The 57,671-nt window shown below is 40.3% G+C and carries 55 protein-coding genes, 2 pseudogenes, 1 riboswitch and 1 other annotated feature (1 of these 59 running past the window's edge); of the genes and pseudogenes, 19 read left to right on the top strand and 38 right to left on the bottom strand.

The annotated features are described in order from the left end of the window. The 17 genes from arnT to ABLA85_RS08505 form a co-directional block, all read right to left on the bottom strand. On the bottom strand, positions 1-1,118 hold the 5' portion of the coding sequence (gene arnT / locus ABLA85_RS08585; protein ID WP_367963123.1) for a lipid IV(A) 4-amino-4-deoxy-L-arabinosyltransferase. Its footprint begins 544 nt before the window's first position; 1,118 of the gene's 1,662 nt are visible here — the first part of the coding sequence; the start codon lies at positions 1,116-1,118; the stop codon falls past the left edge of the window. 7 nt (positions 1,119-1,125) lie between these two features. Further along, a complete protein-coding gene (arnD, locus tag ABLA85_RS08580) occupies positions 1,126-2,019 on the bottom strand; it encodes a 4-deoxy-4-formamido-L-arabinose-phosphoundecaprenol deformylase (RefSeq protein WP_367963159.1) in 894 nt (297 codons plus the stop codon). Next, entirely contained in the window at positions 2,019-4,022 is a 2,004-nt protein-coding gene (arnA, locus tag ABLA85_RS08575) for a bifunctional UDP-4-amino-4-deoxy-L-arabinose formyltransferase/UDP-glucuronic acid oxidase ArnA (RefSeq protein ID WP_367963121.1), read from the bottom strand. The genes arnD and arnA overlap by 1 nt, the downstream gene beginning before the upstream one ends. Next, the gene (gene arnC, locus ABLA85_RS08570; protein ID WP_367963158.1) at positions 4,019-5,002 is read right to left on the bottom strand and encodes an undecaprenyl-phosphate 4-deoxy-4-formamido-L-arabinose transferase; all 984 of its coding nucleotides are present in this window, start codon (positions 5,000-5,002) and stop codon (positions 4,019-4,021) included. The genes arnA and arnC overlap by 4 nt, the downstream gene beginning before the upstream one ends. Next, positions 4,999-6,144, bottom strand: coding sequence for a UDP-4-amino-4-deoxy-L-arabinose aminotransferase (gene arnB, locus ABLA85_RS08565; protein ID WP_367963119.1), 1,146 nt, complete (start codon positions 6,142-6,144; stop codon positions 4,999-5,001). The genes arnC and arnB overlap by 4 nt, the downstream gene beginning before the upstream one ends. A gap of 132 nt (positions 6,145-6,276) precedes the next feature. After that, the gene (gene btuD, locus ABLA85_RS08560) at positions 6,277-7,044 is read right to left on the bottom strand and encodes a vitamin B12 ABC transporter ATP-binding protein BtuD (protein ID WP_367963117.1); all 768 of its coding nucleotides are present in this window, start codon (positions 7,042-7,044) and stop codon (positions 6,277-6,279) included. A gap of 117 nt (positions 7,045-7,161) precedes the next feature. Continuing rightward, positions 7,162-8,181: a vitamin B12 ABC transporter permease BtuC gene (gene btuC / locus ABLA85_RS08555; RefSeq protein ID WP_367963115.1), complete on the bottom strand. Its 1,020-nt coding sequence runs from the start codon at positions 8,179-8,181 to the stop codon at positions 7,162-7,164. A gap of 66 nt (positions 8,182-8,247) precedes the next feature. Beyond that, entirely contained in the window at positions 8,248-8,544 is a 297-nt protein-coding gene (ihfA, locus tag ABLA85_RS08550; protein ID WP_086953402.1) for an integration host factor subunit alpha, read from the bottom strand. Between the two features lie 4 nt (positions 8,545-8,548). Beyond that, the gene (gene pheT, locus ABLA85_RS08545) at positions 8,549-10,936 is read right to left on the bottom strand and encodes a phenylalanine--tRNA ligase subunit beta (RefSeq protein ID WP_367963112.1); all 2,388 of its coding nucleotides are present in this window, start codon (positions 10,934-10,936) and stop codon (positions 8,549-8,551) included. A gap of 14 nt (positions 10,937-10,950) precedes the next feature. Further along, positions 10,951-11,934, bottom strand: coding sequence for a phenylalanine--tRNA ligase subunit alpha (gene pheS, locus ABLA85_RS08540; protein ID WP_340620327.1), 984 nt, complete (start codon positions 11,932-11,934; stop codon positions 10,951-10,953). Positions 11,935-12,024: 90 nt separating this feature from the next. Further along, positions 12,025-12,148: a sequence feature (Phe leader region), on the bottom strand. Further along, on the bottom strand, positions 12,100-12,144 hold the full coding sequence (gene pheM / locus ABLA85_RS08535; protein ID WP_367963155.1) for a pheST operon leader peptide PheM: 45 nt from the start codon (positions 12,142-12,144) through the stop codon (positions 12,100-12,102). (Overlaps the previous feature by 45 nt.) A gap of 122 nt (positions 12,149-12,270) precedes the next feature. Then, positions 12,271-12,627 carry a 50S ribosomal protein L20 gene (gene rplT / locus ABLA85_RS08530; RefSeq protein ID WP_010847342.1) on the bottom strand — a complete coding sequence of 119 codons (357 nt, stop codon included), beginning with the start codon at positions 12,625-12,627 and terminating at the stop codon, positions 12,271-12,273. Between the two features lie 41 nt (positions 12,628-12,668). Continuing rightward, a complete protein-coding gene (gene rpmI, locus ABLA85_RS08525; RefSeq protein WP_006118955.1) occupies positions 12,669-12,866 on the bottom strand; it encodes a 50S ribosomal protein L35 in 198 nt (65 codons plus the stop codon). Between the two features lie 92 nt (positions 12,867-12,958). Further along, complete coding sequence (gene infC / locus ABLA85_RS08520; RefSeq protein ID WP_072021977.1) at positions 12,959-13,498, bottom strand: translation initiation factor IF-3; 540 nt, start codon at positions 13,496-13,498, stop codon at positions 12,959-12,961. A 3-nt stretch (positions 13,499-13,501) separates the two neighbouring features. Next, a complete protein-coding gene (gene thrS, locus ABLA85_RS08515) occupies positions 13,502-15,430 on the bottom strand; it encodes a threonine--tRNA ligase (protein ID WP_367963110.1) in 1,929 nt (642 codons plus the stop codon). Positions 15,431-15,734: 304 nt separating this feature from the next. Then, positions 15,735-16,373, bottom strand: coding sequence for a hypothetical protein (locus tag ABLA85_RS08510; protein ID WP_367963108.1), 639 nt, complete (start codon positions 16,371-16,373; stop codon positions 15,735-15,737). A gap of 152 nt (positions 16,374-16,525) precedes the next feature. Continuing rightward, positions 16,526-17,206, bottom strand: coding sequence for a transglycosylase SLT domain-containing protein (locus tag ABLA85_RS08505; protein ID WP_367963153.1), 681 nt, complete (start codon positions 17,204-17,206; stop codon positions 16,526-16,528). Between the two features lie 287 nt (positions 17,207-17,493). On the opposite strand from ABLA85_RS08505, the gene ABLA85_RS08500 reads away from it, so the two are divergent. From ABLA85_RS08500 to ABLA85_RS08480, 5 genes are all read left to right on the top strand, one after another. Next, positions 17,494-18,408, top strand: coding sequence for a metal ABC transporter substrate-binding protein (locus ABLA85_RS08500; protein ID WP_367963106.1), 915 nt, complete (start codon positions 17,494-17,496; stop codon positions 18,406-18,408). Beyond that, positions 18,405-19,304: a manganese/iron ABC transporter ATP-binding protein gene (locus ABLA85_RS08495; protein ID WP_367963104.1), complete on the top strand. Its 900-nt coding sequence runs from the start codon at positions 18,405-18,407 to the stop codon at positions 19,302-19,304. The genes ABLA85_RS08500 and ABLA85_RS08495 overlap by 4 nt, the downstream gene beginning before the upstream one ends. Further along, the gene (locus tag ABLA85_RS08490; RefSeq protein ID WP_323864908.1) at positions 19,301-20,176 is read left to right on the top strand and encodes a metal ABC transporter permease; all 876 of its coding nucleotides are present in this window, start codon (positions 19,301-19,303) and stop codon (positions 20,174-20,176) included. The genes ABLA85_RS08495 and ABLA85_RS08490 overlap by 4 nt, the downstream gene beginning before the upstream one ends. Then, entirely contained in the window at positions 20,173-21,048 is an 876-nt protein-coding gene (locus tag ABLA85_RS08485) for a metal ABC transporter permease (RefSeq protein WP_099134672.1), read from the top strand. The genes ABLA85_RS08490 and ABLA85_RS08485 overlap by 4 nt, the downstream gene beginning before the upstream one ends. 143 nt (positions 21,049-21,191) lie before the next feature. Then, positions 21,192-22,055: a fructosamine kinase family protein gene (locus tag ABLA85_RS08480; RefSeq protein ID WP_367963102.1), complete on the top strand. Its 864-nt coding sequence runs from the start codon at positions 21,192-21,194 to the stop codon at positions 22,053-22,055. Between the two features lie 294 nt (positions 22,056-22,349). Here ABLA85_RS08480 and ABLA85_RS08475 read toward each other — a convergent pair whose 3' ends face one another. Continuing rightward, positions 22,350-22,889, bottom strand: coding sequence for a YniB family protein (locus ABLA85_RS08475; protein WP_367963101.1), 540 nt, complete (start codon positions 22,887-22,889; stop codon positions 22,350-22,352). A 250-nt stretch (positions 22,890-23,139) separates the two neighbouring features. Here ABLA85_RS08475 and ABLA85_RS08470 point away from each other — a divergent pair, with 250 nt between their 5' ends. Then, on the top strand, positions 23,140-23,733 hold the full coding sequence (locus ABLA85_RS08470) for a metal-dependent hydrolase (RefSeq protein ID WP_367963100.1): 594 nt from the start codon (positions 23,140-23,142) through the stop codon (positions 23,731-23,733). A 439-nt stretch (positions 23,734-24,172) separates the two neighbouring features. Further along, entirely contained in the window at positions 24,173-25,561 is a 1,389-nt protein-coding gene (locus tag ABLA85_RS08465) for an L-cystine transporter (protein WP_367963098.1), read from the top strand. Between the two features lie 214 nt (positions 25,562-25,775). Here ABLA85_RS08465 and htpX read toward each other — a convergent pair whose 3' ends face one another. From htpX to ftnA, 8 genes are all read right to left on the bottom strand, one after another. Continuing rightward, positions 25,776-26,660: a protease HtpX gene (gene htpX, locus ABLA85_RS08460; protein ID WP_047680228.1), complete on the bottom strand. Its 885-nt coding sequence runs from the start codon at positions 26,658-26,660 to the stop codon at positions 25,776-25,778. A gap of 205 nt (positions 26,661-26,865) precedes the next feature. Next, the gene (gene prc / locus ABLA85_RS08455) at positions 26,866-28,977 is read right to left on the bottom strand and encodes a carboxy terminal-processing peptidase (protein WP_367963096.1); all 2,112 of its coding nucleotides are present in this window, start codon (positions 28,975-28,977) and stop codon (positions 26,866-26,868) included. Between the two features lie 19 nt (positions 28,978-28,996). Then, complete coding sequence (gene proQ / locus ABLA85_RS08450; RefSeq protein WP_340620340.1) at positions 28,997-29,710, bottom strand: RNA chaperone ProQ; 714 nt, start codon at positions 29,708-29,710, stop codon at positions 28,997-28,999. Between the two features lie 95 nt (positions 29,711-29,805). Beyond that, complete coding sequence (locus ABLA85_RS08445; protein ID WP_367963094.1) at positions 29,806-30,303, bottom strand: GAF domain-containing protein; 498 nt, start codon at positions 30,301-30,303, stop codon at positions 29,806-29,808. A gap of 626 nt (positions 30,304-30,929) precedes the next feature. After that, the gene (locus ABLA85_RS08440) at positions 30,930-31,301 is read right to left on the bottom strand and encodes a YebY family protein (RefSeq protein WP_367963093.1); all 372 of its coding nucleotides are present in this window, start codon (positions 31,299-31,301) and stop codon (positions 30,930-30,932) included. Between the two features lie 158 nt (positions 31,302-31,459). Then, entirely contained in the window at positions 31,460-32,422 is a 963-nt protein-coding gene (gene copD, locus ABLA85_RS08435) for a copper homeostasis membrane protein CopD (protein WP_367963091.1), read from the bottom strand. Then, positions 32,422-32,808: a copper homeostasis periplasmic binding protein CopC gene (gene copC, locus ABLA85_RS08430; RefSeq protein WP_367963089.1), complete on the bottom strand. Its 387-nt coding sequence runs from the start codon at positions 32,806-32,808 to the stop codon at positions 32,422-32,424. Before copC ends, copD begins: the two co-directional genes overlap by 1 nt. Positions 32,809-33,027: 219 nt before the next feature. After that, the gene (gene ftnA, locus ABLA85_RS08425; protein WP_367963086.1) at positions 33,028-33,531 is read right to left on the bottom strand and encodes a non-heme ferritin; all 504 of its coding nucleotides are present in this window, start codon (positions 33,529-33,531) and stop codon (positions 33,028-33,030) included. 327 nt (positions 33,532-33,858) lie between these two features. Here ftnA and ABLA85_RS08420 point away from each other — a divergent pair, with 327 nt between their 5' ends. Then, a complete protein-coding gene (locus tag ABLA85_RS08420; RefSeq protein ID WP_367963151.1) occupies positions 33,859-34,089 on the top strand; it encodes a DNA polymerase III subunit theta in 231 nt (76 codons plus the stop codon). A 46-nt stretch (positions 34,090-34,135) separates the two neighbouring features. Here the strand turns inward: ABLA85_RS08420 and pip are convergent, their stop codons facing one another. The 3 genes from pip to ABLA85_RS08405 all read right to left on the bottom strand — a co-directional run bounded on the left by pip (position 34,136) and on the right by ABLA85_RS08405 (position 35,824). Then, complete coding sequence (pip, locus tag ABLA85_RS08415) at positions 34,136-35,089, bottom strand: prolyl aminopeptidase (protein ID WP_367963084.1); 954 nt, start codon at positions 35,087-35,089, stop codon at positions 34,136-34,138. A gap of 79 nt (positions 35,090-35,168) precedes the next feature. Then, positions 35,169-35,540 (bottom strand): protein YebF, encoded by a 372-nt coding sequence (gene yebF, locus ABLA85_RS08410; RefSeq protein WP_367963082.1) that lies wholly within the window; start codon positions 35,538-35,540, stop codon positions 35,169-35,171. A 101-nt stretch (positions 35,541-35,641) separates the two neighbouring features. After that, positions 35,642-35,824 carry a YoaH family protein gene (locus tag ABLA85_RS08405; RefSeq protein WP_367963079.1) on the bottom strand — a complete coding sequence of 61 codons (183 nt, stop codon included), beginning with the start codon at positions 35,822-35,824 and terminating at the stop codon, positions 35,642-35,644. 168 nt (positions 35,825-35,992) lie between these two features. Between ABLA85_RS08405 and pabB the strand changes: the two genes are divergently transcribed. The 8 genes from pabB (at position 35,993) to mntP (ending at position 44,273) form a co-directional block, all read left to right on the top strand. After that, entirely contained in the window at positions 35,993-37,363 is a 1,371-nt protein-coding gene (pabB, locus tag ABLA85_RS08400) for an aminodeoxychorismate synthase component 1 (protein WP_367963077.1), read from the top strand. Beyond that, positions 37,360-37,929, top strand: a complete 570-nt coding sequence (locus tag ABLA85_RS08395; RefSeq protein ID WP_367963075.1) for a CoA pyrophosphatase — start codon at positions 37,360-37,362, stop codon at positions 37,927-37,929. The genes pabB and ABLA85_RS08395 overlap by 4 nt, the downstream gene beginning before the upstream one ends. A 172-nt stretch (positions 37,930-38,101) precedes the next feature. Continuing rightward, positions 38,102-39,466, top strand: a complete 1,365-nt coding sequence (locus ABLA85_RS08390) for an L-serine ammonia-lyase (RefSeq protein ID WP_367963073.1) — start codon at positions 38,102-38,104, stop codon at positions 39,464-39,466. A gap of 604 nt (positions 39,467-40,070) precedes the next feature. Next, on the top strand, positions 40,071-41,036 hold the full coding sequence (gene manX / locus ABLA85_RS08385; RefSeq protein ID WP_367963071.1) for a PTS mannose transporter subunit IIAB: 966 nt from the start codon (positions 40,071-40,073) through the stop codon (positions 41,034-41,036). Between the two features lie 83 nt (positions 41,037-41,119). Further along, positions 41,120-41,917 carry a PTS mannose/fructose/sorbose transporter subunit IIC gene (locus ABLA85_RS08380; RefSeq protein ID WP_367963069.1) on the top strand — a complete coding sequence of 266 codons (798 nt, stop codon included), beginning with the start codon at positions 41,120-41,122 and terminating at the stop codon, positions 41,915-41,917. 13 nt (positions 41,918-41,930) lie between these two features. Further along, complete coding sequence (locus ABLA85_RS08375) at positions 41,931-42,788, top strand: PTS mannose transporter subunit IID (RefSeq protein ID WP_367963067.1); 858 nt, start codon at positions 41,931-41,933, stop codon at positions 42,786-42,788. Positions 42,789-42,884: 96 nt separating this feature from the next. Beyond that, the gene (locus ABLA85_RS08370) at positions 42,885-43,343 is read left to right on the top strand and encodes a DUF986 family protein (RefSeq protein ID WP_367963065.1); all 459 of its coding nucleotides are present in this window, start codon (positions 42,885-42,887) and stop codon (positions 43,341-43,343) included. 164 nt (positions 43,344-43,507) lie between these two features. Further along, positions 43,508-43,640, top strand: a riboswitch (yybP-ykoY riboswitch). Positions 43,641-43,688: 48 nt separating this feature from the next. Next, positions 43,689-44,273, top strand: a complete 585-nt coding sequence (gene mntP, locus ABLA85_RS08365; protein ID WP_367963063.1) for a manganese efflux pump MntP — start codon at positions 43,689-43,691, stop codon at positions 44,271-44,273. Between the two features lie 69 nt (positions 44,274-44,342). Here the strand turns inward: mntP and rlmA are convergent, their stop codons facing one another. Continuing rightward, on the bottom strand, positions 44,343-45,158 hold the full coding sequence (gene rlmA, locus ABLA85_RS08360) for a 23S rRNA (guanine(745)-N(1))-methyltransferase (protein WP_367963061.1): 816 nt from the start codon (positions 45,156-45,158) through the stop codon (positions 44,343-44,345). Positions 45,159-45,316: 158 nt separating this feature from the next. Here rlmA and ABLA85_RS08355 point away from each other — a divergent pair, with 158 nt between their 5' ends. Continuing rightward, a complete protein-coding gene (locus ABLA85_RS08355; RefSeq protein ID WP_367963059.1) occupies positions 45,317-45,886 on the top strand; it encodes a GNAT family N-acetyltransferase in 570 nt (189 codons plus the stop codon). Here ABLA85_RS08355 and ABLA85_RS08350 read toward each other — a convergent pair. The 7 genes and pseudogenes from ABLA85_RS08350 to guaB form a co-directional block, all read right to left on the bottom strand. Continuing rightward, positions 45,883-46,161, bottom strand: a pseudogene (locus tag ABLA85_RS08350) (MFS transporter family glucose-6-phosphate receptor UhpC); the annotation flags it as partial. The gene ABLA85_RS08355 and the pseudogene ABLA85_RS08350 overlap by 4 nt on opposite strands. An 8-nt stretch (positions 46,162-46,169) precedes the next feature. After that, positions 46,170-46,325, bottom strand: a pseudogene (locus tag ABLA85_RS08345) (DNA-binding response regulator); the annotation flags it as partial. A 139-nt stretch (positions 46,326-46,464) separates the two neighbouring features. Further along, positions 46,465-47,841: a hexose-6-phosphate:phosphate antiporter gene (gene uhpT / locus ABLA85_RS08340; RefSeq protein ID WP_367963057.1), complete on the bottom strand. Its 1,377-nt coding sequence runs from the start codon at positions 47,839-47,841 to the stop codon at positions 46,465-46,467. A gap of 267 nt (positions 47,842-48,108) precedes the next feature. Further along, complete coding sequence (locus ABLA85_RS08335) at positions 48,109-49,272, bottom strand: AAA family ATPase (RefSeq protein WP_367963055.1); 1,164 nt, start codon at positions 49,270-49,272, stop codon at positions 48,109-48,111. 144 nt (positions 49,273-49,416) lie between these two features. Then, positions 49,417-50,172 carry a hypothetical protein gene (locus ABLA85_RS08330; RefSeq protein ID WP_367963053.1) on the bottom strand — a complete coding sequence of 252 codons (756 nt, stop codon included), beginning with the start codon at positions 50,170-50,172 and terminating at the stop codon, positions 49,417-49,419. Positions 50,173-50,540: 368 nt separating this feature from the next. Next, the gene (guaA, locus tag ABLA85_RS08325) at positions 50,541-52,118 is read right to left on the bottom strand and encodes a glutamine-hydrolyzing GMP synthase (protein ID WP_367963051.1); all 1,578 of its coding nucleotides are present in this window, start codon (positions 52,116-52,118) and stop codon (positions 50,541-50,543) included. An 81-nt stretch (positions 52,119-52,199) separates the two neighbouring features. Further along, positions 52,200-53,666 (bottom strand): IMP dehydrogenase, encoded by a 1,467-nt coding sequence (gene guaB / locus ABLA85_RS08320; protein ID WP_367963049.1) that lies wholly within the window; start codon positions 53,664-53,666, stop codon positions 52,200-52,202. A 171-nt stretch (positions 53,667-53,837) separates the two neighbouring features. Here guaB and xseA point away from each other — a divergent pair, with 171 nt between their 5' ends. Then, positions 53,838-55,205 carry an exodeoxyribonuclease VII large subunit gene (gene xseA / locus ABLA85_RS08315; protein WP_367963048.1) on the top strand — a complete coding sequence of 456 codons (1,368 nt, stop codon included), beginning with the start codon at positions 53,838-53,840 and terminating at the stop codon, positions 55,203-55,205. Positions 55,206-55,207: 2 nt separating this feature from the next. Continuing rightward, positions 55,208-55,537, top strand: a complete 330-nt coding sequence (tssD, locus tag ABLA85_RS08310) for a type VI secretion system tube protein TssD (RefSeq protein WP_367963046.1) — start codon at positions 55,208-55,210, stop codon at positions 55,535-55,537. Between the two features lie 450 nt (positions 55,538-55,987). Here the strand turns inward: tssD and ABLA85_RS08305 are convergent, their stop codons facing one another. Beyond that, positions 55,988-57,631, bottom strand: a complete 1,644-nt coding sequence (locus ABLA85_RS08305) for a TonB-dependent receptor (protein ID WP_367963043.1) — start codon at positions 57,629-57,631, stop codon at positions 55,988-55,990. Positions 57,632-57,671: the final 40 nt, after the last annotated feature.

Raw genomic sequence — 57,671 nt, 5'->3', positions numbered from 1 at the left:
GAAACAATTTCCAGAAATACAAGCGCCAGTATTGCTATCAATCCAATGAAAACATTTATCAATCCATTGAGCTTTAATGCCTTCATATTGCCATTCTTCATGTTATCAACAGCATACTTTGCCATCATTAATGCTAAAGGCCCGATAAATGGCAAAATGTAAGTTGGCAGTTTTCCTTTAGAAATGCTAAAAAATAGCAATGGGACAAAAAACCAACAAAACAGGAAGAACATCTCAGGATGATTTTTTTTCTCTTGCCAACTTTTGAGCAAAGCGCCGGGTAATAATCCTAGCCACGGAATAACACCTAAAATCAATATCGGCAGGTAATACCAAAATGGGGCGGAATGCTGCGCATGATCAGAAGCAAAACGCTGTATATGCTCTACCCAGAAAAAATAATGCCAATAATCAGGCTCTCGCAAAGTAATTGCGAGCACCCACGGCAAACTAATCAAAACAGCACAAATAATTGCAAGCGGGCCAAAACGAACCATTTCCAGAAAACGTTTCTGGTATATCGTGATCGGTATCATGGATATTACCGGCAGAGCCAATGCCAGAAAACCTTTTGTCAAAAACGCCATACCACAGGTTATACCCAGTACAGACCAGGCCCAAATCCGTTCACGGCGACTACTGGCCTTTAGTGCCCAGTAACAGCTTACTATTCCTGCCGTGATCCACAGTGAAAACATGGGATCAAGAACACTATAAGTACCGACAGCAAAAACGATAAACATAGAGATATAAATCAGGCTAGCAATAAATGCAGTCTGGCGAGATTGCCACATCATCATAGCTAATCGATAAAGAAGAATTGCACTCATTATAATGCTGAATACAGCACCAAAACGCACCGCAAAATTATTATCCCCAAAGATCCACTGGCTAATGTTATTTATCCAATATCCAGCTACTGGTTTTTCAAAATAACGGATATCCAAAAAATAAGGAACTATCCAATCTCCGCGTTGTAACATTTCCCGACTGATTTCAGCATATCGTGTTTCGTCTGGTTGCCACAAAAGTCGGCTATTCAGAGGGATCAGGTAGGTAAAGATAAAAAAAAGAGCCATCAGAACGCCCCCGGCTCTATTCATCCAAGTATCTGACATATTTGTTTTATACCTCTTGTTGGCAACCTAACCAGCCTTCACGACCAGAAAAATCTGAACGGATAATTCTCCCAACAGGCAATGTATCTCTATTTTCTGGTAATAAATCACATAACTTGCAAAACTGAATATCTTGCTGGTGGAGCATATCCAGCAATGCTTTAAACTGCGGTGCTTTGGACATTCCTTCAACTTCTGTATGAATGGTATAAACAGGAACACCTTGAGCATTTTTGATTGCATCAAGAATAAAGTGGTTAAAATCCGCATCACTGACCTGCGTTCCAACAACTTCATCATAGGTCGGCAATGTCACAGGAATTTGAACAGTACCTAAGCTACCGTCCGGCAACAATGGCCTGAATGGATGTGTTCCCCGGCAATCACTGTTGTAGTCAAAACCAAATTGCTGCTTGACTGCCAATACACGTTCATCTGCCCGCCAGCCAGCAACAGCAGAGCATGTCACGGAGTGCCCTGTCGCCTGTTCCAGAGCATCAATGCCAAGTTGTATCTGTTCTGCCAGTTCTGATTCTGACCAATGCCCTGCTTTTGCCTGCCAACCCTGATGATCCCACGCATGCAGACCCACTTCATGGCCTGCATCCAGGGTTGCTTTCATCAAATAACCTAAATCTTTTGCAATTTTCTTTCCCGGCCAGGCTGTACCGGCTAATAGAATATTCAGACCATAAAGAGATACTGCCTTTGATCTCAACATCTTCCACAGAAATTTAGGCCTTAGCAGGCGCCATAAATGACGTCCCATATTGTCTGGACCAACGCTAAAAAAGAAACTAGCCTGAATATGATGACGCTGTAAAATCTTAAGTAATTGCGGCACACCTTCCCTGGTGCCCTGGTAAGTATCTACATCAATTCTCAAGCCAACTTTTTGCATCATATATTCCCTGAGTATTCTTTCTTCCTTTTTAGCTCTTTCACCGCATCACGCAAGAAGAAATCCAATGTCTCATCAATGGTTTGTGCCATATTGATCGTGGGTTTCCATCCCAACAGATGTTCCGCATTTTTAATGCTCGGCTTACGGTGTTCAACATCCTGATATCCCTGACCATAATAACTACTGCTTTCGATTTTCTTGAATCCGGCAAACGGAGGAAAATATTCTCGTAGTTCATGTTTTTCAAAGCTATTTAGCAATATTTCAGCTAATTGACGGATACTGGCCTCATTCGTCGGATTACCAATATTGATAATCTGGCCGTCACACAAACCATTTTGGTTCTCGATAATTCTGAATAACGCTTCAATTCCATCATGAATATCAGTGAAACAGCGCTTTTGCTCTCCCCCGTCAACCAACTTAATGGGGGAACCTTCCACCAGATTTAAAATTAATTGAGTAATTGCTCTTGAACTACCAATACGGGCTGAGTTCAAATTGTCTAACCTTGGCCCCATCCAGTTAAATGGTCGGAACAAAGTAAATTTCAAACCCTCTTTTTCGCCGTATGCCCAAATAACACGATCAAGCAATTGCTTAGAAACTGAATAGATCCAACGCTGTTTGTTGATTGGTCCCACAATTAAACGAGAAGTATCCTCATTGAATTCCTTGTCGTCACACATGCCATAAACTTCAGAAGTGGACGGGAAAATAATCCGTTTATTGTATTTCACGCAATAGCGAACAATTTTCAGGTTTTCTTCAAAATCTAATTCAAAAACACGTAACGGATTACGGGTATATTCGATAGGTGTAGCTATCGCCACTAATGGCAGCACAACATCACATTTTTTAATGTGGTATTCGATCCATTCGGTGTGAATGCTGACATCCCCTTCAATAAAATGAAAATTTGGATTACCAATAAAACGCTCAATAGCAGAAGAGCCAATATCCATTCCATAGATATCATAATTACCATCGTTCAACAGACGTTCTGTCAGATGATTCCCGATAAATCCGTTAACCCCCAGAATCAAAACACGTTTACGGCGGCTGATTTGTGTTGTGTCTTTTGGCCCAAACCGAATGCCTGTCACAATTCCCATTTCCACAGCAAGTCGGCGGCCCTGCACATAAATACCGGACTCACTCTGTCCACTGACAATCTCTAATGCCCCTTCTCCGCACGCAATAATCAGTGGATCCGTAGAAAGCACAGTTCCTGCCTGTTTATCATGGGCTTTATCAATTGGGAGTGAACGCCAAATCGTAATTTTACGCTCACCAAGGAAAGTAAATGCGCCTGGATAGGGTTCTGTTACCGCCCGGACGAGGTTATTAATCTCTTCGGCAGACTTATGCCAGAAAATTTCCCCATCCTCTGCTCTCCTGCGACCAAAATAAGTTGCCTGATTTTCATCCTGCGGAATAGAGGGGTAATTATTCGCCTTTATCTGAGGCAGAATATTATCCAATAGCTCAACTGCGGCTTCACGAATTTTGCCATGAATATCCAATGACGTGTCTGTTTTCTCAATTTGTACTGCCTGTTGAGCAACAATATTTCCGGCATCTGCCTTAGCTACCATTTTATGCAGTGTTACACCTGTTTCTGTCTCACCATTTAATATCGCCCAATTAACAGGAGCACGACCACGATATTTAGGTAATAATGAACCATGTAAGTTAAATGCTCCTTTTGTTGCCAGTGATAAAATATCCTGACTGAGCAGATCGCGATAATAAAATGAGAAAATAACATCCGGCTGCATTTCACTAATACGTTCAATCCAGAGTGGATGATTCACATTCTCTGGAGCAAAGACAGGTAAGCCTATATCAGCACCAATATGTGCCACAGAAGAGAAAAAATTATTTTCATTCGGATCATCGACATGCGTAAAAACAGCCTGGATATTAAAACCCGCTCTCACTAATGCATTAAGCCCGACACAACCAATATCATGATAGGCAAAAATAACGGCTTTCATTTTTTTTCTTCCTTAATTACTGTTGGATTTTTAGCTCCAACCACTTTTTGAATAAAATAGCGTGGACGTGCACGAACATCGTTATATATCCGGCCGATATATTCTCCGAGTAACCCCATCGCAATAAACTGTGCACCAATAAACATGAAAAGAATGGCAAATAAAGTAAACACTCCTTCAGCAGCCCAGATAGAACCAAAAATAAGGCGCAAAGCGATCAACAATACGGCCAGCAGGAAACCCGTCACAGCAATAATGCTTCCCACAACACTCAATAACCGTAATGGTGCTGTTGTCAGACAAGTTAACAGGTCGTACATCAGGTTTATCAGCTTCATAAAGCTGTACTTAGAATCACCGAACTCACGCTCTGCATGAGCTACATCAATTTCGATTGTTTTGCGGGCGAATGTGTTAGCCAGAATGGGAATGAAGGTGCTACGTTCATGACACTGTAACATCGCTTGCACAATATGGCGGCGATATGCCCGTAACATACAACCATAATCCCCCATTGAACGCCCCGTTGCTTTTGTGATCATTGCATTAATGAGCTTAGAGGCGGTCTTACGGAACCAAGAATCCTGACGATTGGCACGGCGTGTACCGACAACATCATATCCCTCTTCGGCTGTTTTCACTAAACGGGGGATCTCTTCCGGTGGATTTTGTAAATCTGCATCAAGGGTGATAATAAGATCACCATCGGCCTGATGAAATCCCGCCATAATTGCAGAGTGCTGCCCATAATTACGGTTCAGCAAAATTGCAATGACATCATTTTTAGGATCTTTAGCTGCTCGAGTTAAAATATCGGCGGAGCTATCGCGGCTACCATCATCCACTAAAATTAATTCGTATTTCTGCTCAAGTTGCTGACATGCAGATATCGTCCTTTCCAATAATTGAGGCAAACTTTCTTCTTCGTTATAAACCGGAATAACAACCGAAACTTTTTTTATTTTTTCAAACACCACTATCTACACTCCGCAAGAATTTCCAACACTGCATTCACAACACGATCTATATCATCATTGTTCATATCCGGAAAAAGAGGTAACGAACAAAGTGTTGCCGAATTCCACTCAGATTCGGGCAGAGACAGTGCTGGGTAACGTTCCCGATAATATTTTTGTGTATGCGCTGCTCTGAAATGTAATCCTGTGCCGATATTGCGTTCTTTTAAGCGCGTCATGAAAGTATCGCGGTCAATACCGCAAATACTTTGATCAACACGTACCATGAATAAATGATGAGAGTGTCGATGTTCATATTCAGGCACACTCAACATCTGTAAAGGGGTATCTTTAAGAGCAGAAGAATATCGTGCTACCAGCTCTCGGCGGCGGGCATTCATGGATGCCAATTTACTGAGCTGGACAACTGCCACTGCCGCATGAATATCTGACAAGTTATATTTGAAGCCCGGTTCAATAACTTCTGCCTGAGGTTTCCTGCCCTGGATTTGCCGATCAAAGGCATCAACAGACAATCCATGAAATTTCAAACAACGAACTCGCTGCGCAAGTTCATCACTATCTGTAACCAACATGCCGCCTTCCGCACATGTCATATTTTTGATGGCGTGGAAAGAAAAAATAGCCGTTCCTCGTTCACCAACCCATTCATTCTTATAGCGGGTTCCCACTGCATGAGCGGCATCTTCAATCAAGGGGATATTAGCTTCTTTTGCAACCGCACGCAGAGCATCAAGATCACAGGGTGCACCTGCATAGTGGACAGGGATAATTGCTTTAGTTTTCGGCGTAATAGCCTGTTTAATCGTTTTGGCATTAACCATCAGGGTATCACGATCCACATCGACCATAACTGGCTCTGCACCTAACAGGCAAATCATATTGATAGTAGAAACCCAGGTTTGGGAAGGCGTTATTACTTCATCACCAGATCCAATACCTAACGACAGCAAGGCTAAATGCATTCCCGCCGTAGCAGAATTCAAAGCTATCGCATGCCTGCAACCAAACATACGAACAAAGTCCTGTTCTAACTGTTGGTTTTGTGGCCCTGTTGTAATCCAACCTGAACGTAAAACTTTTTCTACTGCTTCTATCTCTTCATTTCCAATTGATGGACGAGAGAATGGTAAAGAATTATCCATAATCGCCTTGTGTAGCCTGATTTATTTTATGGTAGAAAATATTTATTAAAAAAATAATAACAAGCAAATAAAGTACGGACAATCAATAAATTAAAGAAAATTAATCAATTAAAGTGATTGTATTTATGAAAATTAATCATGATTGACTCTCCATAATTTATAGTTATTATTTTGGATATGTCTAATGTTTATTTCAAAAATTTCAGATAAATTTATTTCATTCATAATATCCTGTGGAGTACCAGACATAAATAATTTACCATGTAAAAGTAACCATACATTACTAGCTTGTTCGTAAGTATGATTAATATCGTGACTACTCAATAAAACAGAACCACCTAATATACAAAATTGGTTAATCAACTTATCTAAGATAGCTTGTTGGGTGATATCAAGGTTATTAGTTGGTTCATCAAGAAGTAATAATTTTCCAGCCGGATTCAATTCAGGCCATACTTGCAAAAAAGCACCTGCTAATCTGACTCGTTGCCATTCTCCTCCCGATAATTGCCCAATTGTTGAAGACAGTAGTGTGGTCAATTTCAGTTGCCGACAAAGTTCATATAACACCTCTTCTCCTTCAGATAATCGTGCCAACTCAGGGCGGTACATATCCAAATATTGAAAAACAGGCATAACCGGGACTGACGCGGATTGAGAGAACCATGCCCGACATTGCGCTAATTCACTTTGTCGATAATCACGCAATTCTTTGCCATTAATATAAATATTGCCACCGTAAGGCAAAACTCCGGCAATTGCTGCAAGCAAAGTGCTTTTTCCTGAACCGTTCAACCCAACTAAGTGAACTTTCTCGCCGGCTTTTACTGATACAGATAGTGATGCCAGCCTGTTACTAACCGTGATATTATTCAATACTAAAAATGGTCGATGAGTCATGCTATCTTCCCTACTCTTTTATTTCTTTGTTATTCTCTTCGTGCTTTTCCGTAAACTATTAGGTCACTTATTAATGCTCAATATGTATGACCAGGTGTAGATATGACTAGCATGTAGCTATGCTTGGGGTGTTTTTAATAACAACCAGATAAAAATGGGAGCTCCTAACGTTACAGTAACAACACCGATCGGTACTTCAGCATGGGATAAAGACAAACGAGAAATTAAATCTGCCAACAGCAAGCAACTCCCTCCCGCCAATGTACAGGTTGGTAGTAAAGTTTTATGATCCGTAAGGCCAATCAGCCTCAAAATATGGGGAAGCACCAAACCGATAAAACTGATCGCTCCGGCAAGAGCAACACTTAAACCAACCAATAATCCCACAGCCGATACAAATAAATTACGCCATTTATTATGAGATATTCCCAATTGTTGCGCCTGCAATTCCCCCAGGGAGAGGTAATTAAGTATCTTCCCGGTTCCGCTTAACCAGAAAATAATAGGGATCAGTGCTATCACCAGCCATATTTGCCGCCAATCAATACCGCTAAAACTTCCCATCATCCAGTACATCAATTGGCGCAAATCCAGACTGGTGCTGAAATAAACCATCCATGTCATCATGGCCCCGAATACAACACCGAAAGCTACGCCAATTAATAATAAGCGTGCATTAGTCACCCGGTGCCTTTTAGAGAAAGCCAATAAAATCGTGGTCATAAGTAGTGCCCCTAAAACTGCACCGATACTTAATATCCACAATGGAGCAATACCATGAAAAACAAGGATCAAAAAAACAACGACTACTCCCGCACCATTACTAATTCCTAATAGTCCGGGTTCAGCCAATGGATTTTCAAATAACGCCTGCATAACTGCACCAGACGCGGCCAAACTTGCACCAACGGCAAACACTGCCAGTGCTCTGGGCAATCTTAATTGCCAAATAAAAAGCCGTGCAGGATCAGACAACCATTGATTGGGCCAGAACCATATTTCCCCTGCGCACAGTGATAAAATAAACAGCACAATTGATAAAGTGAATAAAAGGGCCATTATCCGATAATCACGTTTTCTCTGGCGTGTGATCAGTTCAGAGACAGAAAGTGTCGATAAGGAGTATGTAGGTAACATGAAGAGTAAAATTATTCAGAATGGAATATAAGAAAAAAGACCGCTTAGAGGCGGTCTTTTTATGCATTATTCTTTTGGTAAGGCTTTTTCTACCCGACTTTTCAACTTCTGCCCCGGGCGAAAAGTGACAACTCGGCGAGCAGTAATTGGAATATCCTCGCCAGTCTTCGGGTTACGACCTGGACGTTGATTTTTATCTCTCAAATCAAAGTTGCCAAATCCAGATAACTTAACCTGCTCCCCATTCTCCAAAGAACGACGCACTTCTTCAAAGAACATTTCCACTAGATCTTTAGCGTCACGTTTGCTAATACCCAGTTTTTCAAACAGATTTTCTGACATTTCAGCTTTAGTAAGCGCCATAAGTTCAGTCCCTCAAGGATGCTTGGAATCGCTGTTCTAATGCAGCAACGCATTTGTTAACGGTCGCAGCAATCTCTTCTTCTTCCAGTGTACGCGAGGTATCCTGCAAGATTAAGCTAATAGCAAGGCTTTTACAGCCTTCCGCGACACCTTTACCACAATACACGTCAAATAAGTTTATGCCAACTATATGATTTATGCCAACTTTCTTACATTCAACCAGAATATCTTCTGCGGCTACATTTTCAGGCACAACTATCGCGATATCACGGCGATTGGATGGGAAGCGAGAAACTTCCTTCATTTCAGGAATTATGCGGTCCGCAAGATTGGCCCACAACAATTCGAATACCACGGTGCGGCCATTCAAGTCAAGTTTACGTTCCAGCTCTGGATGAACAACCCCAATATAACCAATGTAATTATTTCCCAGATAAATCCCGGCACTTTGTCCGGGATGCAAAGCAGGATGTTCTTCTGCTTTAAAGGAAATCTCGGATAGTTTACCCGTCAGTTCTAAAACGGATTCTAAATCACCTTTCAGATCAAAGAAGTCAACTGCTTGTTTTTCAATCGACCAGTGTTCATCGAAACGATTTCCGGCGATTACACCGCCAAGCATCAATTCCTGCCGGATTCCATATTCTGCGCTTTCATCAGGCACAAAACGTAGACCTGTTTCAAATAATCGAACTCTATTCTGTTGACGGTTCTGATTATACGCAACAGTAGTCAATAATCCTGTCAACAAAGACAAACGCATTGCAGACATATCAGCCGAAATTGGATTTGGCAGGATCAATGCTTCTTGCTGTGGATGCAAATACTGCTGGATCTTAGGATCAACAAAACTATAGGTAATGGCTTCCTGATAACCTTTGTCCACCAGCATGGTTTTTACACGTTTCAGGGATAAGTCCGCTTCACGATGTGAAATCATTACCAAATCAGCACGTACAGGTACATCAGGGATATTGTTATAACCATAAATACGGGCAACTTCTTCAATCAGATCCTCTTCAATCTGCATATCGAAACGCCAGCTTGGTGCAACTGTTTCCCAACTATCATTATGCTCTGTTACCTGACAACCTAAACGTGTCAGAATATCTGTGACCTGTTCATCAGCAATATGATGGCCAATCAGACGATTCAATTTGCTGCGAGTCAGAGTGATAGTTGCTGGCTTCGGCAAATGAGACTCACTGGTAACATCGATGATCTCACCAGCTTCCCCACCACAAATAGCAATCAATAACTGAGTCGCATATTCCATCGCTTTGTATTGGAGCTGTGGATCAACGCCTCGTTCAAAACGATGGGAAGCATCTGTATGCAGACCATAACGACGGGCACGCCCCGTAATTGCTAATGGTGCAAAGAAAGCACATTCCAGCAGAATATTCTGGGTTTCAGCATTAACTCCAGAATATTCGCCGCCAAAAATGCCTGCGATTGCAAGTGCCTGCTTTTCATCAGCAATGACGAGAGTATCAGCAGAAAGTTCCGCTTGATTACCATCTAGCAGAGTTAATTTTTCACCCTGCTCTGCCATACGCACGATAATTGAACCGCTTAGACGTTCTAAATCGAATGCGTGCAATGGTTGACCCAATTCAAGTAATACATAATTCGTCACATCAACAGCAGGATCAATAGAACGAATACCACCACGACGCAGCTTTTCACGCATCCATAACGGTGTCACTGCCTTAACATTAACATTCTTGATAACTCGTCCCAGATAACGTGGGCAAGCTTCTGGTGCATCAACACGAATAGGGAATGTTGCATCTGTAGATGGTTTAACAGCGTCGATCTCTGGCTGAGTCATTGACAGTTTATTGATAACCGCAACATCACGTGCAACCCCTTGAATGCTCAAGCAATCAGCACGGTTAGGTGTAATGCTGATTTCAATCGCATTATCATCCAGTTTCATGTAATCACGTAAGCCGGTGCCAATTGGCGCATCCGCGGGCAATTCGATGATACCGTCCTGATCACTGGCAATTCCCAGTTCAGAAAACGAACAAAGCATACCTTCCGATGGCTCACCACGTAATTTGGCAGCTTTTATTCTGAAATCACCCGGTAGTACAGCGCCAACAGTAGCAACAGCTACACGAAGCCCTTGACGACAATTTGGCGCACCACAGACAATATCCAACAAGCGATCGCCACCTACATTGACTTTTGTAACACGCAATTTATCCGCATTCGGATGCTGAGCACATTCAACAACTTCACCAACAAAAACACCGTGGAATTGACCTGCTATTTTTTCAACACCGTCAACTTCCAAACCTGCCATGGTGATCTGATCAGATAATTCTTCACTACTGATGGCGGGGTTCGCCCACTCGCGTAACCAGAGTTCACTGAATTTCATGAGATATTCCCGCCTTATTTAAACTGTTTAAGGAAGCGCAAATCATTTTCGAAGAAAGCACGCAGATCGGTAACGCCGTAACGCAGCATAGTCAAACGTTCCATTCCCATACCAAAGGCAAATCCAGAGTAAACTTCAGGATCAATACCTACATTACGTAATACATTCGGATGCACCATGCCACAACCTAATACTTCCAACCACTTGCCATTTTTCCCCATCACATCAACTTCTGCAGATGGCTCAGTAAATGGAAAATAAGACGGACGGAAACGAACTTGCATATTTTCTTCAAAGAAATTGTTCAAAAAATCATGTAGAGTACCTTTCAGATTGGTGAAGCTGATATTTTTATCAACAATCAACCCTTCTATCTGATGAAACATTGGCGAGTGTGTCTGATCATAATCATTTCGGTATACACGGCCAGGGGCAATAATGCGGATCGGCGGCTGACGATCTTTCATTGTACGAATCTGTACCCCTGAGGTTTGTGTGCGCAGCAAACGCGTTGCATCAAACCAGAAAGTATCATGATCAGCACGAGCCGGATGATGAGAAGGAATATTCAAGGCATCAAAGTTATAATAGCTATCTTCAATTTCCGGGCCTGATTCAACAGAAAAGCCCAACTCACCAAAGAAAGTTTCGATTCGTTCAATCGTGCGAGTGACAGGATGTAATCCGCCATTTTCCATACGACGGCCAGGCAATGAAACATCAATTTTCTCTGCTGCCAAACGGGCATTCAAAACATCCGCTTCCAATTTGGCCTTACGTGCATTCAAAGCCTCCTGGACTTCTTGCTTTGCCTGATTAATAACAGCCCCTGCTGCTGGACGTTCCTCGGCAGGCAAGTCACGCAGCGATGACATCTGGAGAGTTAAATGGCCTTTTTTTCCCAGGTATTCAACTCGCACCAAATCCAACGCGGCAACATCCTGGGCTTCTTCTACGGCTGCTTTTGCTTTTGCAACCAGCTCAGTAAGATGTGACATCGTTTTCCTCTTCCTTCGGCCAGATGGCCTTTTAGTTGTTATCGACTATGCCCTCATCAATATTTGTATATCTATTAATGAGGTCATAGAAATAAAAAAGCCTCCACGGTGGAGGCTCAAGCGCTGTTTTTCGTTTCTTTTCTTACGCGCAAAGCCTCCCTAATTTCAGGTAGTAAAGTAAAAAAAGAAACGAAAAAAGGCTAATTCCATCATTTTTATTCTTTCTCCTATATCCTTTTAAGCTGGCTATTTCTGCCTGACTAGAAAATTTGACTAATAGTAAGCATATTTTTGAAAAAGTAAAAGAGGGAGCATTGCTCCCTCTTTTAACCTGACTTATGCCAGAGCGCCCTTCGCTTTTTCAACCAGAGCAGCAAATGCTACTTTGTCGAATACAGCGATATCAGCCAGAATCTTACGGTCAATTTCAATCGAAGCCTTTTTCAGGCCGTTGATGAAACGGCTGTAAGACATGCCGTTCTGACGTGCAGCAGCGTTGATACGAGCAATCCATAGTTGACGGAATTGACGTTTACGCTGACGGCGGTCACGGTAAGCATACTGACCAGCTTTGATAACAGCCTGGAAAGCAACACGATAAACGCGCGAACGAGCACCGTAGTAACCTTTCGCTTGTTTCAAAATTTTCTTGTGACGTGCACGGGCAATAACACCACGTTTTACGCGAGCCATATACTTCTCCTATCGTCTCTGAGTTCTAATCTAAAAATTGCTTATGCGTATGGCAGACAAGCAACAACCAGGCCCAGATCCCCCTTGGAGACCATGCCTTTTGGACGTAAATGACGTTTACGTTTAGTTGATTTTTTAGTCAGAATGTGACGAAGGTTAGCGTGCTTACGCTTGAAACCGCCGCTTGCAGTTTTCTTAAAGCGTTTAGCTGCGCCGCGTACTGTTTTAATCTTTGGCATTTTAATATCCACTTCGCATTGTTAATTACAACGAACTAGTAAGGCGAATAGACTCCATCCAAATGGTTAGAGCCTATTACTTGTCTGCCTGACTATTTCTTCTTAGGAGCGAGCACCATGATCATCTGGCGGCCTTCGATCTTCGATGGGAAGGATTCGACTACAGCCAGTTCACTCAAATCGTCACGAATACGGTTAAGCATTTCGATACCAATCTGCTGATGCGCCATTTCACGTCCACGGAAACGCAGAGTGATTTTGGCTTTATCGCCATCTTCCAGAAAACGAACCAGGTTGCGTAGTTTGACCTGATAGTCGCCTTCATCTGTACCAGGACGGAATTTAATTTCCTTGACCTGAATAACCTTTTGTTTCTTTTTCTGTTCTTTGATTGACTTACTCTTCTCATAGAGGAACTTGCCGTAATCCATGATACGACAAACCGGCGGTTCGGCATTGGGGCTGATTTCCACCAAATCAACACCAGCTTCCTCAGCTTTTTCAAGAGCTTCTCTCAGACTGACAATACCAATCTGTTCGCCATCTAATCCAGTTAAACGAACTTCAGAGGCGCGAATCTCTTCATTAATGCGATTTGGGCGCGCCGGTTGAATTCTTTTTCCGCCTTTAATACCTTATTCCTCCAATTGACGAAGATTACGACTGCGTATTTCTGCCAGCAGTTTCTCTGTAAACTCGCTGACATCTATGCTACCTAAATCCTTGCCTCGGCGGGTACGAACGGAAACTTTTCCTGATTCGACCTCTTTATCACCACAGACAAGCATATAAGGCACTCGACGCAGAGTGTGTTCGCGAATTTTAAAGCCAATCTTCTCGTTTCTCAAGTCTGCTTTTGCACGAATGCCTGCATCTTGAAGTTTTTTAACCAATTCCTGTACATAATCTGACTGACCATCCGTAATATTCATGACAACCACCTGTTGAGGCGCCAGCCATGTTGGGAAGAACCCTGCATACTCTTCTGTCAGAATACCGATGAACCGTTCAAGGGAACCAAGAACAGCACGGTGGATCATTACAGGAACCTTGCGTTCATTATTTTCACCGACATATGACGCGCTCAAACGCGCTGGCAGTGAAAAATCAAGCTGCACAGTACCACATTGCCACGCACGATCCAAACAATCATATAAAGTAAATTCGATTTTAGGACCATAAAACGCACCCTCACCAGGCTGGTATTCAAATTCAATACCCTTCATTTTCAGTGCTTCTGCGAGATCAGCTTCTGCTTCATCCCACTGTTTTTCAGTACCGATGCGTTTTTCCGGACGAGTCGATAGCTTAACAACAATCTTCTCAAAACCAAATGTAGCGTATACATCATAAATCATTTTGATGCAGTTACTGACTTCTTGCAGGATCTGCTCTTCAGTACAGAAAATATGGGCATCATCTTGAGTAAACCCACGAACACGCATCAAACCATGTAATGCGCCTGAGGGCTCATTACGATGGCAACTACCGAACTCAGCCATACGCAGAGGCAAATCACGGTAGGATTTTAACCCTTGGTTGAAAATCTGGACGTGACCAGGGCAGTTCATCGGTTTTACGCAGTATTCACGGTTTTCCGATGATGTGGTGAACATATTTTCTTTATAGTTTTCCCAGTGCCCGGTTTTTTCCCACAGGATACGGTCCATCATGAACGGGCCTTTGACTTCCTGATATTGGTACTCTTTTAATTTAACACGAACAAAAGTTTCCAGTTCACGGAAAATAGTCCAACCATCATTATGCCAGAATGCCATACCCGGCGCTTCTTCCTGCATATGGTATAAATCAAGCTGCTTACCAATCTTACGATGATCACGTTTTGCAGCTTCTTCCAGACGCAACAAATAAGCGCTAAGCTGTTTTTTATCCGCCCAGGCAGTACCATAAATACGTTGCAACATTTTGTTATCGCTGTTGCCACGCCAATATGCACCTGCAACTTTCTGCAATTTGAAATGATGACAGAAACGCATGTTAGGTACATGAGGGCCGCGGCACATATCCACGTATTCTTCATGATGATACAGGCCTGGATGATCATCATGGCTGATGTTTTCATCCAAAATCTGGATCTTATACTCTTCACTACGAGCCGCAAAAGTATCACGAGCTTCCTGCCAAGTGACTCTTTTCTTGATAACATCATAGTCTTTCTTGGCAAGTTCCAACATGCGTTTTTCAAGCAGCTCAATATCTTCCTGCGTCAAAGAGCGATCCAAGTCGATATCGTAATAGAAACCGTTGTCAATCACAGGGCCAATTGCCATTTTCGTATTAGGCCACAGTTGCTTAATTGCATGCCCTAACAAATGAGCACATGAATGACGGATGATTTCCAAGCCTGCTTCATCTTTACTGGTGATGATAGCAAGAGTGGAATCAGTTTCAATTAACTCACATGCATCCACCAATTCGCCATTAACACGACCAGCAATACACGCTTTTGCCAAACCAGCTCCGATATCGCGAGCAATATCCATCACAGAGACAGCATGCTCAAATTGACGCTGACTACCGTCAGGAAGAGTAATTATAGGCATTTTAAATCCTTATCTACAGTGGTGACCCACACGAAAGGTCACTTGTATGAAATATTTTACCTTAAATTTCAACACGTTAATTGCGGGCACTTGCTGCACCATGCAAGTTATGTACATAGTTAAGTACACAAAATTACAAACGACTCATGTACACCGCCTTAACTCGGAAGGGAATGTTATCACCCATATCATTTGGCAACAAATAAAAAGAACAACATAAGTATTGTCATTCTATTAACACATTTCTTTTCACCAAATAAAGCAGCAAATTTTGTTATGATTTCTCAATTTCAACCCTTGAACATTAATTATCCAATTTATGTTTAGCCAATTCCGTATTTATTTTTTTTATACGTCTCGGAGAGACACTCAATGTTAAAAAGCAAATGCCTAACAATTCTAAGATGATAATGAGGCATATCATCGCTATAAACTCCAAACTGGAGATATTTTGATTATCAATATATAGGGTTTTAAAAACGATGAAAATCATTAAAGCAAAAATAATGATAGACATTAACTTCTCAATCCAATAAGTTATCACATAAGAAGCATCAATTTTTATCTTTGCAAGATCTGCATTCACTATCACATATCTTTTCAATCTTCTAATATCGAATATATAACCTGATTCAATACCGAATGCAGCGAGTTTTATGACCAAGTGTCTGAGTTCCTTTGATTTAATCCTGGTTACTTTAAACATAATCTCAGAAGTAATAATGTCTTTGATATATTTTTTATCTTCCTGACTCAGATATTCATCATATTTTTCAAGATAATCAATATTGTTTGTGATCCTCCTATTTCTCAAGAAATTTAAACTGCGATAGAAATTTTTAAGCATTACCCAAATTCCGCCAAGAAATGCAGTCAAAGCTGATAATATTGATGCTATCGCAGAGTAGTTTCTTATTGACCAATCAAGTAAATCATCAAACATACATTCACCATTATAGTTTAATCAAATAACTATAGTATGAACGTCATATTCAAATTTTCCTCTTTCATGTTATTTTTTACTGACGGCATTCATTCTGGTTACATGGAGCATATCTATGTAAAAAACGTGCTCAAAACATGCCAAAAATCACACTACTCTAAGGCACGATAAGCATTCTTCACTTTCCATAAATAACGAGGTGCTTGTGGTGCAGGGTGATTATTCTGAACATAATGATAAAATTCATTCGGAGTCATTCGGTTAATTTTATTAATCGCCAAAGTACGATTGGAATCAAATGTCCGCAATAATGCCCCTGCACCATTAACATAAGCGACTATTGTTGCATAATATAAAGTTTCAGGATGGATAATCCCTTCCAAGTGCTGCTTTTTCAAAATACTGATATAAGCAGTGCCAAGATCAATGTTAGTTTCAGGATCTTTCAACTCTCGCATCGTTGGTTGCCCCGATTTTCCTTTCAATCGATAGGCATCCCGCCCTGCTGTAGAGGCCTTAATCTGCATCAATCCAACCGCATTAGATCTACTGATAACTTCTGGACGGAAACCGGATTCCACCTGGATAATTGCCTTGATCAAAGTTTCATCCACACCATATCGCTTTGCTGCTTGCTCAATAAACCCATCAAATGGCGTTGTTCTGGTTCGACTTATCAATTTACCAGAACCCAAAACAGCATTATTGCCACTGAATATTCCTTTAGGCGATGGACTATGATTCTTTACTTGATGGGATTCCTGACTGGTACACCCCGCTAACAATATTGCCAGAAAAATATAAACATGAATAAAATTTAATCTCACGAAAATTCTCCTGAACTAAAATTAACCTCATAAAGCATATATAATTTTATAAATAAAATAAAAATATTTTTATTTATCTCATCAAAATAAATTGAAGTAGTTATATTCAATAAAATTCAAAACACTAGACAATGTGCTGTTTTTTTGTTCGCATAGTAATTTCAAAAATAGGAAGAAAATTCAGGAAAATCTGCAAAATTATCATCCATATGACAGCATCACCTTGACTTTACAGAGATGATACTGATAATCATTATCAACAATTACAGACATAAAAAATAAGGATTACACTAATGAACAAAAAATATTCGCTCTCTGTACTCCCGATACTCAGTATAGCCGTTGCTCTCTTTTCGATCCTTCTATTCAGCCAACAAGCCCATGCTGATAAAAAATTCAGGGTCGTTACTACATTTACCATTATTCAAGATATGGCTCAAAATATCGCAGGAGATGCAGCGATTGTAGAGTCAATCACAAAACCGGGAGCAGAAATTCACGATTATCAACCCACCCCAAAAGATATTATTAAAGCAAAACGGGCAGACCTAATCCTCTGGAATGGCCTGAATCTTGAACGTTGGTTTGAACGCTTTTTCGAAAATATGCAGGATATTCCTGTTGCCGTCATTACCGAAGGCATTACACCGCTCCCAATCCGTGAAGGACCTTACAATCAAAATCCCAACCCACATGCCTGGATGTCTCCGAATAATGCATTAATTTACATTGAAAATATTCGCAAGGCCTTAGTCAAACACGATCCAGCGAATGCAGACACTTACAATAGCAATGCAAAGATCTATGCCGATAAGATAGCCAAACTGGATGCACCACTCAGAGAGCGCCTTTCTCGTATTCCCGAAAATGAGCGTTGGTTAGTCACCAGTGAAGGCGCTTTTAGCTATCTCGCTCAGGATTATGGTTTCAAAGAAGTCTATTTATGGCCGATTAATGCTGAGGCCCAGGGTACACCACAGCAAGTTCGCCGTGTCATTGATACTATGATGAAACATAATATTCCCGTTATCTTCAGTGAAAGTACTGTTTCAGATAAGCCAGCAAAACAAGTCAGTAAAGAGACCGGTGCTCATTACGGCGGAGTGCTTTACGTTGACTCTCTTTCTACATCAAAAGGCCCAGTGCCGACTTATATTGACCTACTGAATACAACAGTAGACACCATAGCAAAAGGATTTAATCAATGAGAAACACATCGTCACTATTTGAACATCCACATTTATTGGTTAACAACGCTACTGTTACTTATAACAATGGACACACTGCAATCTACGATGCCTGTTTTGATATTAAAGGTGGCACAATTTGTGCGTTAGTTGGTATGAACGGTAGTGGAAAATCCACATTGTTTAAAACCATTATGGGATTAGTGACACCTTCTCAAGGAAAAGTGACTCTCAATGCCCAATCCATTAAAACAGCATTAAAACAAAATATCATCGCATACGTTCCACAAACCGAAGATGTTGACTGGAATTTTCCGGTTCTGGTTTCTGATGTTGTGATGATGGGACGCTATGGAAAAATGGGATTCCTACGCAGGCCCAGTAAAATCGACCATCAAATCGTGAACAACTCACTTGAACGTGTCGGGCTAATTGAACTACGTGACCGCCAAATTGGTGAACTTTCCGGCGGACAGAAAAAACGTGCATTTCTGGCACGAGCACTAGCTCAGGAAGGAAAGGTTCTGCTACTAGATGAACCTTTTACCGGAGTAGATGTTAAGACAGAAAACGCTATTATCGATTTACTCCGTGACTTACGTGAAGAAGGGCACTTAATCTTAGTATCAACACATAACCTCGGTAGTGTTCCCGAATTTTGCGACCACGTTATTTTGATTAATCGAACCGTTCTGGCCAGCGGCCCAACTGAAACAACATTCACTCAGAAGAATCTGGAAATGACATTTGACGGTGTCTTGCGCCATGTCAACCTTTCTGGACCCGAACTCCATGATGATGATGACCCACGCTCTCTTACTGTCATTACCGATGACGAACGTGCCGCCGTATTTTATGGTCATAACCATCATGTTCCTCCACGACAAAATCAAAAACAGAAGGACAGCCAGCCATGATGGAATTGTTGTTACAACCATTTAATTATAACTACATGGTTAAGGCCATGTGGGTAAGTGCTATTGTTGGTGCTGTCTGTGCTTTTTTATCAGCCTATTTAATGTTGAAAGGCTGGTCATTGATGGGGGATGCTCTCTCCCACTCTGTTGTACCCGGTGTTGCCGGTGCATATGCTCTTGGTTTACCTTATGCTGGAGGCGCTTTTTTTACCGGTATGCTTGCAGCCTTATCAATGACACTGGTCCGTCACATCACACGATTACGTGAAGATGCAGTGATCGGTTTTATCTTTTCCACTTTTTTTGCCGCCGGGTTATTAATCGTTTCTTTAAACCCAACTTCTGTCAATGTGCAGACGATTATTCTCGGCAATATTCTGGGTATTGCTGATGAAGATGTTTTACAAGTAGAAATTATTATTGCTGTATCCTTCGTGATCCTAATGCTGCTCTGGAAAGATCTGTTGGTCGTTTTCTTTGATGAAGTCCATGCCCGATCTATCGGCTTATCACCACTACGACTGAAAATTATTTTCTTTACTTTATTAAGTGCCTGTACTGTTGCTGCCTTACAAACAGTAGGCGCCATTTTGGTTATTGCTATGGTCGTCACACCCGGAGCAACGGCCTATTTGCTGACAGATCGTTTTAAACACCTACTCATCATTTCGGTTGCTATTGGCTCACTAACAAGTTGTGTAGGTGCTTACATAAGCTATTTCCTCAATGGTGCAACCGGTGGTGTGATTGTCACAATACAAACTCTGATTTTCTTATTGGCTTTCTTTTTTGCACCTAAACATGGCATGTTAGCTTCTCGCAGACGGGCCAGAAAAGAATCTCAAGCATTAACTCAAGGAGGACACCCATGAGTACACTAATTGAACTCATCACGGAACCCTTTCTGCATGATTTCATGCAACGCGCAATTTTGGCAGCTATCGTTGTGGGTACGGTCTGCGCAGTACTATCATGTTACTTAGTGTTAAAAGGCTGGTCATTGATGGGAGATGCCATCTCTCACGCTGTTTTACCGGGTATCGTTCTGGCATTTGTCGCAGGTATACCACTTGCGATCGGTGCTTTCCTGTCAGGAATATTTTGTGCATTCGCCACCGGATATCTGAAAGAGCACAGTAGAATCAAAGAAGATACCGTAATGGGTGTTGTATTTTCTGGCATGTTTGCTTTTGGTTTAGTACTTTTTACCCGTATAGATACGGAACAACATCTGACTCATATCCTGTTTGGTAGTATACTCGGCATTACCGAAAATGAATTGATCCAAACATTCTGCATTGCAGGATTCACATTGGCAGTTGTACTGCTGAAACGCAAAGACTTTATGCTCTATTGCTTCGACCCCAATCAAGCAAAAGTGGTTGGCCTACCAGTAAAACTGCTCCACTATGGCTTGTTGTCCCTTTTAGCTCTAACCATTGTCGCTTCATTACAGGCTGTCGGTATTATTCTGGTCATTGCTATGCTGATTTCTCCCGGCATTATTGCTTTTATTCTCTGCCGGAGTTTTGATCGAATGTTGATTGTTGCCATAATAGCATCTGTTTTATCAAGTGTTTTAGGCACAATAATTAGTTTCCATATCGATGGTGAAACAGGACCATGCATTGTTATCATTCAGGCTATTTTCTTCACATTTGCTGTTATTTATGACCAAATAAAATTAGCTAGAAAGAAAATGCATAGAAAGTTGACCAAGGACATATTCTCTCCATCATTATGAGTATTCAATAAAATCAAATTAAAGGGCTATATCCGATTTAAATATAGCCCTGTCAATGGCATTTAAATTCCTTTTTAATCTGTTCAATCGTTGGTTCTGTATGTACTATGAGCGTAGTAATTGTCAACTTAATGAGGTGAATCATGTGGCAAACTGTTAGCCGTCTATTAAGTGAACATTTTGGTGAGGCAGAAATCCGCAATCAAACGGAATTATTAGGAGGTGACATTCACCATTCGTGGTCCATTGAGTATGGTGAACAACATATCTTTGTTAAATCCAACACGAAAGAGATGTTGACTGTTTTTAAAACAGAGGCAGAACAGTTGGAATTATTAGCGCGTAGTAAAACAACGCGCATACCTGAAGTTTACGGTGTTGGGCATGATCGTAATCATAGTTTTCTTATACTGGAATACCTTCCTATAAAACCATTTGATGCTCACAACGCGTATTGCTTCGGCCAACAACTTGCTAAGCTGCATCAATGGAATGAACAACCGAAATTCGGTTTTGATTTTGACAATATGCTTGGGACTACAATACAGCCTAATGGGTGGCAAAAACGCTGGAATCAATTTTATGCAGAAAAGCGTATTGGCTGGCAATTACAACTTGCAACAGACAAGGGAATGGTATTCGGGAATATCGATTCTATTGTCCAAAAAATCAGTGATAAATTGCATTCTCATCAACCTGAACCCTCTCTATTGCACGGTGATTTATGGCCAACAAATTGTGCATCATTAAACAACAATTGCGCCGTAGCATTTGATCCTGCATGTTATTGGGGAGATCGTGAATGCGACCTTGCTATGCTCCCTTTCTATCCTGAATTGCCTCTGCAAGTTCTTGACGGTTATCAAAGTGTTTGGCCATTACCGCCAGACTTTATTGAACGACAACCACTTTATCAACTCTATTATTTACTGAATCGCTGTAACCTTTTTGGTGGCGATAATTTTATTGCTGCGCAAACCATAATCGATAATATATTATCTGAATAATCATTCTGATTATCTACAGAATAAAGGAAAATTTCTTTTTCAAATCTAATCCAATGGTTAAAGTTATTAACTAGATTTCATTTAGTTATTATTTGATTTTTATAAAAATGCAAATAGAAATAAAGCAATTAAATAAATAATAAAAATTAATAACATCAATTAAATTTTATTATTCCAAATTTACGGGTATTATGTCTATCCGATATCAGAGTGTTATTTTAAGCAATTCTCCGTTCTATTCTTGGATATACCAGTAAGCTGCGGAGCTAACTACTCTCGCAGCTATCTTATATATTACCAACCTAATAATTTCGAGAAAAAATAGGCAATTGCGCCGATAATAATGGGGGATATATAAAGAATGAATATTTGGCTGAATAATGAATGGCTTGGAAATTTGACTTTAGATTCCAATTGCTCCTGAGTTACACCGCTCTCTTTAGCTTTCTCAAAGATCATATGGTCTTCAATTTGTTCCTTAATGAATTTGAATTGGCGGTATATCCTCAAACCAGATGCACTCATTGCCAAGCCGACAAACATCAGAAAATAGATAATCAAAAAACTGACATTTGCCCCTGTGATCATTGTCATATAGTCTGGAGTTGGAGAGTGCTTCCAAAAAAAATCCAAAAATGGTGTATTGAATTTGAGCATTTCAGCCATCATTCTCAAAAAATCATTCAATACTGCATTAATACCCTCAACTTTAACCTCATGTTGCCATATCAGGTTAACCACTGAAACTAAAGTTGACAAAAAAGCGGGGACAAAAATAATCCAACCCAACAGCCGCTTCGCAATAGCAACATATCTTGCTTGTTGATACGTCATTAATACTCCTCATGAGCATATACCCAATAGATTTCAAGTCATAACGCGACAGTAAGTGAACGAATCTCCAGAAGCATAGATAGCTATTCTAGACAAAAATCAGTTAAATATTAGTGTCATATGTTAATAAATAAAAGATTTTTCTTGTTTACCCCCTATTCAACTTATACAAAACCCTCTATACTAGCGCGCACTGTATACATAAACAGCAATAGATATCAATATAGCAAACAATTCAGTATAAATAATTATGACAGCAGAAGGGCATCTTCTTTTTTCGGTTGCCAGCCTTGTATTGGCTCATCAGCTAGAAATTACTCCAGAAATAGCACAGGGAGATTGGTTGCATATGCTTCCTGGTGTACTTTTGGCTTCTTTATTACCTGATATTGATCATCCACATTCAACATTAGGCAGGTTATTCCGTTTTATTTCCATTCCTATTGCACGACTTTGTGGGCATCGTGGATTTACACATAGCCTATTGGCACTAGTTGTTGGCATTATTCTCTTTCAGACCAAAATGCCCGCTGACTGGCCCATACCAACTGACTTTTTTCATGCCATGATCGTAGGTTATATCAGCCATTTGATTGCAGATATGCTTACGCCAGCAGGTATCCCTCTCCTATGGCCACTAAAAATGCGTTTCCGAATACCTATATTAAAGGGAAAAGAGCGCAAAAAAGCGGAACGATTGATAGCCGTTTTGCTTGTAGTGATTGCTATTTTCATTCCACAATACATTGACTTATCGTTTATGCACTATTTAGACAAACTACCGTTCGATAAGCTGCTACTTGATAAGTTAAATATCGATAAATTACAAAATCTATATAAGTAATTGAGTTTATTTTTAATGAAATCATAACCCCATATTTTCAATGGGGTTAACTTAAAATATAAATATTTCTTTTTAATTTTTACTAATCATTTTCATCTTCGGTGTCGCTATTTTGTTAATTATGAGCTCCTACTATGACGTAATGATCTCAAATATATTAATTATATAACACCAAAAAACTCATATATCACTCGCTAAATCCCTGCATACTGTTACCAAACCTAGACAAGATACAAATAAATTACATAAGAACATATAACTAATTGCACTATATAGTGATAAATAATTATATTATATTCTTTTTAATTATAAGAAAGCCAATTCTTATATTGATATCATGTATAGTTAATAGAATATATGGTGCAACTTCTTGTTATAACCTGAAGTAAGCATATCCCATACAAAAAAATCATATTAGTCAGAATATTGGAGACTGGGGATGAATTTACCACTCATTATTAATGTGCTGATTTTCGCAGCACTACTCGTAGTATTAGCTAAAACGAGTTCAGATCAATGGAGCCTATCCAAGAAAGTTCTTATCGCCCTGATTGTAGGCGTTTTTTTTGGATTGGCATTAAATGTAATTTATGGTGCACACAATCCTGTTGTGAAAGAATCAATTAAATGGTTCAACATTGTCGGTAATGGTTACATACAATTATTACAGATGGTCATTATGCCATTGGTTTTTGCCTCTATACTGAGTGCAGTTGCACGTCTGCATAAGGCGTCTTCTTTAGGAAAAATCAGCTTCCTGACTATCGGTACTCTACTACTCACTACCGCCATTTCCGCTTTAGTTGCTATTGTTATCGCCAATATGTTTGGCTTAACCTCTGCTGGATTAATCCAAGGCACGCAAGAAACTGCGCGTCTGTCGGCGATTGAAGCAAACTATATTAATCGAGTATCAGATCTGAGTGTACCGCAATTAATCCTCTCTTTTATTCCTAAAAATCCATTTGCAGATCTCACAGGAGCAAGTCCAACTTCAATTATCAGTGTAGTAATTTTTGCAACATTCCTGGGAATTGCAGCATTACAAATGATAAAAGATGACCGCGAGCGTGGTGAACGAGCGCTTGTTGCTATCGATACTATGCAGGCATGGGCAATGAAACTTGTCAGACTGGTTATGCGCCTCACTCCATACGGTGTAATGGCATTAATGACTAAAGTTGTTGCCAGCTCCAATATTCACGATATTGCACAATTAGGTAATTTTGTTGTTGCTTCCTATGTCGCTTTAGCTCTCATGTTTGTTGTACACGGTGTTCTTCTGGCGTTGACAGGCATTAACCCACTGAAGTTCTTCAAAAAAGCAGGTCCTGTACTGACATTTGCCTTTACCAGCCGTTCGAGCGCTGCAAGTATTCCATTAAATGTTGAGACACAAAGCCGTCGTCTTGGTGTTCCGGAATCTATAGCTAGTTTTTCCGCTTCATTCGGGGCAACTATCGGTCAAAATGGCTGTGCCGGTATTTATCCTGCAATGTTAGCAGTAATGGTTGCTCCAACTGTTGGAGTTGATCCTCTTGACCCTCTATGGATCGCAACTCTCATTGGTATCGTGACAGTCAGCTCTGCTGGTGTGGCTGGTGTGGGTGGTGGTGCTACATTTGCTGCACTTATTGTTCTACCTGCAATGGGATTACCTGTTACTTTAGTCGCCCTGTTGATCTCTGTTGAACCTCTTATTGATATGGGCCGCACAGCGTTAAACGTCAACGGAGCAATGGCAGCTGGCACAATTACCAGCCAATTAATGGGTAAAACTGATAAAAAAACATTCGAACAAGATGAAGTAATATTGCGTCAATCTTAATCAAGATCAATTCATTACTCACTTCCCTCATCTTTGTATCTCAGTACAAAGGTGAGGTTCAAAATCTTATCCCCTTTTTTCTCCAACCAAACTTTCTCAATTCAATTCCATTTCTTTCTGACAAACACCATCAAAAAAAGCCGGGGTTCATCTGAACCCCGGCTTTTACTTTAATTAATTTTTAAAGCTTTCATCTAAAAATCAGAGAAGAACATTACTTTAAATACTCACCGCTACGCAGAGCTTCAATACGTTTATCTAATGGAGGGTGAGATAAAAATAGCTCGCTGAAACTTTTAGACTTGCCATTAATACAAAACGCCATCATGCTGCCTTCTTCCTGAGGCTCATAACTGGTTTTGAGACGCTGTAATGCCGCAATCATTTTTTCTCGTCCAACAAGTTTCGCTGACCCTGCATCTGCGTGAAATTCACGGTAACGGGAAAACCACATGGTAATGATGCTTGCAAGGATACCAAATACAATCTCCAGAACCATAGAAAGGATCATGTAAACAATAGGGTTACCGTTACTGCTGCTTTCGCTCTCATCATCGCTGCTGGACAGGAAACTTGCAGCCGCTTGTGCGATAATACGAGAAATAAAGATAACGAATGTGTTTACAATCCCTTGCAATAACGTCATTGTTACCATGTCACCATTAGCAATGTGGCTAATCTCATGAGCAATTACAGCTTCCGCCTCATCACGACTCATGTTATTCAATAATCCAGTACTAACAGCAACCAAAGAAGCATTACGACGAGCTCCTGTCGCAAATGCATTAATATCAGGCGCATCATAAATGGCAACCTGTGGCATGGTAATACCAACCTGATCAGACTGGCGACGGACAGTTTCCATCAGCCAAAATTCCATTTCGTTAGATGGCTTTTCAATAACCTGGCCGCCAACAGAACGTAATGCCATCCATTTCGACATTAACAAAGAAATAAATGCACCACCAAAACCAAACAACCCAGCCATTATCATGAGACCAGCTACACTACTTCGCTGAACTCCTGTGAGTGAAAGTATTATCCCAAACACTACCATAACAGCCAGGTTAGTGAGCAGGAACAAAGCAATTCGCATCATATAAATTGGCTTCCTATAATAATCAAACAGTTCAACTAAAAGTAAATCATAAGATGGGGGCTGAACCCATATTATTCAATTTTTTTAAGACGTTAAGCGACAAAATCGACGTAACTTTACAATATTATATAAGATCCAGCCAATAATAGAAAAGCCGACTATCAAGCCGACTTTTTATCCATAAATTAAATAACGAAGTTTGAAATCACTTCGCCTGAGACATTTCAGCAGGCTGATGAGACAAATCTAAAGCAATCTGTACTGATTCATCTAAATAAGGATCTGGATCTTTATAATCTTTTGGCAAATCATCAAGTGATGTAAGTGACTTCTTCCCTTCACGTTTAAAACGCTCATTAATGCGATTTAATTTAATCACCTCATATTCTTTATTTTCTTTATCTCGCTCTGCATAGTTTAACGAATAAACACCATGACGCGCTTTTAGCACCTTGTAATAGGCAATATCCTGATTGATATATTTGAATTCAGGATCATTGGTGATACGCTGATGATGCAGTTTGGTCAATAACGGTATTAACTCTGAAATTTTCTTTGAAGAAGTATAATTTGCCGGTTGAATGCTATCCCACGGCAGAGCATTGTCTTCCTGACTTTCACTTATATCAGATGGCTCTTTCCCTGTTGGCATAAGGATATCAGGCGTTACGCCTTTAAGTTGAGTACTACCACCGTTCACCCGATAAAATTTCTGAATGGTATATTGTACCGAGCCAATCTCTGGCCAATCAGGACTTAGCATCTGATCATAAATGCGATTCAAAGAACGATATTGCTGAACAGTTCCTTTACCAAAAGTAGGCTCACCAACGATCAATCCACGCCCATAATCTTGCATAGCAGCTGCAAAAATTTCAGATGCGGAAGCACTTCGGTTATCAACTAAAACAACCAAAGGCCCTTTATAATAGATTGCTTCATCAGTATCCGAATCTTCTTTAATCCGACCTGTATTATCTCTAATCTGCACAATCGGCCCCGTTGAGATAAACAAACCAGAAAGTGAGACAGCTTCTGTTAACGCACCACCACCATTACCACGTAAATCAATGACAACTGCAGAAACATTTTGTTTCGCCAATTTTTGCAACTGTACTTTTACATCATTTGTCAGACCAATATAAAAACTTGGTATATCAAGTATCCCAACCTTCTCTTTACCAACAGTTTTAACTGACATCTTAACTGCATTATCTTCAAGACGGATATTTTCACGCGTTAAGGTGATAATGTGACTTTTAGCGCCTTTTGTGCTTGGGATGATTTCAAGACGGACCTTACTACCTTTTGGCCCCTTAATCAGGGCAACAACATCTTCCAGACGCCAACCAACAATATCTACAATTGGTTTACCCGCCTGCCCCACTCCAATAATTTTATCTCCGACTTTAAGTAAATTACTTTTGGCTGCTGGCCCTCCCGCAACCAGTGAGCGGACAGATACATATTCATCATCATACTGCAAAACAGCCCCAACACCTTCAAGAGAAAGGCTTATCTCTGAATTAAACTGTTCTGTATCACGAGGAGAGAGATAGCTAGTATGCGGATCTATTTCACGAGCAAAAGCCATCATAATTGTTCGGAAAACGTCTTCACTTTTACTCTGAGTAAGATGTTTTAACAAAGTTCGATAGCGTTTTGTCAGTACTTCCTTGATCTCTTTGTCATTTTTACCTGACAGTTTGAGATTTATCCAATCAGATTTAATCTTGGCATCCCAAAGATTATTTAATTCTTCAACACTCTTAGACCAAGGCGCTTTATCACGTTCTGTTTCAAGTGTATCGTTACCATCTAGATGGATGGGCTTTTCCAATCGGGAAAGCGCATATTGATAGCGTTCAAAACGACGTTTCTGCTGTAAATTAAATAACGCATATGGAAGATGCAAATCACCGTTTTCAAGCTCTTTGCCTAAGAGCCCTTTTTGCGCAGCAAATTGTGTAATATCTGATGCCAGAAAAACGTTGTGTCCATAATCCAGCATATTTAGGTAACGATCAAAAACCTTACCTGAAAAATCGGCATCCAGACTAAAATGGCGGTAATGAGAACGGAGAAAACGGGAAACAATCCGTTGACTCACTGTCGGATGTTGTAGCTCTGGCTTTAGATCGGGTAACTGATTGATAGTAACAACAAGGGGATTATTTCCACCTGCTGTACCAACACCAGCTACATCAGAATTAGTGGCATTGTTATTACGGCTTACACTGTCATTAACAGTGCTTGCGTGCCCTATACCAGAAAATGATAGTACTAAAACGAAAGCCAAAGTAATGAGTTTGTTCATGCCCAAGTTGGCCTCCGTATCAGAACTTTAAGTGTTCTGCGCGTACAATCATTGCCAAACCAGTAGGTAATTGCACTCTTACACCATCTTTTGCAATTTCCAGCACAGAAGCATCCATGAGGCTTTTTCCTACATTCACTTTGATTGTCTGGCCGACTTTCAGAGAGGATACATCAGTTACTGACGTTAATTCAGGTTGTGCAATTTTTTTGGTCGTTTTATCTGCTGGCTTACGTGATTGTTGCAGATGATCCTGCGAACGTGATGGACGCTTTTCATCTTTTTTACCTGCTGACGGGCGACGACGAGGCGCTGCCTTTTTATTCACAGGACGTTCGCTTTTCTTGTCAGATACGTTTTCTGTTTCACGTTTTTTGGCACGTTGTTCAGCTCGTTGAGCTTGTACCCGAGCTTTAGCTTCCGCTAATTGCTGACGCGCATGTTCAATATGTTCAGCTTCCAGTTCACCACACGCATTACCATCAAGGTCAACACGCTGAGCACCTTCTTTAACTCCATAAAGGTAACGCCAACTGGAAGTATACAAGCGCAGAGCAGAACGGAGCTGTGTTTTACTTAAACACTCTTCGCCCTGAATACGTTCAACGATATCCTGAAAGATCCCGATTTTTAAAGGACGTGCTTCGCCTTCTGCGGCAAAACAAAGCGGGAATCGTTCAGCCAAAAAAGCAATGATTTCTTTACTACTGTTCAACTTAGGTTGATTTTCCATGAAATTTCCTGATTACAACGGTTTTGCCAACCAGCGCAGGCATGAACAGGCGACATTATAATAGTGTTGCTGATAAATGCCACGTCATACATAGGTTAAGTTACATTCTGTTGCAGATATTTTGGCACAACACATTGCCCCAAATGCTCACAAAGCCTGCTAACAAGCGCTTTTAAGCCATGTTCATCATGTTCGTCAAACCGATCAAAAACCGTGCTGTCAATATCCAAAACGCCAATAACTTGACCATTAATTTCCAAAGGAAGGACAATTTCAGCATTACTGGCAGCATCACAAGCTATATGACCGGGAAAAGCATGTACATCGGAAATACGCTGGATACAATTCCTTGCTACAGCGGTTCCACATACACCTTTCCCTATAGGAATACGAACACAAGCAATTTTACCTTGGAACGGCCCTAAAACTAGGGTATCACCATCTACCAAGTAAAAGCCAACCCAATTAACATTACCCAAACGTTCATATAACAATGAACTTGTATTTGCAAGAGATGCGATCAAATTATATTCGCCTGATAATAGAGCAACCAAGCTATCTGATAGTTCCCGATAAAATTCACGTTTGTCCATACACACCTACACAACAGCCAGATAAGAAACAATTTAATAACAATAAAACAACAAAATAGATTTCCCAAGGACATCAAACCATTCTGGTAAATCTTCTACTATCCTTATATCACTGTCCCAGAATACCGCCTGAATCTCAGAATTAAAATTTTCTTTTAATATTTTACCAGTATTCACTTATGAAATTCAGTTAGTTATCACAGCTTATATTAGAAAATTACCTAATTTGCAGTCAAAATCGTGCCCCTGCTCATATTATTAGCAAACACTTCACTAAAAAACGAGTAATTGGCCACTTGCTATTTAGGCATTTATCTACCGCCACACTAAATCTTGAAATCCATAAGGTATATTGAATAGATTATACAAGTTAAGAAAAAGAGATCATCTTGAGAAAAAGGAGTAAAATTATTCAGTTTTCATGGTAAACACAATAAAAAAAGGCCGAGCTCACTCCTCTACTCGGCCTAGGGAAAATGGCTCTGTTTAGAGAGCCGTGCGCTAAAATGCCATTGAGACGTAGAACAACTTACCTCTTAAAGAGTAGTTGACACACAGTAAATTACCAAATTTTGTTAATTATTTAGCTCGTTAATTAACATATATATCAGCAGTAAAAATTACGGTTATTTTTTATCGCTTGCTTTACCATTACTTGTTTGATCATTGCATAGCACCATAGCCGCTTTCTGAAATGGCTCAATACTCATTTTTCGATTGCGATGTTCAGGATCATCTAAAAGTATCGTACTTAGCGGGGTGGCAATAACTTGGTTATTTTTCATCATTTCTACTGCGCGCTCATTGAGTGGATATTGCATAAGCGTACTGGGGTTGATCACAAACAGTGCATTTCCTGAACGACAATCGAGCATAACCTCTTCACGAGTAAAAGCCCATTGTTTCCCAAACTGTAATTTACTAATGGTTTGTATTGGAGCAGCAATCCCGTGAAAAGAGAAAAATAAAAAAGATAAAAACCCAAATACTCGTTTCATCATCATCCCCCTGATAAACATATAAGCTGAATTCTACCGCCCTTTTTCTTGTTTATATACCCATCGTCTTACAAGTTGCCGCTTTATTAGTCATAACTTAAAAATCATACTTAAAAAAACCTATACATATATCTAAGCTCATACCAACTATTCAAGGATCACACAGGAGGCTCTGTCGCAAAGATAGCAACACATAATAGAGCACCAGTTCCCAGTATGATTTCCAACCAACTGTTCACTATGAGTAATTCATAACGTCCTTTCTGCTTTAATTTGGGCACCAGAATATAACGATTGATCAAGGCTAAAATAACCATAACTGTAACAAGTATGATTTTCAGCCATAGCATTGATTGATATTCGGAAGCAAGGGAGTCAAAAGTCAGCCAGCCAGGAATTAAAATGGCACTGCTTATAATTCCTGTGATAATCACCAAAAAAACAGCTATGTGCCCGTAGTTAGAAAATCGCCTCATTGCAACTACACTTTCAGTATACAGGCTATTCTCCATACTATAACTATCTTCTACCTGGTGAAAAACTGAGTTTGATTTGGAAATATCTTTTAAACGCAAGAATTGCAGGCATAACAAAAAAGGCCATAGCCCGCCGAACCAATAGCCTGCACTAAGCAAATGAACAATCTGATTCACCTGAAGTAGTAAACCAAGCTCCCCTTCATACATAGTAGCATGGCCAATGAAAGCATGGCTTGAGAGCAAAATAACAGAGCAGCCTAATAACAAGAAATTCTTTGTCTTAGAATCTCCAGCATTAGTACGTAAAAAGAATATTCCCACAACAGCAAGTGCAGCAACCAACAATTGCCATTGCCATACTTTACCAAAAGAAGTTGTTAATACTGCCTGCCATATTTCAAACTGATAAACGTCGTGCCAGCCATCCCCCATTAACCCCGCCTGTACAATAAACCAAACCATTGAGGTTACAAAAGCCAATACTGTGCTAATTGCCAGACCGACTCTCAGCCGTTTTTTAATCAAAACTAAAAAATGGCCTGAGGTAAGTAGAGTAGTAAACAAGCTGAACCCAAACATCAGCATAACTACCACAAAATGCAAGAATCGGCAGAGTACGTATAATGCCTCAAGTGAAATCATTATTTTACAGTAAAATTGTAAACACCCTTCGTTTTATGACCGTCGACAGAAAGAACACGCCAGTCAACACGATATTCCCCTGCTGCCAGTTTGTCCTCTACAGGCAGGATAAGTTTAGTTTTAGTCGCAGGATCAAGTGCTAGCTTACCTGTTTTAATCTCTTTCTTTTCTGGGCCAATTAATTTTACTTTGCTAAACCCAAGTTCAATGCGTTCTGAGAAACTCAGGGTTATAGCTTGTGGTGCGGCTTCCACCGTTGTATTTTCTGCCGGAGTCTGATCTTTCAAGTGAGCATGAGCTAAAGCCTGTTGGCAGGACATACCGACAAACAGAACAACCAAAGCAGACAAATTGCTCCAGAATGAACGGATATTAAAAATAGACATGATAGATAACCCTTTAATATACAGGTGAATTTTTATGCTTAAAGGGGATTTTATAACAAACGATAAATTTAATCTGTGGTGAAAGTCCTGACCTGTGAAGCACTGCGCAAAAAACAAAAATAGGAGATAAAACGAAAAAAGTGTAATTCCTGCTTAAAAATAAGCAAAAAACAGGAATTACGGTAAAAATCATGCAGATTGATTTATCTTAGTGCTTTCTTAAGCATGAGCTGGAACTGAGAGTCCTTTCAAATCTTTATCAAGTAAAAATAAAGACTTACCACTTTCACCCACCATATCCAGCTTATCCAAGATAGATTTGAATAATTTTTCTTCTTCGTGTTGTTCAGCCACATACCACTGTAAGAAGTTAAATGTAGAATAATCCTGGGTTATCATCGCTAAGTGAGCCAATTTATTGATCTCTTCCGTGATCAATTTTTCGTGTTCATAGGTTTGATTGAACACATCAGAAATAGAATTAAATTCAACAGGTGGAGCATGAATAGCCCCCAGTACAGGCATTGCTCCTGTATCGCCCAGATAATCAAATAAACGCTGCATATGTTGCATTTCTTCTTGTGAATGGGTTCTCAGAAATGCAGCCGCACCTTCGTAACCTTTATCACCACACCATGCACTCATTTGCAGGTACAAATTAGCAGAATAAAATTCCAGATTTAATTGCTCATTTAATTTCGTGATCATTTCTTGTTTTAACATTAGCCACCTCCTAGAAATTTATTAATTCCGCATATTATGCCTATTAAAACTCAATAAAACAAAAATAAATTAAAAAAACACAACCAATTGATATTCAATAAATTATTTTTATTTTATAGCAATAATAAATCTCATTAAATATAAGAAAATAAGAATCAGTTTTATTTGATAAAATATTTAACCAAAGAATTAACATTTAATAAAAATGAGAATTGATATTATTAATATTTAAGAGGTGTTTTTTTATGCAAATAATGTCTTGCCAAATAAAGAAGACTCAATTAATTTTAACCTCTGGGAATACACAGTACTTTTGGAGAGGAAATGGTGGTGCATAACTTAGCTAAGTTATCTAAAAATGAGATGGATAAGGTCAATGTTGATCTGGCGGCATCAGGGGTTGCATTTAAAGAACGCTATAATATGCCTGTCATTCCGGACACTGTTGAGCAAACTCAACCACAACACCTGCGGGAATATTTTCAACAACGATTGAACCACTATCGCCAACAGTCGAGATATTTGTCTCGTTTGCCTTATGAGCCCAAAAGCCGTTAAATATGAAAAAAGAGGTAACCACCGCATAAGCGAGTGGTTATCATACCTATTTTCCAATAAATTTATCAGTTGCTGTAATTAACTGATGCAAAATTCCCGGTTCATCAAAGGAATGGCCTGCGCCTTCTACAATATAAAACTCTGCCTCTGGCCACGATTTCGCCAAATCCCAAGCGTTCTGTAACTGGCATGCCATATCATAACGCCCATGGATGATGACTGCGGGAATATGCCTGATAACGTCAACATGATCTAATAACTGCTGTGTCTCATCTATAAAACCGTTATTGATAAAATAATGGTTTTCAATACGTGCAAACGCCAACGCAAACTGTTCTTCTGCAAATGAATCTGCATGCTCAGAAGGTAATAGTGTGACAGTTTCCCCTTCCCAGGTACTCCATAAGCGGGCAGCTTCCAACTGCACTGCGAGGTCACTACTCGTGAGACGTTTATTGTAAGCCTTTATCACATCAGTACATTCTTCTTCAGAAAGAATAGAGAGTGTACGCTCCCACTTTTCCGGGAAAAACCGGGAAGCACCCCCCTGATAATACCATTGCAATTCTTGAGGCCGGAGTAAAAATATTCCCCTTAATACCAATTCCGATACAGAATTCGGATGTTTTTGTGCATAAGCCAGAGATAACGTTGACCCCCATGAACCACCAAAAACCAGCCACTTATCAACCCCCATCTGCTGACGTAAACGTTCAATATCATCAACCAGGTGCCATGTTGTATTATTTTCAAGACTTGCATGAGGTTTGGAACGGCCACAGCCACGTTGATCAAATAACATGACATGATAATGTTCCGGATCGAATAACTGCCGATGATAATTTGCTATTCCCCCTCCGGGTCCTCCGTGGATAAATACCGCAGGTTTACCTTCAGGATTACCGCAAAGCTCCCAGTAAATTTGGTGCCCGTCCCCAGTATCCAGATAGCCGGTTTTATATGCATCATAAGCTGGATAAAGTTTTCGTAATTCCGTCATAAAAAACCCTCACTCATTAAATAAAACGGGATACATTTCTAGTATCCCGAATACATTTGAAGCTGTCATGACAATTTGTTTATTTAACTTCACGATAACTGATAGTCTCTTTTTGACAATCAATTGTGGCGTTGTAACTTTTGTCTTTTTTAGAACCCCGGACAATAAGCGGAATCTGTAACGTATCTTTATCACCCGTAATATCATTGACATTTACCCACGCAACGGGTTTTCCTGTACCCAGTTGTTGCCTGTCTTTATCCCAATGCTTAAGGCGATTTTGTAAAAAATCTTGCTTAACTTGCGCTGCAATTTGATCTTTAGTCAAGTTTTTACAGGAAACAAATTTAGCCACATGATCATTTTCAGCAGCTAACGCAGCAAACGAAAGGAAAAATGCAACAATTACACTCAATAACCCAGTACGATGAATAAATTGATTTGTCTTCATATTACCTCCTATTACCATCCAAATTATATGGATTAAATGTTCGGTTAAACTAACATGTAATAGAAAGTAATTATGTGAGTTTTGTTAAAAATGCGTTAGTGCTATTTTACATCATCCTCAAATAAAACATGGATCTGCTCTTTGCCCTGATGCTTTTCCCGCAGCTCCTGAGCAACAATCGCAATGGCTTCTCCACTTCCCATCCCTTCAGAAATAAGTTGATGGATCCTGTCTACTGCGACTTGCTGCTCTTCATGGGATAATGCTGGCATACCTGAAAACATAGGATTAACCTCAAATATACGACAATAATTAGCGACAAGCTGTGATTATATACTCAATCAATTTTAAGTTGCAGTGTGACAACCAGTGAACAGGTATACCATTCTATGGTACTCTCCGTGCACTAATCAGTTATTTTTTCAATTGCCCAGCCAATACGAGTTCCTTCCATGAAGATTGCATTACAAAAACGTCAGTTACCTTATTCTCCTAATCTTGCTACCTGTTATTTCGCTCCACTCTCTGCCTCTCCCTGGGCAATGTTGTTGCATTCAGGTACAGCCCAACATCCACATAATCGTTTTGATATTCTTGTGGCTGAACCTATTGTGACTCTTGTAACACAAGGGGAATCGACAGAAATCAAAAGTCATGATGCAGTTTCTTATTCGCAAGATGATCCCTTTCTATTACTGAAAAAGTATCTTCATGCCTGTAATCTTACCGCACAGTTTGATCCCGACCTGCCATTTCAGGGAGGAGGACTGGGAGTATGGGGATATGACCTCGGACGACGAATTGAAAAGTTACCCGCCATAGCCATTAATGAACTGAATTTTCCAGATATGGCGATTGGGATCTACGATTGGAGTCTTATTATTGACCATCATCAGCAAAAAGCGACTTTACTCAGTTACCACGATATTGATAATCGTCTGGCATGGCTAAAATCACACACCAAAAATCAAGAAACCGATTTTGCTCTCACAAATTCATGGCAATCTAATATGAGTGAACAGCAATATCATGAAAAAATCGCTCAGATCCACCGTTATCTGCGTGATGGCGACTGCTATCAAGTCAACCTGGCCCAACGTTTTCATGCCGATTACCAAGGTGATGAATGGCAGGCATTCGAGCAACTGAATGAATGTAACCGTGCTCCTTTTTCAGCTTTTATCCGCTTGCCCGAAAATTGCATTATGAGTGTTTCACCTGAACGATTTTTATTGTTGGGAGATAAGAAAATCCAGACCAGACCAATCAAAGGAACACTGCCGCGCGATCAAGATCCAGAAAAAGATCAATTGCAAGCTGAAAAATTATCCAATTCCCGAAAAGATCGCGCTGAGAATCTGATGATCGTTGATCTCCTGAGAAATGATATCGGACGTGTTGCAACACCGGGATCGGTCAAAGTTCCGGAATTATTTATCGTTGAGCCTTTCCCGGCAGTACATCATCTCGTCAGTACTATTACAGCCGCACTGCCAGATAATTATCACGCAACCGATTTACTACGGGCTTGTTTCCCTGGTGGTTCCATTACTGGTGCCCCAAAAATTCGGGCTATGGAAATTATCGAAGAATTAGAACCACATCGCAGACATGGATATTGTGGAGCTATTGGCTATATTAGTTTCTGCGGTACAATGGACAGCAATATCACTATACGTACCCTGCTGACAGAGAAAGGAAAAATATACTGCTGGGCTGGTGGTGGTATTGTTGCAGATAGCATTGCGGAAAAAGAATATCAGGAAACATTCGATAAACTTGGACATATCTTGCCTAAATTAAGGGAACGCCAACTATTATGACCTCTCTTTCTGATTTTATTCATCGGTTTCAATTGCAACTGCCTGTACAACCAAAGTATCTAAGTAATAATCAGCGGAATGCCGCTGTATTATTGCCAATTATTTGTAAGCCAGAGCCAACACTGTTATTGACTCAACGAGCCAAAAGCTTACGTTCACATGCGGGGCAAGTTGCTTTTCCCGGTGGCGCAACTGATCCTGAAGATCATTCATTGATCGCTACCGCCTTACGTGAAGCAGAAGAAGAAGTCAACATTCCACATCATCAGGTACAAGTTTTGGGGCAACTCGCCCCATTAGACAGTAGTGGCGGGTATCGTGTTACACCTGTCGTCGGGTTGGTTTCGCCTCCCTTTTCTTTTCAGGTCAATCCAACAGAAGTAGATAGCGTTTTTGAAATTCCACTTTTTGATGCGCTCTCTCTTCCTTGCTATCGATATTTGGATATTAAACGACGAAACCGACAACATCGGATCTATTTTTACTGGTATCGTGAACAGATGATTTGGGGATTAACCGCTGCCATTATTTACCAACTGGCACAGCAAGTTCAAAAATCACTCTAGGAACGCTTGCTAGGGGTTATAAATTTGCACATTTATTATCCAAAATCATATCAATAGCTATTATAATTAAAAAAAAACTGTAAACTCCTTTATCAACACCACTAAATGACAGTAAAGTAACGCGCTTTAATTATAAATATACTATATATCTTTCTTCTCTAAGGAGTCTGGCGTGATTAGCGTTTTCGACATGTTTAAGGTGGGTATCGGCCCATCCAGCTCTCATACTGTTGGCCCTATGAAAGCAGGAAAACAATTTGTCGATGATCTTGTAAACCAGGGGCTGATGTCCTCTATCACGCGTGTAGCTGTTGATGTGTACGGCTCACTTTCATTAACCGGGAAAGGTCATCATACGGATATCGCCATTATCATGGGGTTGGCGGGTAATATGCCCGCTACTGTTGATATTGATTCAATCCCTGGTTTTATTCGTGATGTTGAGCAAACTCAACGTTTGCCGCTGGCAAATGGTTTACATGAAGTCGATTTTCCTCGTGACGGAGGTATGAATTTCCGTAGCGATAACCTTTCATTGCATGAAAATGGTATGCAGATCCATGCAATTGCAGGTGACAAAAAAGTTTACAGCAAAACTTACTACTCCATCGGTGGTGGTTTTATTGTTGATGAAGAACATTTCGGTAAGCCATCTCAGGATACCAAACCTGTGTCTTACCCATTCAGCTCTGCTGCTGATTTGCTGATGAATTGCAGCAAAACAGGGCTGTCTATTTCTGGCTTGATGATGAAAAACGAGCTGGATTTGCATAGCAAAGAAGAAATTACTGAATACTTTGCAGATGTATGGGACACCATGCGGGCCTGCATTGAACGAGGCTTGAATACTGAAGGTATTTTACCTGGCCCTCTGCGTGTACCTCGTCGTGCAGCCGCTCTGCACCGTATGCTGACTTCATCAAATAAACTGTCTAATGATCCAATGAATGTTGTTGATTTAGTCAATATGTTCGCTTTGGCAGTCAATGAAGAAAATGCCGCTGGTGGGCGTGTTGTTACCGCACCAACCAATGGCGCATGCGGGATCGTGCCGGCAGTACTGGCTTATTACAACCATTGTATCGAGCCTGTTACTCCAGAGCTGTATACGCGCTACTTCCTGGCATCAGGTGCAATCGGCATTCTGTATAAAATGAATGCTTCCATTTCTGGGGCAGAAGTCGGCTGTCAAGGAGAAGTGGGGGTTGCCTGTTCAATGGCAGCGGCAGGTCTTGCAGAATTACTTGGAGCAAGTCCTGAACAAGTGTGCATCGCAGCCGAAATAGGCATGGAGCATAACCTGGGCTTGACTTGTGACCCTGTTGCGGGACAGGTACAGGTTCCATGTATTGAACGTAATGCCATTGCTTCAGTTAAAGCTATCAATGCTGCTCGTATGGCATTGCGCCGTACCAGCGAACCACGGGTTTCACTTGATAAAGTTATTGAAACCATGTACGAAACGGGTAAGGACATGAACGCCAAATACCGTGAAACATCACGTGGCGGTTTGGCAATAAAAGTACAGTGTGATTAATCAAATCTGTAACTTAATTAATATGTTCATAAGTTAAACTGTTACCTATTTTAGGTAAAACCTTACTTATCTGAAAAAAATCCCTGCTATACAGTAGGGATTTTTTTTGGCTGAAACGGATCAATTAAGTACATTTTTTCTTCTTTCCGCTCTCAGGTATCAAAATTTTTTTATCTAAAAATTAATAAAATATCACCTAAAACAGTTACAAAAATCATAAAAACAAAAATTAAAAGAAAAATAAGTTATTTATTCGTGATAAGTAAAATAAAAATCTTATTTTAATCTCTCAAAATAGCCTATCTTGAATTTTCTGACTGATAGCAATTTTCTTAAATGCTTCCAATGATAATCTAATGACATATTTTCTTATGTAACGAAATATAAGGCTATGAGAAATGGAATATTTGAGATGGATCCTCGATAAAATATGATGTTTGTAACTATCATATTCGCTAATAGTTGTCATGATTATTAATAGATATATCCTATGAACTTCAAGGCTCCATCTTGAAAGGCGATGGGTATAGTGCAACATATTGGAAGTATTAAATATGAGCTTGCAATAAATCCGAGTTCAATTGTTACAGAAAGGGGAAAACAAGTGAGTATAGCCATTATGATTGGCACACACGGGGCTGCTGCGGAGCAATTGCTTCGCACCACAGAGATGTTGATTGGGGAACAAGAAAACGTTTCTTATATCGACTTTGTGCCCGGTGAAAATGCCGATACGTTATTCGAGAAATACAATAAGAAACTGGAGTTGCTTGATACAACACAAGGGGTCTTATTTTTTGTCGATACCTGGGGTGGCAGTCCATTTAATGCGGCAAACCGTATTGTAATGGACAAAGAAAACTACGAAATCATCACTGGCGTGAACATACCAATGCTGGTTGAAGCCTTTATGTGCCGTGATGATGATCCATCAATGGAAGAATTGGTTTCTGTTGCATTGGAAACAGGGAAAGAAGGAATTCGAGCCCTTAAAACAGAGCCAGCCAAAGAGGCTGATAAACCTGAACCAACCCAATCGGCAACCCCCACGACTTCCCAGGCTACTGAACCTGTTGCTGGTGGTCACATGAAAATTGCCCTTGCTCGCATTGACGATCGTCTTATTCATGGTCAGGTTGCAACTCGCTGGACAAAGGAGACCAACGTCAAACGTATCATTGTAGTCAGTGATGAAGTAGCACAAGATACTGTGCGCTCCACATTATTAAAGCAGGTTGCACCTCCTGGGGTCAGTGCACATGTAGTCGATACTGCCAAGTGTATCCGTGTTTACAATAACCCTAAATATGCCGGTGAACGCGTTATGCTGTTATTCACCAACCCGACTGATGTACTGCGTATTGTAGAAGGCGGTGTTTCACTGGAATCTGTCAATATTGGCGGTATGGCTTTCAAACAAGGTAAAACCCAAATCAACAATGCTATCTCTGTTGATGCAACAGATATTAATGCTTTCGAAAAGCTGAATTCTCGCGGTATCGAGCTTGAGGCACGCAAAGTTGCCAGCGATACACGCTTAAATATGATGGATCTGCTCAAAAAAGCTTAAAAAACAAAAACAGATATTTTTTTATTAACCATTACTCAATAACGAAATTCTTACCAAATGACATTTGGTTACAGGAGAAAACAATGGAAATTACCGTTGTTCAACTTTTATTGATATTCATCGTCGCCTGTATTGCGGGTATGGGGTCCATTCTTGATGAATTTCAATTCCACCGTCCATTAGTTGCTTGTACATTGATCGGTTTAGTGCTTGGTGATATAAAAACTGGCGTTATCATCGGCGGTACACTGGAAATGATCGCCCTGGGCTGGATGAACATTGGTGCAGCAATTGCCCCTGATGCAGCTCTGGCATCCATTATTTCGGCCATTCTGGTTATCGCCGGTGGACAAGATGTTGGTGCAGGTATCGCGCTGGCAATTCCTCTGGCTGCGGCGGGTCAGGTTCTGACCATTATTGTCCGTACTATGACCGTCGGTTTCCAACACGCAGCAGATAAGGCTGCTGAAAATGGTAACCTACGCGCTATCACCATCATTCACATTACTGCTTTAATACTGCAAGCAATGCGTATTGCTTTGCCTGCACTGGTTGTTGCATTGTCTGTCGGAACCTCTGAAGTTCAGAGTATGCTGAACTCTATTCCAGAAGTTGTTACCACTGGCCTTAATATTGCTGGCGGTATGATCGTCGTTGTTGGTTATGCAATGGTGATTAACATGATGCGAGCTGGCTACCTGATGCCATTCTTTTATCTCGGTTTTGTGGCCGCTGTATATATTCAGAATCTCGTTATACTCGGTGTCGTTGGCGCTGTTCTGGCAATCCTGTATATCCAACTCAGTCCTAAATACAACCAGTCACAGACCGCTGCTCCTGCGGGTAATACCCCAAATAACCTTGATAACGAATTAGATTAAGAGGATGAACAATATGTCAGATACAACAAACCTGGGGCAGAAAAAACTGACACAAAGCGATATCAATGGTGTCTTCCTACGCTCTAATTTATTACAGGGTTCATGGAACTTCGAACGTATGCAGGCATTGGGTTTCTGTTTCTCAATGGTCCCAGCTATTCGTCGTCTCTATCCCGAAAATACCGAAGAACGCAAACTGGCTATCAAACGCCATCTTGAGTTTTTCAATACGCATCCTTATGTCGCGGCCCCTATTCTGGGCGTTACAATGGCGATGGAAGAACAACGAGCCAACGGAGCTAATATCGATGATGGTGCAATCAACGGTATTAAAGTGGGTTTAATGGGACCGTTGGCGGGTGTAGGTGATCCTATTTTCTGGGGAACTGTCCGTCCTGTTTTTGCAGCACTTGGGGCAGGAATTGCTATGAGTGGCAGCATGCTTGGCCCTATTCTGTTTTTCTTTTTGTTCAACCTGGTGCGTTTATTGACCCGCTACTATGGAGTCGCCTATGGTTATAAAAAAGGAATGGATATAGTTAAAGATATGGGTGGCGGTTTCCTGCAAAAGATGACAGAAGGAGCGTCCATCCTGGGGCTATTCGTGATGGGAGCGTTGGTTAATAGCTGGACGAAAGTCAATATTCCACTTGTTATTTCCAAAGTACCTGATCCCGTCACAGGAGTCGAGAAGGTAACAACGGTCCAAACTATTCTTGACCAGTTGCTCCCCGGAATTGCCCCGCTATTGCTGACCTTTGGCTGCATGTGGCTATTACGGAAAAAAGTAAACCCTCTGTGGATCATTATTGGTTTCTTCGTCATCGGCATCATCGGTTATCATTTCGGTTTTCTGGGCTTAGTTAAATAGTTTTATTAGAAAATTGATTTATTAAAAATATAGGGAGGAAATTTCCTCCCTCATTGATAAAAAAAAGAGCTATAAGTTAGAAAATCAGAGGTAACAATGAGCCTGAATGACATCATATTGATGATTTCAATTTTATTAATGCTCGCTTTTGCTGTTTATGACGAAATTATCATCAATCATATTAAAGGCAAGACTCTGTTAAACATAAAATTAAAAAGAAAACATCGAATTGATGCTTTAATATTTATCGCCTTAATAACTATCATTATTTACAATAATGTGATAGCGCAAGGTTCTCCACTAACGACTTATCTATTATCTTTTATCATCTTAGTAACAATATACCTTGGTTATATTCGTTCACCTAAACTCATATTCAAAGAAAAAGGCTTTTATTATTCCAACCGATTCTTTGATTATAACCAGATTAAAGCAATGAATTTATCTGAAGATGGTATTTTAATGATAGATTTTGAGTCAAATAAAATATATGTCACTGTAATAAACCCAGATGACTTAGAAAAAATTTATCAATTTTTGCTGAATAACAAATAATCCTTCCCTGATTCATATTAATTTTAAATAAGGCTGTAACACTATATCAGCCTTATTTTCATCAGCCTTATTTTTCACCTCAAAAGATAATGATAACTATTATCAATTCATTATTTAACGTATGTAAAATATTTTTGCCTTTTATGCCAAATATGATATTGTCCACTCCAGTCATTGGGGAGTAGCCTGTTCCAGAATTCTTCTGGAAAATTCGTATCAACATACTCGTTTGCATAAAACGTGGTACGAATGCCAAATCGGTTGGCAAGACCATAGACACATAATATCACCATTGGTTGGGGGTGATTTATGTGTATGTGGAATCACCCAGCCGAGGTTATTTTAATGAATCTCTATACAACTCTTACCCTCGCATTAGCTCTATCCATGGATGCTTTCGCTGCTGCCGTAAGTAAAGGAGCAGCTCTTCGTCGCCCACATTTACGTGAAGCAATCCGCACTGGACTCATTTTTGGTTTAGTTGAAGCCTGTACTCCTTTAATCGGCTGGTCTCTGGGGCTTTATGCCAGCCAATATATTATGGAATGGGATCATTGGGTGGCATTCTCATTATTGTTTATCCTGGGTTGCCGGATGATTTTCGAAAGTTTCAAACGCGAGCCGGAAACCACGATTAAATCCACTGCACCCCGTCGCTATAGTTCATTAACATTAATATTTACTGCTATTGCAACCAGTCTGGATGCAATGGCAATTGGTGTTGGTCTCGCCTTTTTGCAGGTAAATATATTACATACTGCAATGGCCATCGGAATGGTGACAATGATTATGGCTACTCTGGGAATGCTAATCGGACGCTACATCGGGCCATTATTAGGTAAACGTGCAGAACTTATTGGTGGACTAGTATTAATTGCTATTGGTTTCAATATATTATTTGAGCATCTCAAATTATTTATGTATGCCTGAGAATATTAATATTTTCTGCGGAATAGATATTTTTCAGATATCTATTCCGAATCCAACCTTATATCCCTATTAAATACGACGATAAACTTTCAACGTAAAATCAACTTCACAATTAAATGACGGCTTAGCTATCAAATTGTTTTTGATCTCTTCCGAGGCTCGCCAGGCAAACGGCGTCATCTGTAATAAATTATAGGATTGTTCACCATCCAATTGCATTTCATACGCCAGAGTTTCCGCCGAAATCAATTCAAAACCTTCCAATTGTTCAGTATTCTCAGGATGCAGATGAACTTCCTGATAAATTAATTCTTTCAATTGATATAAATGACGCGGGCCAGGTGTAACAGTCAGGACAATGCCTTCTGATTTTACTACTCTGGATAATTCCGCCGCTTTGCAAGGAGCATAAATTCGCAAAACCCCATCAAGAGAACGATCTGTAAACGGCAATCGATGGCTGGACGCCACACAAAAGCTGACATCCGGGTAACGCTTAGCCCCATAACGAACAGCAATTTTCGCTACATCCAAGCCATACACTGTAATATGCCGTTTAAGGTTTAACGCCTTTTGTACCGATGCAGTGTAATAACCTTCTCCGCAACCAATATCCAGCAATGCCTTAGTTCGTTCAGGTAAAAAACAATCAAATAATTCAATAACTTTTTGTTGTAGTATCTGATAATAACCTGCTTGTAAAAACGCCCTTCTCGCCTGCATCATCTCAGCACTATCACCCGGTTCTTTTGAACGTTTATGCTGAACTGGTAGCAAATTAACATAACCTTCTTTTGCACAATCAAACTGATGATTCTTTTCACAGCGCCATTGATGATGAGAAAACAGCAGTGGCAAATGACATAATGGGCATTGATAAGACATAACATTCCGATGGGATAAAAGACAGAACAAAAAGCTACTATACCATGTTTCGTTTAGCATGTTTTTATAAAACCGGGTGATATCAGATTGACTGCTAACCCTCTAAAACCCATTATATCCCTCACAAGAAATTAACATTTGATTAAACGGTTAAAAATATGTCATTTAATGATCTGGAAACTAAACGCCTTTTGTTAAAGAAATTGGCTTATGATGATGCTTCTCAAATCCAACAAAAGTTTCCTCACTGGGACATCGTAAAATATTTAGACAGCCACTCCGTACCCTGGCCATATCCTGATAATGGCGGACAATATTTCGTCAATAACATTGCTATGCCAGCAATACAAGATCAAAAAGCCTATATCTGGTCACTCAGAATTAAAACTAATCCTAATGAGCTGATTGGTATCATCGGGTTATATAACAAACACGATAATAATCGCGGTTTTTGGCTCTCTTTGGAATATCAAGGGCGCGGATTAATGCGCGAAGCATGTGAAAGAGTTACGAGTTACTGGTTTAATGAATTAGGCAACACCGTACTCAGGGTATCTAAAGCCAAAGTCAATGATAATTCAAGAAAGATTTCATTAGCTGAAGGCATGAAAGTTATAAGAACCGAGACAAAAGAGTATGTATCAGGTAAATACGATTGTGAAATATGGGAGTTAACTAAAGAAGATTGGTGTAATCGACAGAGATTACACCTTAGTGAGAATAATTAACTCTGTTCCCTTTGCCGGGGAAATTGGGCTTGCAAAAAAGGCAGTAATAATAAGCCAATCATAACAGCACAAACAGAAATCGTAATAAATAAGCCGGTCCAGTGGTAATTTTCTAAGATAATTGCAAATGGATAACCACTCAGCGCTGCCCCAGTATAGGCAAATAAGCCAACAAATCCCGTTGCTGCCCCCGCTGAATCTTTATGCGAGCATTCCGCTGCGGCCATACCAATCAATAGCTGTGGACCAAAAACGAAAAATCCAATAGCAAAAAAAACTAACGAATACAGACCATTGCCCCAGAGCCAGGAAGCCCATGCCTCGCTTCGGCACACGAACTAAATTCACCAACAACCTCAATATCAAGTTCTAAACTCAGTAACTGAGCAAAACCAGAGCGTACCACTACATGGTCATCGACTAACGCTACTTTAATCATCGTTATTTATTATCAGATCAGAAAAACCATATAAATTACTCTCATTAATATAGCTGTGCAATAAACTAGGAACGGATACGTTTCGCCCAAAGACGCTACTGTGGATGAAACAGTAGCGTCAGAATATTTTCTATAGAATTTACTGTAATTTTCTGCTGCTTCGGATTTTTCGCTCTTCAGCAATGGCAACAAAAACAAGTAAGCTGATACAAATAAATGCAGAAATATCAAGTGCCGCAAAAGTACCTTTCCATCCCGTTAAACCAAAAATAGGCACACCATCTGCAATCATCCCCAAGCCTAATTTGGCAAAGCTGTCACCGATTAAATACGCAAAAGTACCTTTAACACCATCTGCAACACTAATTGCCTTTTTGGGTACAAAACCAACGGCTGCCACACCAATCAACAACTGTGGGCCAAATACCAAAAATCCGAGTACAAACAGGGAGCCTAAATACATAAACTCGCTGGTTGCATGTTGATAGAACTCAAGACTGACAATGATTAAGCCTAATGAGATACATGCGACCAGAGCACGACGACCATTTGCCAAATCTGATAAATAACCCCACATTAGCGTTCCCACCAACGCGCCAACTTCAAACATAGTAAAACCAGAAATCGCAATCTCTTTAGAGTGCCCTAACTCCTGATATGCATATACTGTTGACCATTGGTCGATACCAATCCGCACGATATAAAGGAAAATATTGGCAAAGCAAAGAAGCCAAATCACTTGGTTTTTCAGGACATATTCAACAAAGATCTCACGCTTGGTCATTTTGTTTTCTTCTGCCGCAATATCTTCTTCGCTGACCTTCTCACCAAACAATTCTTCAACTTTACCCAAGCCGTAACTTTCCGGTGAGTCGCTACCGTAACGTAAGCCGATAAAACCAATGATCAATGCAATGATAGAAGGGAAAATAAACATCCCTATCACATGACCATCAAACAAATAGTTAGCACCAAACAATGCAACTCCTGCAGCGCCTGCACCACCAACGTTATGTGACATATTCCACAGTCCAAGATAAGTTCCCCGCTTACTACGGGGTGTCCATTTGGTAATGGTGGAATAGCTTGCCGGGCCTCCTATACTCTGAAAAAAACCACTCAAAGCATAAAATGCTACCATCAAGAAAACACTGATGCCTGAATTGCCCATACTCATACTAAAACCAAGCATGGCAAGGCCAGATAAGATCAACATAAATGGCAAGAATTGCTTAGTATTCTTCCCATCAGCATAGTAAGCGACTAAGGTTTTACCAACACCATAAGTAATAGAAAAACCCAACCCTATCAGACCAAGCTGGGTCATCGACAAACCATAAGTGGAAACCATATCGTTCTGGGCAATATTAAAGTTCTTTCGCACCAGATACATAGCCATATAACCAATAAAAACCACCAAATAGGACTGTATAAAGGGCTTAAACCACATTTTGCGGCGTACTTCGATTGGTAAATCCAACGTCGGTTGGCGGACTTGTTCAAGAATTTTAAACATGTGAAATCCTCAGATAATCACGATAAAAAGAGCCTTTTTAATATAGGTGGAAAAAAGGTGGATCGCTGAAACGCGAAATTTTTCGTAGGAATTGTTGTTACTGTCAGTATAAAGAAGTGATAAAAGATTGGCTTGAGCTATAGTCTTAGTTAAGCTAGGAATATTTCCTAGCTTTAGGTTTATCTACTGTAAAACGTGAAAAGAGTCACAATCTCTGTCTGATAAGGCATGGTTGGTAGAGAAAAGTACGGCTGAGAAAACAAGATATTAATTCTTATCTGGCCAACGCCATAACGGTTCTTCCAACATATTTATATCAGTCACATGGGTTTCACCAAGTTGCTTTTTGAGTTGAATATGCTGACAGTGTGAAGATTGCTTTAGTGCCGCAATCAAGTCTGGTGAATGTGAAATGACCCACACTTGTGTTTGACTGGATGCCTTTATAATCAATTTAGCTAATGAAGGCAAAAGTTCTGGATGGAGACTCGTTTCTGGTTCGTTTAATACCATCATTGACGGTGGGCGTGGAGTTAGTAATGCAGCGATCCATAATAAATAACGCAGTGTTCCATCTGACAATTCCGCACCAGAAAGAGGACGGATTAAACCATGTTGCTGAAACTGTATAGTAAACAGCCCTTCTGTGGAACGAGACATTGCTACCAAAGCGCCAGGGAAAGCATCATCAACAGACTCATCCAGCAATTGTGCGTCACCAATTTCACGAATTGTTTGCAACGCAGCAGCCAGATCACGTCCATCATGACGCAATACAGGAGTTCGTGTCCCAATCTGCGCCTTACGAGCCGGAGCATCACTATCAGTACGGAAATGATCATAGAAGCGCCAACCACGAATAAATTCACGCATATGAAAAACTTCCGGAGCAGTTAAAGGATCAGCCAGTTGATCAAACATGCTGGTAAAATTGTTAATGTGTTCTGATGCGATTTGCCATCTTCGGCCTTCCCGAACCCGGATGATCGGGCCTTTGCGCTCAACCAGTAAACCAGCCGGATGATAACATTCTCCACCCCAAATACCTTCTTGTTTAATTTCAGGATCTAACGCAAAAGCAGACTGTGACGGCTCAGGTAAACCAAGGGAAATAGAATAACCAAATGAATCTGTCGCAAATCCGAGACGTAATCGCTTTACCCCTTTTCTCACTCCCCCTTGCACTACCCCTCCCGCACGCGCTGTTCTCGAAAAAGTTTCCGGCCCTGCCCAAAACGCAGAGTCCAACCCACCTTCAAGTGCCAGAGAATTAACAACACCACCTTGTGCTGTCTCAGATAGTAAGCGTAGTGCGCGGTATAAATTAGATTTACCGCTACCGTTTGCTCCTGTAATTACATTAAGGGGACCAAGTACGATACGAAGATCGCGAATAGAACGATAATTATTGATAGCTAATGCTGAAATCATAATGTTCCAAATGCAAATTATTGGGGGAAATTCACCATATCAGATTTCAACCGCTGTGTATGAGAGCCAGTCGGTATAAGTTTACGATTATCAGTTGAAGGCATAATATTCATAGTGATTCTGATCACTCTAATCGGGGGTCGTTTATTTTTGATTATCCAACATTTTTTTATACTGCTCTATTTGCTCTTTATTTTCTGCTGCAAACTTTTTCCACTTTGGATTATTTGCTTGTTGCAGGCAAGATATATCAATTCTCTTACAAATAGAGAAGTTGTTAGTGGATAAACTAACTAATTTTGATAACGCCGCTATAGCAACACCTTTCTTATCAGACTCATCCCTATCACCATTAATTGCCCTATTAACTTGGAATACCAGAGACTGGGTTACTTGCTCTTTCGCGTTGCTTTCTGGTATGCAATCCTTTACAACAGGCTCACCAACGACTGTTCCAACCACTTCGCATGCCAGGGTGATCTTTTGCCCCTTATGTAATTCAAGGACATAATCTTGAAAATTATTACTTAATGTTGCATGCACAGTATCTAAGAAACTGCCGGCACTTAATGCAATAAACGATTTACCATCAGAAGGATAATTATTTATATTTTTAATTCTTCCAGAAATAATGACTTTTTTATATTTTAACTCTCTGTCTGCTCTTACTTCATTTTCAGAATATTTTCTGTATAAATCTCTTGCAGTTATGTACTTATATCCATAATTACCGGATACCCTACCGCCAGAAAATAACTTATTGACATCATTATCAACTAAAGATTTCGCAAACTTCGCATCATTCTCAGTAAAAGGAATAATTTTGCTGCTTGCCAAAGCCATTTCCCAAAATAATATAGAGGGAATGGCAATACCTATTAACATCATTTTCTTATTCATAATCAACGGCCTAATGTGAATATGATAAATTCCATTTTTAGATGGGATTCAATTCACATTACATTGAATAATAGTCGATGTAAAATATAATATTTAATTATTATTATCACTATATACGTTATTGTTAACTAACAAAGAACATAGAAAAGATAAATGAGAGCCAGAATGCATAATTTATTTTATCATCTCACATCGCATCTGACTATGATGATTATTTTACCACCTTACTATATATATTTTTATGATACCGACAGAAATGACCTGCTGATATGGTGTGATTGGGTGAGATATGAGTATAAAAAGACCCTGATTTCAGGGTCTTAATTAGAAAATCATGATGATTTAGTGAGGCTTAGGAAAGCTTTAGATTATTCCCACTCGATTGTTGCTGGCGGTTTACCGCTGATATCATAAACAACTCGCGATATGCCATTGACCTCATTAATAATACGGTTCGATACGCGACCCAGGAAATCATATGGCAAATGTGCCCAATGCGCGGTCATAAAGTCAATGGTTTCTACTGCTCGCAGAGATACAACCCAGTCATATTTACGACCATCGCCCATTACACCAACAGACCGAACTGGCAGGAATACGGTGAATGCCTGACTAACTTTATTATACAGATCCGCCTTATGCAATTCTTCAATAAAGATAGCATCGGCACGACGCAGCAAGTCACAGTATTCTTTTTTCACTTCACCCAGTACGCGAACACCAAGACCCGGCCCTGGGAATGGATGGCGATACAGCATGTCATATGGCAGGCCCAGTTCCAGGCCAATACGACGAACTTCATCTTTAAATAGCTCTTTCAGTGGCTCAACCAGACCCAGTGTCATATCTTCCGGCAAACCACCCACATTGTGGTGAGATTTGATCACATGCGCGTTACCTGTCGCAGAAGCCGCAGATTCGATAACGTCTGGATAAATCGTGCCTTGTGCCAGCCATTTGACCTGAGTCTGTTTTGCAGCTTCTTCATCAAATACATCAATAAACACATGACCAATAGTTTTGCGTTTAGCTTCTGGATCATCAATTCCCGCCAGCGCAGAAAGGAAGCGATCTTCCGCTTTAACATGGACAATATCCAGGTCAAATTTACCCGCAAACATTTCCATAACTTGATCGGCTTCATTTAGGCGCAGCAGTCCATTGTCTACAAATACACAAGTCAGACGCTTACCAATTGCACGATTCAGCAGCAGTGCAGTTACAGAAGAATCAACACCACCAGACAACGCCAGAATAACGTGATCATCGCCAATCTGTGCACGCAGACGTTCTACGATATCGTCAATAATGGAAGCTGGCGTCCACAGTGCTTCACATTGACAAATATCCAGCACAAAACGTTTCAGGATATTCAAACCTTGATAAGTATGAGTCACTTCCGGATGGAATTGCACACCATAAAAACGTTTTTCATCATTTGCCATGATAGCAAATGGGCAGCTATCTGTGCTGGCTACAGTTGTGAACCCTTCGGGAATAGCTGTTACTTTATCACCATGGCTCATCCACACATCCAGTATCGGCGTACCTGATTCATTCAGTGCATCCTGAATACCACGGAACAACTTACTGTCACTTTTGATCTCAACCTGAGCATAGCCGAATTCACGCTCATTAGAATTAGAAACTTCTCCGCCCAGTTGCATGGACATGGTTTGCATACCATAGCAAATTCCCAATACCGGCACACCTGCGTTGAAAACATACTCTGGTGCACATGGACTGTCGTTTTCAGTTGTGCTTTCGGGGCCACCAGAAAGGATAATGCCGTTCGGGTTAAATGCGCGGATTTGTTCTTCAGTGACATTCCATGTCCAAAGTTCACAATAAACACCAATTTCACGAATACGTCGGGCAATTAGCTGCGTATATTGTGAGCCAAAATCAAGGACCAGAATGCGATGTTGATGGATATTAGTTGTCATTCGAGGTGAATTCCCAAAACAAGTGGCAATAAAACAATAAAAGTTAGTGACCCGCAATTGCGGGCCACCTTAATAAATAAATTACAAACCTAAACGATAGTTCGGTGATTCTTTGGTAATAGTCACGTCATGGACGTGGCTTTCCTGAATACCGGCACCACTGATGCGAACAAATTCTGCTTTAGTTCTCAGTTCACCAATCGTGCCACAACCCGTCAATCCCATGCAGGAGCGCAAACCACCCATTTGTTGGTGGACGATATTTTTCAGCAGTCCCTTATACGCAACACGGCCTTCGATACCTTCTGGCACCAATTTATCAGCCGCATTATCAGTCTGGAAGTAACGGTCAGAAGAGCCTTTGGACATGGCGCCCAAAGAACCCATTCCGCGATAAGATTTGAATGAACGGCCTTGGTAAAGTTCGATTTCACCCGGAGATTCTTCTGTCCCCGCCAACATTGAACCTACCATCACACAGGATGCACCCGCTGCAATGGCTTTGGCAATGTCACCTGAGAAACGGATACCGCCGTCAGCAATTACTGGAATCCCAGTTCCTTCCAGCGCTTCTACTGCATCAGCGATTGCAGTAATTTGCGGAACACCAACACCAGTAACGATACGAGTCGTACAGATAGAGCCTGGACCAATACCGACTTTAACTGCGTTCACACCTGCTTCTACCAGTGCTTTGGCACCTTCACCCGTCGCTACGTTACCACCGATAATTTGCAGATTAGGATACTTGGCACGAGTTTCACGGATACGCTGCAAAACACCTTCTGAATGGCCATGGGATGAGTCAATCAATAGCACGTCTACACCCGCGGCAACCAGTGCATCAACACGCTCTTCGTTGCCCGCACCAGCACCAACCGCAGCACCAACACGCAGACGCCCCTGTTCATCTTTGCAGGCATTCGGTTTACGTTCTGCTTTCTGGAAATCTTTCACAGTAATCATGCCAAGCAAATGGAAGTTATCATCAACAACCAGCGCTTTTTCAACACGCTTCTCATGCATTTTCTGCAACACGACTTCGCGGGCTTCACCTTCTTTTACAGTGACTAAACGCGCTTTCGGCGTCATAACTGCTGTAACAGGCAGATCCAAATCAGTCACAAAACGGACATCACGACCTGTAATGATACCCACCAACTCATTCGCTTCTGTCACTACCGGGTAACCGGCGAAACCATTACGCTCAGTCAGTTCATTGACTGCACGCAATGTCGTTTGTGGCGTTACAGTTACGGGATTAGTCACAACACCACTTTCATGCTTTTTCACGCGACTGACTTCTTCAGCCTGACGCTCGATAGACATATTTTTATGAATGAAGCCAATTCCCCCTTCCTGTGCCAGTGCGATAGCCAGTGCAGATTCCGTCACGGTATCCATTGCCGCAGAAAGCATAGGCACGTTCAGGCGAATAGTAGATGTTAATTGCGTGGACAAATCTGCTGTATTTGGCAGAACTGTAGAGTGGGCAGGAACCAACAAGACGTCGTCAAAAGTTAATGCTTCTTTTTTAATTCGTAACATGGGCAATATCTCACCAAGCTATGTGGCAATAAGGGATAAAATATTGCCGCGGCATTATACAGGCCGTAATCGGTTGCCTCCAGCATTTTCTGAAAAAATTTCTTGATTAGTAATTATGAGTAGTTATTATCAATCAATTAAGTCCTTGTTTTAAAATTTGATCTAGCTCACATGTCACTGCCAACCAACACTGGAATTTTTTCTGTTAGTCGTCTGAATCAGACGGTTCGTCAGCTATTGGAGCTGGAAATGGGTAGAATTTGGCTAAGTGCTGAAATTTCTAACTTTTCCCAACCTTCATCCGGGCACTGGTATTTCACGCTGAAAGATGAACGGGCGCAAATCCGGGCAGCGATGTTTCGTAGTTATAATCTACGAGCCACGTTCCGTCCACAAAATGGTCAGCAAGTGTTGGTCAGAGCACAAATCACCCTGTATGAACCACGTGGTGATTATCAACTGATAGTAGAAAGCATCCAACCTGCTGGCGACGGATTATTGCAACAACAATTTGAAGTATTGAAACAGAAACTCGCTGCAGAAGGATTGTTCGAGCAAATCTATAAAAAACCACTACCCTCACCTGCCAAACGCCTTGGAGTGATCACCTCAGCCAGTGGCGCAGCATTACACGATATTCTAAATATTCTGAAACGTCGTGATCCTTCTTTACCCATTATTATTTATCCTACTGCGGTTCAGGGTGCAGAAGCTCCATTGCAGATTATTCGGGCTATTGAACTGGCAAATATCCGACAAGAGTGTGATATTTTGATTGTTGGGCGTGGTGGCGGTTCGTTGGAGGATTTATGGTGTTTCAATGACGAGCAGGTAGCACGTGCGATATTTCAGAGCCAAATACCTATCGTTAGTGCTGTTGGACATGAAACCGATGTCACAATTGCAGATTTTGTGGCTGACTTGCGTGCTCCGACGCCTTCTGCGGCGGCAGAATTGGTTAGCCGTAATCAAATTGAATTGTGGAGACAAGTTCAGTCCCTGCAACAGCACCTCGAAATGGCGATGGATTACTTTTTTGCTAAAAAGCAGAGAATTTTTAATGAATTACAATATCGGCTCCAACAACAACGGCCTGATTTTCGGTTGGCACGTCAACAAAATCGTTTATCTGAATTACGTCAAAAATTGATCGATGGTTTATTACGCTGCCTGAAACAGAATTCAATGTCCTATGAAAAATTAAATCAAAAACTGTTACAAAATAGCCCTGAGCAAGAAATACGACATTATAGCCAGCATATTCAACAACATGATTTTCGGCTCAAACAGGCAATAGAGCGACAGTTATCCCGTTATAAAGAGAGATTTGCGGTTTCCTGTTCACGCATGGAGACCGTAAGCCCGTTGGCAACGTTGAGTCGTGGTTATAGTATTAGTGAAACTCCAGATGGGAAGTTGTTGAAGCAGGTTAAACAGGTCAAAGTTGGTGATTCGCTGAAAACCCGATTGCTGGATGGCTGGATTGAGAGCCAAGTAATCCAAGTGAAAAAAGTTAGTAAGAGAAAAAATAACTTATAAAAGTGTCTTATCTGTTTTGTGATAAGTACCAAGCTTCTATAGGAAATCAATATCAGCAACGCCATGAAGATGAGATATTCGTTTTATCAATTAGACACAGCATAATTAGAAATCAAAATGTTATGCATCATCCTCTGGAGTTTATAAAGCTTATTGATAAATCTTCTCCGTTATTAGGAATGGCAATTTCAGATAACGAAAAACTGGAGGGTATTACTCATAATGATCGACAACCGCAAGAAATAATATCCATAATTTATAAAGACATTGTGTGGAAAAACCATGCTGAAAATACTTCCGGTTACAGTATCTGGAGTGACAGAACTTTATGATATTAAGATTAGCAGCATTTTCGCTGCTAATCTTGCAGCAATGATCTCAACCCCTGAATAATCAATGGAATATAACTTTGACCAATTCTGGTTGTTCCTGACAACACAATTTCTGAGCGAATTTCACTTGAAAATTCAAAACCTAATGTATAACTCCCAATTGCATCATTAGCTTTGGATAATTTAAGTTTAATCATTCCTTCCATAGGACAAAAAGTTAGAGAATAACTTTCCTGATTTTTTTCTGATTCGATAATATTATTAATAAAATCATCCAGCTCACCAGATATACTAACAAATAAGAATACCTACTATACCAATCTAACTTCAAGATGCGTGTGATTTCTCCCCGCGAAGCGGGGAGAAATCAGGTTTCATATAGTGTTGTAAATTGCAACTTGAAGTTTAATGCGTATATATAGTATGGCGAGCATCTAAAAAACATAGTTATCAGAAGCGAACTTCTGCACTCATAACATAAGTTCTGCCGCGGGCTGTTTGAGCTACAACTTCCCCTTCCGATATATTTGGTGAAGAATTCATACGATTCAGAGCATCTGAATAGTTTTTGTTAGCCACGTTCTGTACAGAAAATTTAACAGAAATATTCTTATTGATTTGATAATCCGTATATAAATCAATAATGGTCGGTATCTTATGATCTTTTACCATCTTATTACTAATTTCCGCATTTCCATCTACATTAGAATTTTGGTGATAAGACTGACCTGTATATTTCACTATCGCACCAACACGAATTTTTTCTTCCAGTAAACGAACGCCAGTATCCAATGTCATATAACGCTCCGGTAACTGAGATGCGTAGCTTGTTCCCATAATACTTGCCGAAAGTGAGGCTGGCTGTTGTGTTTTCTGCTGGCTATATGCTAATAAGCTATAGAATATACCAGCATCATAATTGACCGAAAGCTCATAGCCACGCATAGTTATCGGTTTCAGACTATTACCATAAATATATATATTAAAGTTAGGATCAACCCTTCCCCACTCTTCATTTGTCAATGTTCCATCATTCTTACAAATTCTACCTTCTGCACAAACCAGATAAGATTCACTGAAGATATAGTTTTTGATTTTGGTATGAAACATCGTTGCTTTTAAACGGAATGAATCCCCTTCTATAAATAAGTTCGGACGATAACTATTAAACCCAATCTGATAAGTATCTGCCTTTTCTCCTTTCAGGAATGGGTTCATAGAAATTCCGCCTTCATTAGAATAGAAAACTTCCTGTGCATTTGGTGCCCGCATTGCATGCGTATAAGTTATGAATGGCTGGAATGCAGGTGTAATTTCTGCTGATAATAAAATACTTGGATTAAATCCACGATTTTTTAAACTTACTTGAGAAGCTCCTTGAGGGAAACAAGAAATTCGGGGATCACAGGCTGGTTTAAATCCCTTAAGGCTATAGTCTAAATAATTCAGTCCTAAATCGGCGGTATAAATACCATGCTCTATTTTAAACCGACTATAAATGCTAGTAATATCCTGCTTTCCACCTGGTGAAAACTGATTGTCTTCTTTTTTTACTGTATTTTCAGTACCAAGACCTATGAACACCTTCTTTTTATATTCAGTGTGCATCAATTTACTACCAAGAGTAAACGCAAAGTCTGTATCACCATAATTAAACCGGCTGGTATTTTTAATATCAATAGCATCAGATTTATTATGTGATTCACTTCCACCTAAACCCGGTATAGAATCAGGCTGCAAAATCTGGTCGCCATTACCTGTGCTAAGCAGCACTTTAGTATCAATTAATTCACTGAATGGTGTGTAATGATATTTAAGATAATAATCATAGCTATCGACATGACGTTGTGTAAATTTATTGTGATAAAAACGCCCAGCTAACTCCAGATCATGAAAATCATTAGGCTTAATATTGATTTTCATCAATTGTGAATTTGGTTTCTGTTTAAATGTTTTATCCGTACCAAATTCTTCGCTACTGATACCCATGCCATTTTTGTAGTGAGCATCAATACTATGACCACTAACTGCAAGCATAGCACCAATAGAACCTTCTGGGCTGAATGCCTGCGTTTTTCCTGCAATAGCAATCATACCGTTTTTACCTATGCCATTAGGCTGTGTCCCTTAATAT

Origin of the sequence: Xenorhabdus sp. SGI246 (assembly GCF_040838225.1) — a bacterium.
GTDB classification, from domain to species: Bacteria; Pseudomonadota; Gammaproteobacteria; order Enterobacterales; family Enterobacteriaceae; genus Xenorhabdus; species Xenorhabdus indica.
Note: the sequence above shows the minus strand (reverse complement) of the source record. Positions and strands in the feature narration are given on the sequence as shown.

What these genes read in the sequence shown, in the direction of transcription:
- arnD (WP_367963159.1), bottom strand. Translation starts at nt 2,019, where the DNA reads ATGCAAAAAGTTGGCTTGAGAATTGATGTAGATACTTACCAGGGCACC.
- arnA (WP_367963121.1), bottom strand. Translation starts at nt 4,022, where the DNA reads ATGAAAGCCGTTATTTTTGCCTATCATGATATTGGTTGTGTCGGGCTT.
- arnB (WP_367963119.1), bottom strand. Translation starts at nt 6,144, where the DNA reads ATGGATAATTCTTTACCATTCTCTCGTCCATCAATTGGAAATGAAGAG.
- btuD (WP_367963117.1), bottom strand. Translation starts at nt 7,044, where the DNA reads ATGACTCATCGACCATTTTTAGTATTGAATAATATCACGGTTAGTAAC.
- btuC (WP_367963115.1), bottom strand. Translation starts at nt 8,181, where the DNA reads ATGTTACCTACATACTCCTTATCGACACTTTCTGTCTCTGAACTGATC.
- ihfA (WP_086953402.1), bottom strand. Translation starts at nt 8,544, where the DNA reads ATGGCGCTTACTAAAGCTGAAATGTCAGAAAATCTGTTTGAAAAACTG.
- pheT (WP_367963112.1), bottom strand. Translation starts at nt 10,936, where the DNA reads ATGAAATTCAGTGAACTCTGGTTACGCGAGTGGGCGAACCCCGCCATC.
- pheS (WP_340620327.1), bottom strand. Translation starts at nt 11,934, where the DNA reads ATGTCACATCTTACTGAGCTGGTTGCAAAAGCAAAAGCAGCCGTAGAA.
- rplT (WP_010847342.1), bottom strand. Translation starts at nt 12,627, where the DNA reads ATGGCTCGCGTAAAACGTGGTGTTATTGCCCGTGCACGTCACAAGAAA.
- rpmI (WP_006118955.1), bottom strand. Translation starts at nt 12,866, where the DNA reads ATGCCAAAGATTAAAACAGTACGCGGCGCAGCTAAACGCTTTAAGAAA.
- thrS (WP_367963110.1), bottom strand. Translation starts at nt 15,430, where the DNA reads ATGCCTATAATTACTCTTCCTGACGGTAGTCAGCGTCAATTTGAGCAT.
- ABLA85_RS08510 (WP_367963108.1), bottom strand. Translation starts at nt 16,373, where the DNA reads ATGTTTGATGATTTACTTGATTGGTCAATAAGAAACTACTCTGCGATA.
- ABLA85_RS08500 (WP_367963106.1), top strand. Translation starts at nt 17,494, where the DNA reads ATGAACAAAAAATATTCGCTCTCTGTACTCCCGATACTCAGTATAGCC.
- ABLA85_RS08495 (WP_367963104.1), top strand. Translation starts at nt 18,405, where the DNA reads ATGAGAAACACATCGTCACTATTTGAACATCCACATTTATTGGTTAAC.
- ABLA85_RS08490 (WP_323864908.1), top strand. Translation starts at nt 19,301, where the DNA reads ATGATGGAATTGTTGTTACAACCATTTAATTATAACTACATGGTTAAG.
- ABLA85_RS08485 (WP_099134672.1), top strand. Translation starts at nt 20,173, where the DNA reads ATGAGTACACTAATTGAACTCATCACGGAACCCTTTCTGCATGATTTC.
- ABLA85_RS08480 (WP_367963102.1), top strand. Translation starts at nt 21,192, where the DNA reads ATGTGGCAAACTGTTAGCCGTCTATTAAGTGAACATTTTGGTGAGGCA.
- ABLA85_RS08475 (WP_367963101.1), bottom strand. Translation starts at nt 22,889, where the DNA reads ATGACGTATCAACAAGCAAGATATGTTGCTATTGCGAAGCGGCTGTTG.
- ABLA85_RS08470 (WP_367963100.1), top strand. Translation starts at nt 23,140, where the DNA reads ATGACAGCAGAAGGGCATCTTCTTTTTTCGGTTGCCAGCCTTGTATTG.
- ABLA85_RS08465 (WP_367963098.1), top strand. Translation starts at nt 24,173, where the DNA reads ATGAATTTACCACTCATTATTAATGTGCTGATTTTCGCAGCACTACTC.
- htpX (WP_047680228.1), bottom strand. Translation starts at nt 26,660, where the DNA reads ATGATGCGAATTGCTTTGTTCCTGCTCACTAACCTGGCTGTTATGGTA.
- prc (WP_367963096.1), bottom strand. Translation starts at nt 28,977, where the DNA reads ATGAACAAACTCATTACTTTGGCTTTCGTTTTAGTACTATCATTTTCT.
- proQ (WP_340620340.1), bottom strand. Translation starts at nt 29,710, where the DNA reads ATGGAAAATCAACCTAAGTTGAACAGTAGTAAAGAAATCATTGCTTTT.
- ABLA85_RS08445 (WP_367963094.1), bottom strand. Translation starts at nt 30,303, where the DNA reads ATGGACAAACGTGAATTTTATCGGGAACTATCAGATAGCTTGGTTGCT.
- ABLA85_RS08440 (WP_367963093.1), bottom strand. Translation starts at nt 31,301, where the DNA reads ATGAAACGAGTATTTGGGTTTTTATCTTTTTTATTTTTCTCTTTTCAC.
- copD (WP_367963091.1), bottom strand. Translation starts at nt 32,422, where the DNA reads ATGATTTCACTTGAGGCATTATACGTACTCTGCCGATTCTTGCATTTT.
- copC (WP_367963089.1), bottom strand. Translation starts at nt 32,808, where the DNA reads ATGTCTATTTTTAATATCCGTTCATTCTGGAGCAATTTGTCTGCTTTG.
- ftnA (WP_367963086.1), bottom strand. Translation starts at nt 33,531, where the DNA reads ATGTTAAAACAAGAAATGATCACGAAATTAAATGAGCAATTAAATCTG.
- pip (WP_367963084.1), bottom strand. Translation starts at nt 35,089, where the DNA reads ATGACGGAATTACGAAAACTTTATCCAGCTTATGATGCATATAAAACC.
- yebF (WP_367963082.1), bottom strand. Translation starts at nt 35,540, where the DNA reads ATGAAGACAAATCAATTTATTCATCGTACTGGGTTATTGAGTGTAATT.
- ABLA85_RS08405 (WP_367963079.1), bottom strand. Translation starts at nt 35,824, where the DNA reads ATGTTTTCAGGTATGCCAGCATTATCCCATGAAGAGCAGCAAGTCGCA.
- pabB (WP_367963077.1), top strand. Translation starts at nt 35,993, where the DNA reads ATGAAGATTGCATTACAAAAACGTCAGTTACCTTATTCTCCTAATCTT.
- ABLA85_RS08395 (WP_367963075.1), top strand. Translation starts at nt 37,360, where the DNA reads ATGACCTCTCTTTCTGATTTTATTCATCGGTTTCAATTGCAACTGCCT.
- ABLA85_RS08380 (WP_367963069.1), top strand. Translation starts at nt 41,120, where the DNA reads ATGGAAATTACCGTTGTTCAACTTTTATTGATATTCATCGTCGCCTGT.
- ABLA85_RS08375 (WP_367963067.1), top strand. Translation starts at nt 41,931, where the DNA reads ATGTCAGATACAACAAACCTGGGGCAGAAAAAACTGACACAAAGCGAT.
- ABLA85_RS08370 (WP_367963065.1), top strand. Translation starts at nt 42,885, where the DNA reads ATGAGCCTGAATGACATCATATTGATGATTTCAATTTTATTAATGCTC.
- mntP (WP_367963063.1), top strand. Translation starts at nt 43,689, where the DNA reads ATGAATCTCTATACAACTCTTACCCTCGCATTAGCTCTATCCATGGAT.
- rlmA (WP_367963061.1), bottom strand. Translation starts at nt 45,158, where the DNA reads ATGTCTTATCAATGCCCATTATGTCATTTGCCACTGCTGTTTTCTCAT.
- ABLA85_RS08355 (WP_367963059.1), top strand. Translation starts at nt 45,317, where the DNA reads ATGTCATTTAATGATCTGGAAACTAAACGCCTTTTGTTAAAGAAATTG.
- uhpT (WP_367963057.1), bottom strand. Translation starts at nt 47,841, where the DNA reads ATGTTTAAAATTCTTGAACAAGTCCGCCAACCGACGTTGGATTTACCA.
- ABLA85_RS08335 (WP_367963055.1), bottom strand. Translation starts at nt 49,272, where the DNA reads ATGATTTCAGCATTAGCTATCAATAATTATCGTTCTATTCGCGATCTT.
- ABLA85_RS08330 (WP_367963053.1), bottom strand. Translation starts at nt 50,172, where the DNA reads ATGAATAAGAAAATGATGTTAATAGGTATTGCCATTCCCTCTATATTA.
- guaA (WP_367963051.1), bottom strand. Translation starts at nt 52,118, where the DNA reads ATGACAACTAATATCCATCAACATCGCATTCTGGTCCTTGATTTTGGC.
- guaB (WP_367963049.1), bottom strand. Translation starts at nt 53,666, where the DNA reads ATGTTACGAATTAAAAAAGAAGCATTAACTTTTGACGACGTCTTGTTG.
- xseA (WP_367963048.1), top strand. Translation starts at nt 53,838, where the DNA reads ATGTCACTGCCAACCAACACTGGAATTTTTTCTGTTAGTCGTCTGAAT.
- ABLA85_RS08305 (WP_367963043.1), bottom strand. Translation starts at nt 57,631, where the DNA reads ATGATTGCTATTGCAGGAAAAACGCAGGCATTCAGCCCAGAAGGTTCT.